At 40.7% G+C, this 57,671-nt stretch carries 47 protein-coding genes and 1 tRNA gene (2 of these 48 cut by a window edge); 23 read left to right on the top strand and 25 right to left on the bottom strand.

The annotated features are described in order from the left end of the window. A protein-coding gene (locus HPE63_RS06865; protein WP_188313513.1) for a TetR/AcrR family transcriptional regulator crosses the window boundary here: on the bottom strand, nucleotides 1-246 show its beginning. It extends 360 nt beyond the left edge of the window; only the first 246 of its 606 coding nucleotides appear in the window; its start codon is at nucleotides 244-246; its stop codon lies off the left edge, out of view. A 362-nt stretch (nucleotides 247-608) separates the two neighbouring features. Here HPE63_RS06865 and HPE63_RS06860 point away from each other — a divergent pair, with 362 nt between their 5' ends. Next, nucleotides 609-1,583 carry a polyprenyl synthetase family protein gene (locus HPE63_RS06860; protein ID WP_188313512.1) on the top strand — a complete coding sequence of 325 codons (975 nt, stop codon included), beginning with the start codon at nucleotides 609-611 and terminating at the stop codon, nucleotides 1,581-1,583. 71 nt (nucleotides 1,584-1,654) lie between these two features. On the opposite strand, the gene HPE63_RS06855 is transcribed toward HPE63_RS06860, so the two are convergent. Together HPE63_RS06855 and HPE63_RS06850 are read right to left on the bottom strand one after the other, a co-directional pair. Then, on the bottom strand, nucleotides 1,655-2,821 hold the full coding sequence (locus HPE63_RS06855; protein ID WP_223198077.1) for a lycopene cyclase family protein: 1,167 nt from the start codon (nucleotides 2,819-2,821) through the stop codon (nucleotides 1,655-1,657). Between the two features lie 56 nt (nucleotides 2,822-2,877). Next, complete coding sequence (locus HPE63_RS06850) at nucleotides 2,878-5,160, bottom strand: TonB-dependent receptor (RefSeq protein WP_188313511.1); 2,283 nt, start codon at nucleotides 5,158-5,160, stop codon at nucleotides 2,878-2,880. 462 nt (nucleotides 5,161-5,622) lie between these two features. On the opposite strand from HPE63_RS06850, the gene HPE63_RS06845 reads away from it, so the two are divergent. The 4 genes from HPE63_RS06845 to HPE63_RS06830 all read left to right on the top strand — a co-directional run bounded on the left by HPE63_RS06845 (nucleotide 5,623) and on the right by HPE63_RS06830 (nucleotide 9,286). Beyond that, nucleotides 5,623-7,665: a S9 family peptidase gene (locus HPE63_RS06845; protein ID WP_188313510.1), complete on the top strand. Its 2,043-nt coding sequence runs from the start codon at nucleotides 5,623-5,625 to the stop codon at nucleotides 7,663-7,665. After that, a complete protein-coding gene (locus HPE63_RS06840) occupies nucleotides 7,666-8,094 on the top strand; it encodes a hypothetical protein (RefSeq protein WP_188313509.1) in 429 nt (142 codons plus the stop codon). It abuts the gene before it with no gap. A gap of 217 nt (nucleotides 8,095-8,311) precedes the next feature. Further along, nucleotides 8,312-8,824, top strand: a complete 513-nt coding sequence (locus HPE63_RS06835) for a hypothetical protein (RefSeq protein ID WP_188313508.1) — start codon at nucleotides 8,312-8,314, stop codon at nucleotides 8,822-8,824. Nucleotides 8,825-8,899: 75 nt separating this feature from the next. Beyond that, nucleotides 8,900-9,286, top strand: a complete 387-nt coding sequence (locus HPE63_RS06830) for a DUF423 domain-containing protein (protein ID WP_188313507.1) — start codon at nucleotides 8,900-8,902, stop codon at nucleotides 9,284-9,286. 4 nt (nucleotides 9,287-9,290) lie between these two features. Here HPE63_RS06830 and HPE63_RS06825 read toward each other — a convergent pair whose 3' ends face one another. The 4 genes from HPE63_RS06825 to HPE63_RS06810 form a co-directional block, all read right to left on the bottom strand. Next, the gene (locus tag HPE63_RS06825; protein WP_188313506.1) at nucleotides 9,291-10,832 is read right to left on the bottom strand and encodes a carboxypeptidase-like regulatory domain-containing protein; all 1,542 of its coding nucleotides are present in this window, start codon (nucleotides 10,830-10,832) and stop codon (nucleotides 9,291-9,293) included. A 340-nt stretch (nucleotides 10,833-11,172) separates the two neighbouring features. Next, complete coding sequence (gene feoB / locus HPE63_RS06820; protein ID WP_188313505.1) at nucleotides 11,173-13,410, bottom strand: ferrous iron transport protein B; 2,238 nt, start codon at nucleotides 13,408-13,410, stop codon at nucleotides 11,173-11,175. Further along, complete coding sequence (locus tag HPE63_RS06815) at nucleotides 13,407-13,652, bottom strand: FeoA family protein (RefSeq protein WP_188313504.1); 246 nt, start codon at nucleotides 13,650-13,652, stop codon at nucleotides 13,407-13,409. Before HPE63_RS06815 ends, feoB begins: the two co-directional genes overlap by 4 nt. 229 nt (nucleotides 13,653-13,881) lie before the next feature. Next, nucleotides 13,882-14,571 carry an SCO family protein gene (locus HPE63_RS06810; protein WP_188313503.1) on the bottom strand — a complete coding sequence of 230 codons (690 nt, stop codon included), beginning with the start codon at nucleotides 14,569-14,571 and terminating at the stop codon, nucleotides 13,882-13,884. 158 nt (nucleotides 14,572-14,729) lie between these two features. Here HPE63_RS06810 and rseP point away from each other — a divergent pair, with 158 nt between their 5' ends. From rseP to HPE63_RS06795, 3 genes are all read left to right on the top strand, one after another. Beyond that, nucleotides 14,730-16,085: an RIP metalloprotease RseP gene (gene rseP, locus HPE63_RS06805; protein ID WP_188313502.1), complete on the top strand. Its 1,356-nt coding sequence runs from the start codon at nucleotides 14,730-14,732 to the stop codon at nucleotides 16,083-16,085. Nucleotides 16,086-16,273: 188 nt separating this feature from the next. Then, nucleotides 16,274-16,347 (top strand) — tRNA-Asn (locus HPE63_RS06800). A 284-nt stretch (nucleotides 16,348-16,631) separates the two neighbouring features. Continuing rightward, nucleotides 16,632-16,889, top strand: a complete 258-nt coding sequence (locus tag HPE63_RS06795) for a hypothetical protein (RefSeq protein WP_188313501.1) — start codon at nucleotides 16,632-16,634, stop codon at nucleotides 16,887-16,889. A 358-nt stretch (nucleotides 16,890-17,247) separates the two neighbouring features. Here the strand turns inward: HPE63_RS06795 and HPE63_RS18640 are convergent, their stop codons facing one another. The 4 genes from HPE63_RS18640 to HPE63_RS06775 all read right to left on the bottom strand — a co-directional run bounded on the left by HPE63_RS18640 (nucleotide 17,248) and on the right by HPE63_RS06775 (nucleotide 24,170). Beyond that, nucleotides 17,248-17,442: a sulfatase-like hydrolase/transferase gene (locus tag HPE63_RS18640; RefSeq protein WP_394355017.1), complete on the bottom strand. Its 195-nt coding sequence runs from the start codon at nucleotides 17,440-17,442 to the stop codon at nucleotides 17,248-17,250. Nucleotides 17,443-17,580: 138 nt separating this feature from the next. Next, nucleotides 17,581-19,329: a sulfatase family protein gene (locus tag HPE63_RS06785; RefSeq protein WP_188313500.1), complete on the bottom strand. Its 1,749-nt coding sequence runs from the start codon at nucleotides 19,327-19,329 to the stop codon at nucleotides 17,581-17,583. A 106-nt stretch (nucleotides 19,330-19,435) separates the two neighbouring features. Then, nucleotides 19,436-22,165, bottom strand: a complete 2,730-nt coding sequence (locus HPE63_RS06780) for a TonB-dependent receptor (RefSeq protein ID WP_188313499.1) — start codon at nucleotides 22,163-22,165, stop codon at nucleotides 19,436-19,438. Nucleotides 22,166-22,199: 34 nt separating this feature from the next. Then, complete coding sequence (locus tag HPE63_RS06775) at nucleotides 22,200-24,170, bottom strand: glycoside hydrolase family 3 protein (protein WP_188313498.1); 1,971 nt, start codon at nucleotides 24,168-24,170, stop codon at nucleotides 22,200-22,202. Nucleotides 24,171-24,385: 215 nt separating this feature from the next. On the opposite strand from HPE63_RS06775, the gene HPE63_RS06770 reads away from it, so the two are divergent. Further along, on the top strand, nucleotides 24,386-25,210 hold the full coding sequence (locus HPE63_RS06770) for an NUDIX hydrolase (RefSeq protein WP_188313497.1): 825 nt from the start codon (nucleotides 24,386-24,388) through the stop codon (nucleotides 25,208-25,210). Between the two features lie 260 nt (nucleotides 25,211-25,470). Further along, nucleotides 25,471-26,343 (top strand): universal stress protein, encoded by an 873-nt coding sequence (locus HPE63_RS06765; RefSeq protein ID WP_188313496.1) that lies wholly within the window; start codon nucleotides 25,471-25,473, stop codon nucleotides 26,341-26,343. 411 nt (nucleotides 26,344-26,754) lie between these two features. Here the strand turns inward: HPE63_RS06765 and HPE63_RS06760 are convergent, their stop codons facing one another. Next, on the bottom strand, nucleotides 26,755-27,174 hold the full coding sequence (locus HPE63_RS06760; protein ID WP_188313495.1) for a DoxX family protein: 420 nt from the start codon (nucleotides 27,172-27,174) through the stop codon (nucleotides 26,755-26,757). A 113-nt stretch (nucleotides 27,175-27,287) separates the two neighbouring features. On the opposite strand from HPE63_RS06760, the gene HPE63_RS06755 reads away from it, so the two are divergent. Then, a complete protein-coding gene (locus HPE63_RS06755; RefSeq protein WP_188313494.1) occupies nucleotides 27,288-27,644 on the top strand; it encodes a winged helix-turn-helix transcriptional regulator in 357 nt (118 codons plus the stop codon). Between the two features lie 409 nt (nucleotides 27,645-28,053). On the opposite strand, the gene HPE63_RS06750 is transcribed toward HPE63_RS06755, so the two are convergent. The 4 genes from HPE63_RS06750 to HPE63_RS06735 form a co-directional block, all read right to left on the bottom strand. Then, nucleotides 28,054-31,224 carry an efflux RND transporter permease subunit gene (locus tag HPE63_RS06750; protein ID WP_188313493.1) on the bottom strand — a complete coding sequence of 1,057 codons (3,171 nt, stop codon included), beginning with the start codon at nucleotides 31,222-31,224 and terminating at the stop codon, nucleotides 28,054-28,056. Nucleotides 31,225-31,265: 41 nt separating this feature from the next. Beyond that, a complete protein-coding gene (locus tag HPE63_RS06745; RefSeq protein ID WP_188313492.1) occupies nucleotides 31,266-32,330 on the bottom strand; it encodes an efflux RND transporter periplasmic adaptor subunit in 1,065 nt (354 codons plus the stop codon). 8 nt (nucleotides 32,331-32,338) lie between these two features. Beyond that, entirely contained in the window at nucleotides 32,339-33,676 is a 1,338-nt protein-coding gene (locus HPE63_RS06740) for a TolC family protein (RefSeq protein ID WP_188313755.1), read from the bottom strand. A gap of 78 nt (nucleotides 33,677-33,754) precedes the next feature. Further along, entirely contained in the window at nucleotides 33,755-34,195 is a 441-nt protein-coding gene (locus tag HPE63_RS06735) for a PaaI family thioesterase (protein WP_188313491.1), read from the bottom strand. An 85-nt stretch (nucleotides 34,196-34,280) separates the two neighbouring features. On the opposite strand from HPE63_RS06735, the gene HPE63_RS06730 reads away from it, so the two are divergent. The 4 genes from HPE63_RS06730 (at nucleotide 34,281) to HPE63_RS06715 (ending at nucleotide 37,504) form a co-directional block, all read left to right on the top strand. Next, nucleotides 34,281-34,889, top strand: a complete 609-nt coding sequence (locus HPE63_RS06730) for a TetR/AcrR family transcriptional regulator (protein ID WP_188313490.1) — start codon at nucleotides 34,281-34,283, stop codon at nucleotides 34,887-34,889. A gap of 57 nt (nucleotides 34,890-34,946) precedes the next feature. Next, complete coding sequence (locus tag HPE63_RS06725; RefSeq protein ID WP_188313489.1) at nucleotides 34,947-35,819, top strand: lysophospholipid acyltransferase family protein; 873 nt, start codon at nucleotides 34,947-34,949, stop codon at nucleotides 35,817-35,819. Nucleotides 35,820-36,016: 197 nt separating this feature from the next. Further along, nucleotides 36,017-36,613: a TetR/AcrR family transcriptional regulator gene (locus HPE63_RS06720; RefSeq protein ID WP_188313488.1), complete on the top strand. Its 597-nt coding sequence runs from the start codon at nucleotides 36,017-36,019 to the stop codon at nucleotides 36,611-36,613. Nucleotides 36,614-36,754: 141 nt separating this feature from the next. Then, complete coding sequence (locus HPE63_RS06715) at nucleotides 36,755-37,504, top strand: universal stress protein (RefSeq protein ID WP_188313487.1); 750 nt, start codon at nucleotides 36,755-36,757, stop codon at nucleotides 37,502-37,504. 93 nt (nucleotides 37,505-37,597) lie between these two features. On the opposite strand, the gene HPE63_RS06710 is transcribed toward HPE63_RS06715, so the two are convergent. After that, nucleotides 37,598-38,185 carry an HD domain-containing protein gene (locus HPE63_RS06710; protein ID WP_188313486.1) on the bottom strand — a complete coding sequence of 196 codons (588 nt, stop codon included), beginning with the start codon at nucleotides 38,183-38,185 and terminating at the stop codon, nucleotides 37,598-37,600. Between the two features lie 392 nt (nucleotides 38,186-38,577). Next, nucleotides 38,578-39,351, bottom strand: coding sequence for an NUDIX hydrolase (locus HPE63_RS06705; protein ID WP_188313485.1), 774 nt, complete (start codon nucleotides 39,349-39,351; stop codon nucleotides 38,578-38,580). 113 nt (nucleotides 39,352-39,464) lie between these two features. Here HPE63_RS06705 and HPE63_RS06700 point away from each other — a divergent pair, with 113 nt between their 5' ends. From HPE63_RS06700 to HPE63_RS06675, 6 genes are all read left to right on the top strand, one after another. Further along, nucleotides 39,465-42,920 (top strand): ThuA domain-containing protein, encoded by a 3,456-nt coding sequence (locus HPE63_RS06700; protein ID WP_188313484.1) that lies wholly within the window; start codon nucleotides 39,465-39,467, stop codon nucleotides 42,918-42,920. 33 nt (nucleotides 42,921-42,953) lie between these two features. Then, entirely contained in the window at nucleotides 42,954-45,422 is a 2,469-nt protein-coding gene (locus tag HPE63_RS06695; protein ID WP_188313483.1) for a beta-N-acetylhexosaminidase, read from the top strand. 4 nt (nucleotides 45,423-45,426) lie between these two features. Next, nucleotides 45,427-46,290: a ThuA domain-containing protein gene (locus HPE63_RS06690; RefSeq protein ID WP_188313482.1), complete on the top strand. Its 864-nt coding sequence runs from the start codon at nucleotides 45,427-45,429 to the stop codon at nucleotides 46,288-46,290. Between the two features lie 178 nt (nucleotides 46,291-46,468). Beyond that, nucleotides 46,469-48,430, top strand: a complete 1,962-nt coding sequence (locus tag HPE63_RS06685; RefSeq protein ID WP_188313481.1) for a glycoside hydrolase family 3 protein — start codon at nucleotides 46,469-46,471, stop codon at nucleotides 48,428-48,430. A 542-nt stretch (nucleotides 48,431-48,972) separates the two neighbouring features. Next, entirely contained in the window at nucleotides 48,973-49,242 is a 270-nt protein-coding gene (locus HPE63_RS06680; RefSeq protein WP_188313480.1) for a helix-turn-helix domain-containing protein, read from the top strand. 2 nt (nucleotides 49,243-49,244) lie between these two features. Then, nucleotides 49,245-49,514 carry a hypothetical protein gene (locus HPE63_RS06675; RefSeq protein WP_188313479.1) on the top strand — a complete coding sequence of 90 codons (270 nt, stop codon included), beginning with the start codon at nucleotides 49,245-49,247 and terminating at the stop codon, nucleotides 49,512-49,514. A gap of 22 nt (nucleotides 49,515-49,536) precedes the next feature. Here the strand turns inward: HPE63_RS06675 and HPE63_RS06670 are convergent, their stop codons facing one another. Continuing rightward, nucleotides 49,537-50,052, bottom strand: a complete 516-nt coding sequence (locus tag HPE63_RS06670) for a hypothetical protein (RefSeq protein WP_188313478.1) — start codon at nucleotides 50,050-50,052, stop codon at nucleotides 49,537-49,539. A 565-nt stretch (nucleotides 50,053-50,617) separates the two neighbouring features. Between HPE63_RS06670 and HPE63_RS06665 the strand changes: the two genes are divergently transcribed. Next, nucleotides 50,618-50,995 (top strand): hypothetical protein, encoded by a 378-nt coding sequence (locus tag HPE63_RS06665; protein WP_188313477.1) that lies wholly within the window; start codon nucleotides 50,618-50,620, stop codon nucleotides 50,993-50,995. A gap of 2 nt (nucleotides 50,996-50,997) precedes the next feature. After that, on the top strand, nucleotides 50,998-53,310 hold the full coding sequence (locus HPE63_RS06660; RefSeq protein ID WP_188313476.1) for a relaxase/mobilization nuclease domain-containing protein: 2,313 nt from the start codon (nucleotides 50,998-51,000) through the stop codon (nucleotides 53,308-53,310). Between the two features lie 197 nt (nucleotides 53,311-53,507). Here the strand turns inward: HPE63_RS06660 and HPE63_RS06655 are convergent, their stop codons facing one another. The 6 genes from HPE63_RS06655 to HPE63_RS06630 form a co-directional block, all read right to left on the bottom strand. Beyond that, nucleotides 53,508-54,824: a tyrosine-type recombinase/integrase gene (locus tag HPE63_RS06655; protein WP_188313475.1), complete on the bottom strand. Its 1,317-nt coding sequence runs from the start codon at nucleotides 54,822-54,824 to the stop codon at nucleotides 53,508-53,510. 432 nt (nucleotides 54,825-55,256) lie between these two features. Then, entirely contained in the window at nucleotides 55,257-55,709 is a 453-nt protein-coding gene (locus HPE63_RS06650) for a DUF1569 domain-containing protein (protein WP_188313474.1), read from the bottom strand. 47 nt (nucleotides 55,710-55,756) lie between these two features. After that, nucleotides 55,757-56,536, bottom strand: coding sequence for an SRPBCC domain-containing protein (locus tag HPE63_RS06645; RefSeq protein WP_188313473.1), 780 nt, complete (start codon nucleotides 56,534-56,536; stop codon nucleotides 55,757-55,759). A 5-nt stretch (nucleotides 56,537-56,541) separates the two neighbouring features. Further along, nucleotides 56,542-56,931, bottom strand: coding sequence for a VOC family protein (locus HPE63_RS06640; RefSeq protein ID WP_188313472.1), 390 nt, complete (start codon nucleotides 56,929-56,931; stop codon nucleotides 56,542-56,544). A gap of 31 nt (nucleotides 56,932-56,962) precedes the next feature. Beyond that, nucleotides 56,963-57,400, bottom strand: a complete 438-nt coding sequence (locus HPE63_RS06635; RefSeq protein WP_188313471.1) for an SRPBCC family protein — start codon at nucleotides 57,398-57,400, stop codon at nucleotides 56,963-56,965. 12 nt (nucleotides 57,401-57,412) lie between these two features. Next, nucleotides 57,413-57,671 carry the 3' portion of a VOC family protein gene (locus HPE63_RS06630; protein WP_188313470.1) on the bottom strand. The gene runs 155 nt beyond the window's last position, so only the last 259 of its 414 coding nucleotides appear in the window; its start codon lies off the right edge, out of view; its stop codon occupies nucleotides 57,413-57,415.

Here is a 57,671-nt window from a genome sequence, read left to right as displayed (position 1 = left end):
TTTCTTGATTTCATATAACTCTTCAATGGGGTTCTTGTTCAAGGAACATATATGATCTATACCTTCAGAAATAGCACAAAACAAATGCTTTGTGCATTCTTCGATCAACTTTGTCTTGTTTGCAAAATGGGCGTAGATGGTTTTTTTTGAAATACCCAATTCATGGGCCAAATCGTCCATAGTCACACTCTTAAACCCTAAGTTTAAGAATAAATCGGTCGCCTTGTGTAGTATCTTTTCCCTCATCTATTTTGTTGCAAAAAGAGGGCAAATATATATACAGGAAACTTAAGAAACAAAAAAAGTTTCCAAAGTTTTACAATTATTTAACATAGTTCAAAGCCTTATCCTTTGGCGAATTTTTAAAAGCAGGTCCTGTATTTGGCTGGTTTAGTGAGGATTATCCTCTTCCGCTTCGCGTTTCACATATACTTCAAACGCTTTTTCACCTCCTTCTTCCCAGACTTTATCATAATGTTCCCAGTTCGATACATCGATTTTAGAACCTTTATCATATCTTGGTTTGTATCACCTTTTTGCTTTTGAAATGGAAACCTAATGAAAGAATTTTGTTAAAATGGATGTATTTTTGACGAAAATCAGCTGCAATGCATTCCATACAACAGTATCGCAAAGAATTTATCACCTATCTGGAACAAAAGATATTTACAAAGGAACCAGCCACGCTTTACGACCCGATTACTTATATTTTAGGGCTTGGAGGCAAACGCCTGAGACCTGTTCTTACCCTAATGACAACCGATCTTTTTGGGACCGATTATAAAAAGGCCCTGGATGCTTCTTTGGCTATTGAAGTCTTCCATAATTTTTCTTTAGTCCATGACGACATAATGGATGCGGCTCCTTTGCGCAGAGGTCAGCAGACCGTGCATGAAAAGTGGGATTTGAATACAGCGATCCTTTCGGGTGACGCCATGTTGATCTTGGCCTACCAGTACTTCGAAAATTATAGGAATGACACTTTTCGGGAATTGGCACAGCTTTTTAGTAAAACCGCTCTTGAGGTCTGCGAAGGACAACAATATGATGTCGATTTTGAAACACGGGATGATGTTACGATTCCTGAGTATTTGAAAATGATCGAATACAAAACAGCCGTTCTTGTGGCGGCAGCCATGAAAATGGGAGGGATCATTGCCGGGGCCTCTTTAAAGGATCAGAACTATATCTATGAATTTGGGAAAAACCTGGGAATCGCCTTTCAATTGCAAGATGACTATCTTGATGCCTTCGGAGATCCTGATACTTTTGGAAAACAGCTAGGTGGGGATGTCATAGCAAATAAAAAGACCATATTGTATTTATTGGCAATGCAATCGGGTAATGCCGAGGAACAAAAGCAAATACTTGATCTATATTCCATTCAACCCCAGGACCCGACCGAAAAAGTGAATACGGTAAAAGCCATTTATCTATCCTCTGGATCTGAAAAACGCACGAAGTTGGAAATTCAAAACTATACTCAAAAGGCATTTGATATTCTTACTATGCTTAACCTATCGGAAGAAAAGAAAAATGTTCTTCGCGAATTTGGAGAAGGCTTAATGCGGCGTGAAGTATAAATCACTTATCGTTGAATAATTTATCCTCGCTCAGAAATACTGGGTTTTGTATATCAGGGATTTAATGTGACTTATTTAAAAAACGGCAACAACCTTCTAATTAAAGACTTAATAAATTCCTTCTTCGGACATCCTGAAATTATTCGTAAATCTTCCCAAAGATTGGTTTCCTCATCGAGAAACTTGAAGATCAGTTGGGGAGGTCGGTTTTTAAAAAGGGTCTCAAAAATGTATTGGCCCTTACCATTGTCAGAATAAAGTATATCCAATAGCAATAGATCATAAAACCGGAATCGCCATTTGGTCCGAAGAGAGGCAAAAGACTTATTTTCCTTGATCAGCGTTATTAAGTCGCTGATTTTTTTTGAGGTATTATAAAAAGTATACCCGGTACTGGGTTTTGTCCAACCCCCAGCAGATCCTATATAATGGATCCTCTTTGTATTATGGACTTGAAAATCATAACAGGTCATTGGAATACTGCCTTTTTCCTTTTCGAGGATTTCATATTCCACACATCCGTATTTCTGGTTCAGATAATCCTTTATGGCTTTCTCATAGGATGCTTCCGGCAAAAGATGTTCAGAGAACAACGTATATTCCAATAGCGCTTTGGTATCCGAAAAAGGCAAAACATACATAAAACGGGTATTGTTCTTTTGTTCTACTGAGAAATCCATAAATATGGGCCGATCTGCATTAAAAACAGGATGTTTTGTTTTTACTACCCAACCCAGAAAATGCTGCTGTAAAACAGGATATTTATGTTGATTTTTTAGGGTCTTGAAATCGAAAACACTACTGAACACTTGATTGCCGATATAGGTTTCTTCAGTTGTGGTGACCAAAACGCTGCCTTCATTTTCACTGACATTAAGCACCTCTTCCTGGAGAAATTCAATATTGGTATGGGTGCTTACTTTCTGTAGGTAGTGCCGATAAAAATCCAATCCACGAATCAACTTGTATGCATAAGGTGAGATCTTGAATTGTTCTGAAAATCCTTGTCCTCCAAAGTAGATGTCGTTCCAAGCTTTATGAACTATACCATCGAAACGACCCTTCCCTTCTTCCCAAAAGCACCATGTGCGGTCATTCGTATTTTTTGGGTCTTTATCCAAAAGCAAGATCTTTTTATCATTGAAATAGGAATCCTGACCCAGCGCATCGGCTAGCATGAAACCGGCCGCTCCTGCCCCGATCAATATATAATCATAAGGTGACTTATTTATTTCCAATACTGAATATTACCAATTATTACCTTCAAAAATAGGTATTTCAGTTGAGCTTGGTTTTACTTGTCAAAACGATAACGCAGACCGAAAAAACTACGGATTCCTTGGTTGGGGCCATAAACATAGGATGGATCAAAGGTCAATGCATATGGATTGTCAGCGGTTGCAACGACATTACCATTGTTGTCGAATGCCACATTCTTGTCAAAAGGGTCATTTGCCCTCGCAATGATAAATGGGTTACCACGATTGGGTGTCCAATTCAATAAATTTTTAATTCCGCCATAAACTTCAAAATGTTTAAAGCCCTTGTAGGTGAATTGAATATTTTGTATGCTCCAAGTAGGGGAATACTCTTTTCGTGGGTCGGTCAGACCTAAAAGTGGTAAACGCATAGGCCCATATAGGTTTCCTGTATAATCAATACTTAGGTCCCAAGGTCTAAGTGTGTAAGAAACACTCCAGGTGCCAGTAAAGCTCTCAGTTAAGACCTGGTTTTGTTTCATGCCTGCTTCTGTTGAACTAACATCCTGTAAAGTTGCGCCGAGTAGTAACTTCAATCCACTAGGAAAAGCGACATCCATATTGGCACTGACCCCTTGTGAGATAGATTTACCATCTAAATTGTCATAAATAATCTGGTTGGGATTGGTGTCATAATCAGGCAATATGATATTATTGAAATAAGTATAGAAGATAGAAGCATCTAGACTGATGAATGTGCCGTTGCCGCTATAAATCTTTTTCAGGAAATTAATATTGAAATTAAAAGAACGTTCCGGTTTTAATTCTTCGGTTACAATCACATCCCTTGCGCCTGTTAATGAGGCGTGCTCTTCAGTGAACAAGTTCACAACCCTAAATCCCGTTCCGGCGTTCAGACGTAAGATATCATTGCCAGAAATCTTCCATCTATACGCAGTTCTTGGGGTATAAATTGAACCGTGTCTTTTATCGTAATCGTATCTTAGACCAAGCAGTAGGGAATGTTCCTTAGCCAATTTTATTTCGTCTTGGACAAATATGCTGGGAATCAAAACTTCATCGGCATTTATTGTGGCCGTTGTGTTATCGTTATAATAATTATATCGAAGGGCGCTCCCGAAAAGAAGATCATGTGATTTAAAAGTCTTGTCCCAAGTTATTTGACCAAAACCTATGCGTTGATCGGCTAAGTAAGGAATATCGCCATACGCCGAATTTTGACTATGATCATTATATGAAAATGAAAACAACATTTTTTCATTTATTGGTAGTTGATATTTACCGAGAATTTCCCACCTGCGCGTATAGATACTTTCACCATAGATTTTATCGCCTCCCCTGTATTCGGGGGTCCATTGCATTTCACCACCCCATCGGTCTTCATAAAAATAACGACCTGCCAAGGTAAAAATGCGATTATTTCCTCTTTTATAATTCCATTTCTGGAAAATAGAAATTCGATTTTGGAGAGTTAGATCCGTAAAATTATCCTTGTTTTTGTCCAAAGGATTTGCATACGTGAAATAGTTAACCCCCAAGAGGGCATCGGTGTTCTTTCCAAAATTTATTTTGGTGCCAATTTCCAAATTGTATTCACCCCACCCAGATATAAAACTGTCTGCAAAAAACGCCGGAGCTGCCTCGGTACTTTTTGTGATAACATTAATAAGTCCGCCAACGGCCTCACTTCCATAAAGACTGGATGCGGGTCCTTTTACGATCTCAATCTGTTCTATCAAAGAATTCGGTATACCCGATAATCCGTAAACCGTTCCAAGTCCACTTACAATAGGCATCCCATCGATTAAGACCAAAGTATAAGGTCCCTCCAAACCATTAATATGAATGTCGCCGGTATTGCATACGTTGCAATTGATTTGTGGCCTTACCCCATTCACATTTTGTAGAGCCTCAAAGATGCTTGCGGTTGGATTCTTTTTTAAGAAAGTAGGACTATAAACCTCAACAGGTACGGGGCTTTCAGTTCTACTCACCGCCTTGAGTGTGCCTGAAACTACCGATTCTTCTAACTGCTCTGTGGATATTTCTAAAAATATAGATAAGTGCTTGGTCTCATTATCCGTAATGATGATTTTTTTTGAATAGGAATAGTAACCAATGGAAGTTGCTTTCAACACATAAGTGCCAAAAGGAATATTTTGAAGTCGAAAATCGCCATCTTCATCGGAAGCAACCCCTAGTGCAGTGCCTTCAAGATAAATATTAGCGTGGGGTATAGGTGTTAAACCATCCATGACTTCCCCGACTATTTGAGCTTTTTGTGAATATGAAAAATCATGCCCTAGAAAAAACAGACACATAAGCTGAATCAAAGTTAAGACATATGATATTCTCATTATCCAAAATAATAATTTAGACAAATCTAAATATAAGTTTTTATATATAGAAATGTATTTTTGCTTAACTTTTTATTATTGGTAATTAACCTTTTTGCCGCTAAGTCTCATCTAAAGGTTGCATTGGTCTAAATTTCTTTATGGCCGTAATACGTTTTCACTTTGTTTTCAAATTACTTTCATTACCATTTAAGGTGTCGATACCCCCATGGTCATTCGAAATCTTTAAGGACTTTGGCTATTGGTTTGCAGAATATTTCAGTAGGTTTGGCTGAAACCCATTATTATAAATATACAGACATTGCCATTAGGATATTTATTGTAGGATTTTCATAGTAATGAGCTTCAATGTTGGTTTAAGATAAAGTTTAGAGCACTTTCTTTTCCTGATAAGTGTATGTAAATACACTTTGTTATAACGCTCGTTATTGCTTAAGTTTAGCTATTCATTATTCTAAAGTTATGCGATATAAAATTCTACCTATTACCATACTACTTTTAGGCTTCTTTTATTATGGCAATGCCCAAAAAAAGGAGTTTTCGTATATGGACCTTTTTGACCTGCAATACGCTTCGGATCCCCAGATCTCGCCCAATGGCGACTGGATCGTTTATCAAAGGATGAAAATGGATGTCATGAAAGACAAGGCCATTGGGGATCTATGGATGATCAGACCCGATGGTTCCGAACATCAAAAATTGACTTCGAAAGAAGATGGTGAGTCGAGCCCAAGATGGTCTCCCAATGGGGATAGACTTGCTTTTGTTAGTGGTACGGACGAGGGGTCTGAAATTTATATGTATTGGATCAATACGGGTAAGATCGCGAAAATATCACAACTTCCTTTTAGTCCCGGTTCCTTGACTTGGTCCCCCAAAGGAGATCAATTGGCGTTTACAATGACTTTAGAGGAGAAACCTCCCGTGATAGCCAAAATACCCGATAAACCAAAAGGTGCCGATTGGGCAGAGACACCTAGGATTACCGATAGGCTATATCACGAAGCCGATGGCCGTGGGTACATAAAACCAGGTTTCAGCCATATCTTCACCCTACCCGCCGAAGGCGGGGCTCCACGTAAGCTTACTTCAGGGGATTATCATCATAGAGGAAATCTAAGTTGGTCCCCAAATGCCGATAAGATCTTTTTTTCAGCGAATAGAAACCAAGACTGGGAATACGATTTTAGGAACAGTGAAATTTATGAGGTGGATGTTGATAATGGGACCATTAAAGCATTGACCAGTAGAAATGGACCGGATACCAACCCAGCAGTTTCACCAGACGGCAAATACATCGCCTATTTAGGATTCGATGATCACGTACAGACCTATCAGGTACGGAAACTATATCTTATGAATATAGATGGGGGTGATCAGCGGGTAATTTCTTTGGCCTTGGATAGGAGCGTTTCCGATATTACTTGGGACAGTAAGAGCGAGGGCCTCTACTTCACCTATGATGATAAGGGGAATAGTAAGATAGCCTTCAGCACCTTGAAAGGAAAAATAACCAAATTGGCAGATGACATGGGGGGCACCACCATAGGCAGGCCTTATGCCAGTGGTTCTTTTAGTACCTCCAAGAACGGGACCCTAGTATATACCAAGTCAAGGCCAGAGCACCCGGCTGATTTAGCGGTTTTACAGCCGAAGAGTACATCGGTCGTAAAAATCACAGACCTTAACAAGGGGTTGTTGAACTACAGAAATTTGGGCAATGTAGAGGAAATTTGGTACAAATCAACGGTGGATCAACGCGATATACAAGGTTGGGTGGTCTATCCACCTGCATACGATTCCTCGAAGAAATATCCATTTTTAGTTGAGAACCATGGGGGGCCTATTTTGAATTATGGGGATCGTTTTTCCGTAGAAATGCAATTATATGCCGCCGCCGGTTATGTGGTCTTCTATCCCAATGCCAGGGGTAGTACGAGCTACGGGGAAGAATTCGGAAATTTACTTTATAACAATTATCCCGGGGATGATTATCAGGATGTAATGGATGGTGTGGACTATTGTATCGCCAAAGGAATTGCCCATGAAGACCAATTGTTCGTGACCGGAGGCAGTGCCGGAGGCATAATGACCGCTTGGATAATAGGAAAAAACAATCGGTTTGAAGCTGCCGTGGTCGCTAAACCGGTAATGAACTGGATCAGCAAAACTTTGGTGGCCGACAATTATTTTGGATATGCCAATTCGCGTTACCCCGGTCAACCCTGGGAGAATTTTGAAGGCTATTGGAAATTTTCCCCTCTTTCACTCGTTGGTAATATAGAGACGCCAACCATGGTTATGGTGGGAATGAACGATTTAAGAACACCACCTAGCGAAGCCAAACAATTATACCATGCCCTCAAATTGAGGAAAAAGGAAACCGTATTCGTTGAAATTCCGGATGCAAGCCATGGTATAGCCAACAGGCCAAGCAATTTGATCGCCAAGATAGCCCATACGTTGGCTTGGTTCGATACCTATAGGAATTTAGAAAACAAGTAAATGGTACAGCAAAGATCCCGTTTTTGGAATTTGATTATGGTATTGACCGTCATTATTTGCTTTATGGCCTTTCTCGTCCATGCTAAAAACTGGACTAAGATCGAGCAAGACCAAGTCAAGATACTATCCGGATTTTATTATAAGAAATTGAAGTTTTCTCAAGTGGACAGTGTTCTATGGGTAGACAAGATTCCGCCTATGGAGCGGCTGAACGGGTTTTCGGCCTTCGAAAAGGAAAAGGGACTTTATAGGGAGTTCAAGGATTCGCTCACCAATAAAAAAGTCAATGTCTATGTAGATAACCTTTTGAACCAAAAAATAAAAGTGGTTTACAATGATTCTTCAAAACTCTATATAAACTATGCAGACAGCTTAGAAACGTTGAAATTTTACAATCATCTGAAAAATAAAATTGAATCACCTGAATAAAAGGAAAGAACGAAATATTGAAGAACCCGATAGGATGGTACTATCGGGTTTTCTTTGGTCTGGAATTAAGATTGGATTCTCATATTGTGTTAAAGAACAACGAATTAGAAATAATAACGCAATAAAAACGTTAAAAATAGAGATGTAATGCACTCACCATATTAAAACAATGCGTTTTCATCAAACCGATCTTAACAAAACTTAATCTTTTTACCCTATGAAAAAGCGCATGGTTTTATTTCTAATAGGCATGTTTTGCCTAAGTCAATATATACAAGCACAGAATAGCGTGGATATTGATGGTCGGCTTCAACCGATCTTGACCGAGTTTTTCGAACAGTGTAAAAAGTATGATATTGACTATCATTCAAAACTTTTCCAACTCAAAAACATTGATATTGTCAATAATTTACCGCTTGAGGAAAACAATACGGTATTGGGCATGGTTTCAAGAGATGAGGCGGGAAACATAGAGAATATCTTGATTAATTGGGCAGCCTTGTTGGATAATGAAATTCTTAAAGTAGTGGCATTTCATGAATTCGCCCACCATTTTCTGGATTATAAGCACACCTGTACTGATTGCGAGGAAATCATGGCTGAAACAAATGTCAGTTATTTTAATATTGCGCGGGACTGGGATAATCAGGTAAAACTATTATTTACCACTTCACCTATTTATATGGCCCAACAAAAAGGACATTTAGTGGCTGCGACCAAAGCCTTATAGCGCTGTGTATTTGTAGTTGCCGAGAGTGTGATTAATATATCATAAAATAATTTATATATTTCCAAAAAATATGATATGGTTCTTTTGGCCCAGGTTGTCGGCTCTCTCTTTGGTTTGTTAGCGGTTGTTTTTGGTGCTTTCGGGGCACATACCTTAAAAAAGACCTTGAATAATGATCAGTTGAAAAGTTTTGAGACCGGGGTAAAATATCAGATGTACCATGCTATCTTGTTATTGGTCCTAAGTTTTAATTTAAACCTGGATACTTCCCTACAACAATACATGATCTACTGTTTTATCATCGGCACTCTGCTATTTTCATTCAGTATTTACCTGCTGGTCATTGGAAAGGCAAAAGGCAAACGCATGAAATTTCTTGGACCTGTTACCCCCTTGGGAGGTTTGCTATTGGTGATAGGCTGGGGGCTTTTGTTCTATTCCTTCATTGCCAATCTCGTCTAAAAGATTATTTGGCAATCATTTCATCTGAGGTAAATTCGCGTATGGCTTGGTTGGGTTCTATAATGGTTTGTCCCTTCCAAAATTCCGGATCGTAGTTCGCCATGTACGTTGGCAAAATGGAATTGTTCTCAATAAATGCTTCAAAAGTGGTCATAGGGATGTCTTCCGAATCGAAAACGATTAGTTCCCGCTTATTCGTACCAACGGTTCCCATATCCAATTTTACCGATAGTTCGTTTTGTTTATTCCTACCTTTTACATTTCTGTTCTTTTCAATGATCTTTAATGGCCTTCGGATGCCCACTTTGGTGGCTTCTACCTGCTCAAGATAACGCATGTCGTATTTGTTATTCGCTGCCTTGCTGAAGATCATTTTGCCCTTTCCTTGAAATTGGTTCATGGATATACCGAGTAAGTTGAATTTTTTCAAGGATTTTACGTTTTCATAATCCAATCGTAGAACGGCAAAATCATCGGAATCTATATAGAGATTACCTTTATAATTGGCCCTGCCGTTAGGAACGAATTCCAAAATATATACGGCATCCTCGCCCATATACGTGAAATCCTTTATGGTGAAGTCGTATTTTCTCGATTTGTTGATGATATCAAGCCGGGAATCCTCCATATAAAACAAATCCTGCATCATACCAACAATGCTTTTCTTGCGATATTTGGCAAAATTCGCCTTGCGTTCCTCTTCTCGTTTTTTCTTTTCTTCCAATTCTTTCTGTAGCGCTAGCGCATCTGTAGAATCAACCTCGGATTCGAACATTTCATCGAAATCCTCGCCCTTGATCTTTGTGCCGAACAATCCGGATTTGATTTTGAAATAGGAATCCCTCCTTATATTCGATTTAATGATTTCATTGAATTTTTCCTCTAGGTTTTCGTAATCCAATTCTTTGCTTTTATCATAGAGTTCAGAGGCTTTTAGTATATCTATTTTTTGGGTATCCTTGTTGTGGCCGCCATAAAGGTCGCATAGAATTTCGGTATAATAGCTTGATTTTTTGGGTAGTATGTCCAGAACACTGTCCAAGAATTTTTTATTGAGTTCCTCAATGGTCGATTTCAAGAACGTATAATCGGTTTTATTGAATTCCTGAAAATAGGAATCCCTGAAAAACATTCTTTTTTTACTTAGCTCTTGGTTGTAATTGTTGTCGAGATTGTTCTTCACCAATGCGATGATTTCATCGGCGGAATAGTTTTTATTAGTCACAATTACGGGGTTGAGCTCTATGGCTTTAGGACTCAGATAAATGATATTTTCGGTAAACTCGTTCAAGGGTCTTCCAATTGAAGCATAACCGATACAAGAGATGAAAAGGGAGTCCGTTTCAACGACATTTTCATTTAAAAGAAAACTAAATCGACCTTCCTCATTGGTAATTACCCCTTTATTGTTCAATTGTACCGTTACATAGGGTAGGGGTTCTTTTGTAACTGAATCCAAAACTCGGGAAGTCAGCGTTTGGCTTTGTACCGTATTGCATACAACGCTGAGCAATGCAGCGAATAACCACAAAATTACTTTGTCCATGATCGATTGGTGATTAGTTGTCGACAAACTAACGCATACTTTAAAAAAAGCCCATCCTATTTTGATTTACTTTAGGATAGATTTAGCTTTTTCTTAAGAGGTACGACGTATTTTTGGAAGACGACTTAAATGTTCAAACGTTACAGGGTTTTAATAATGGAATTTAATACCTGGCAGAAGTTGCTAGGTTCAGTGACAACCGCAATCATCTTCCCCACAAACTTTTTTTGGTCTTTTCTTTGAAGAAAACAGCGATCTGGGCAAAAGGAATTTACCCACCAAATAAACCAAGGCTAGACCTACGATGATGTAAACCACAATTTGTTGGAAGAGCTCCATTTTATTTTAATATTTGATAGGCGACCAAAGCAACAATATAGGCAAAAAGACTCATAAATACCAATTGGGCCAGAGGCCATCGCCATGAATTGGTTTCCCGTTTTACAATGGCCAGGGTACTCATACACTGCATGGCAAAAGCATAAAAAAGCAATAGGGATATTCCCGAGGCTAAATTGAACAAGGGCTTCTTGGTATCAGCATTCACTTCGGCAGCCATTCGGTTTTTAATAGTATCCTCTTCGTCACTTCCCACACTGTAAATAGTGGCCAATGTGCTAACAAAAACTTCCCTTGCGGCGAAAGAGGTGATCAGCGCTATACCGATTTTCCAATCGTAGCCAAGAGGTTTGACCAAAGGTTCTATAGCCTTGCCCATATTGCCTATATAGGAATTTTCCAACTTATAACTTGCAATCTCTTGGTTTTTTGCCTTATCGAGCAATGTTTGTTTCAATTGGTTTGTTGAGTCGATTAGCTGTTCGGGCGCAAGATGATACACATTTTTTGCAATGCTATCGTTCAAGGATTCTTGGTAAATAGAAAGATTATATGCAATACTTTCTTGATTGTAAGAAGATAACCCTTCTTTTTCTATACGATTTTCTACTATGGATTCTGCATTAACATACTTGTCAGTAAATCCATTTGAACCCAAAAACCATAAAATGATCGAGATGGCCAAGATGATCTTTCCTGCACCAAGGACAAAACTCTTGGTTTTTTCCCATACCGTGTAGGTTACATTTTTTATCAAGGGAAGCTTGTAATTGGGCATTTCCATTACAAAAAAGGTGCGGGTTTTTATCGTTAAAACCTTATTAAGGACCATTGCCGAGATAATGGCAGCGCCGAAACCAATAAGATATAATAACATAAGGGTCAACGCCTGATAACCTAATCCAAAGAACCTGCCTTCCGGGATAACCAAGGCAATTATGATGAGGTATACCGGAAGCCTTGCGGAACATGTGGTAAACGGTGTAACCAATATGGTGATCAAACGTTCTTTCCAGTTTTCAATGGTACGTGTGGCCATGACGGCGGGGATGGCACAAGCCGTCCCGGAAATCAAGGGTACCACACTCTTGCCACTTAACCCAAAAGGGCGCATAACACGGTCCATGAGGAATACGACCCGACTCATATACCCTGATTCTTCCAAAAGGGAAATGAATAAGAATAGGAAGGCGATCTGTGGGATGAAAATAACGATACCTCCAATCCCGGAAAGGATCCCTTCTGCAATTAAATTGGTGAGCATGCCAGGGGGTAAGGTGGTTTTAACCCATTCACTGGCCGAGGCAAAAGTCTCATCGATAAAGTCCATCGGTATGCTGCTCCAATCATAGATTGCTTGGAAGATCGTGAGTAGTATGACAAAGAAAATGAGATAACCAAAAATCTTGTGTGTCAATATCTTATCGAGGGTTGCCTTTAATCCTTTGGCAGCGTTTATATCAACTTTGTAGGTTTCTTTTAATATGGAGTTGATAAATTGATATCTTTTTATCGTTTCTTTTTGTTGAAGTCGCTTGAGTTCAGATTTGGATTTGGTATTGAATGAAGACGAGTCTTTGACCAAGTTCTTCTCCAAAGGCATAAAGTTCACATCTTGGGTAATGACCAACCAAAGTTTATATAGATCCTCATTGGGGAAAGTTTCCCGTAAGCTTTTAAAATACTCGGGAGCAATAACGGTCGTATCTACATTTGGGGCAACGGATAGATTCTTGTAGTCGGCAATCAACTCCTTCAACCTATCGATTCCAACTTTTTTACGGGTACTGACCAAGGCTATCTTGGTATCCAATTTTTTCTCGAGCAGATCAATATCAAGGGTAATGCCTTTGCGAGACATTCTATCGGCCATATTTATGACCAATATGGTAGGTATTTTAAGATCTTTTATCTGGGTGAACAAAAAAAGATTTCGCTTCAGGTTTTCAACATCGGAGATAACAATGGCCACATCTGGGTGGTCCTTGGCATTTTTATTCAAAAGCAGTTCAACGGCAACACTTTCATCAAGCGAGGTTGTATTTAAGCTATATGTACCCGGAAGATCTAGAATGTGGGCCTTGACGCCTCTCGGAAGTTTGCAGATTCCTTCCTTTTTCTCAACGGTGATCCCCGGATAATTGCCAACTTTCTGATTTAGACCGGTTAATTGGTTAAAAACAGAAGTTTTACCGGTATTGGGATTGCCTATGAGGGCAACGTTGATCTGCTTGCTCATACACTGGGAATATCTTCGATAAGATCTATTTCAATCATTTGGGCCATAGAACGCCTTATCGCTATATGGGAACCATTGACATTGATATATAGGGGATCTTTTAAAGGTGCCACTTGCACCAACTCCACTTCATTGCCTGGCAAGCACCCCAATTCCAGCAATTTTATGGGCAAGAGGTCATCAGCAAATTCTTTGATTATCCCTTTCTGTCCGCGCTTTAGTTGTGCAATACTTGTACCCAATTTTTATTTAGATTGATTATAAGTAAGCACAAAAATAAGGTAAAATACCAAGACTAAAGGGCCAAATCCTAAAAAAATTTGGGTGTTTACTGGAGTGGTGGGCGATACTATAAATTCAAGTTTCAAAATCAAGTGGCGGCATTTTAGTTTTAGGTTCATTGAGGGGTTATACTACTTTGAACATGGCACCAACCTTTGGTTATTCCCGACTTTTCATGTAGGGAGATGCCTAAGGCGACTGCTCACTGTTTTTGTATGAAGCCTTCAAGATTTCAAGGTCTTCCATCAATTTTTCGATTTCCTCGGTTTTAGTACCATCATAAAAACCACGTATTCTACGTTCTTTATCAACTAGAATGAAATTTTCGGTATGGATCATATCAAAAGGTCCTCCATCCCCATCTGTCAAAACAGCCAGATAAGATTTACGGGCCAGTTCGTATATCTGTTTTTTGTCCCCGGTCACTAAATTCCATTTGGCATCGATTACCCCTTTTTCAAGGGCATACTTTTTTAGTTGGGTCACAGAATCTATATCAGGGGTCACCGAATGGGAAAGTAAAAGAACATCATCATCTTCCTTGATGTCTTCTTGGATCGTTACCATATTCCTGGTCATGATGGGGCATATGGTAGGGCAGGTGGTAAAGAAAAAATCCGCGATATAGATTTTACCTTCATAATCTTTTTGGGTAACGGTCTTCCCGTTTTGATTGGTCAACGAGAAATCAGTAATGGTATGGTATTTCTTAACATGTTGCACAGTACTGTCAACAAGATCTGTATTCACCATTGAGGGCTGGTAAATAGTCAGTGTTTTCTTCGGTTGAAGGGCATTATAGAAGAGTACCATGATGATTACCGAGATGATCGAAAACACAATAGCGAAGAGTTTATATTTACCGAAGAAGGAACGCATAATTTTTTTCGCAAAGGTACGTTAGTCCTTTTCAGCTATCAAATAGTAGGGAAGCAATAGCTGCTAAATATTTCATAAAAAGGAAGCCGGTATTGTAGTTTCTTTTTATAAGACCTTGTAAAAGTGTACTTTTGTGCGTTCAATTTTAGAAATTATTAATGAGTCCTATTGTTATACAAGTCATACAATTCTTTTTAAGCCTGTCCTTATTGATCGTGCTCCATGAGTTGGGACATTTTATTCCTGCCAAGATTTTCAAGACAAGGGTAGAAAAATTCTACCTATTTTTTGATATCAAATTTTCATTGTTCAAGAAAAAAATCGGTGAAACCGTTTATGGTATCGGTTGGTTGCCTTTAGGGGGGTATGTAAAGATTGCCGGTATGATCGATGAGAGCATGGATACCGAGGCGATGAAGGAAGAACCCAAAGAATGGGAGTTTCGCAGTAAACCGGCTTGGCAACGTTTGATCATTATGTTAGGTGGGGTAACGGTAAACTTTATATTGGCGGTCATCATTTATGTGGGATTGGCTTTTGCCTATGGGGACGAATATATACCTGCCGATAGTTTAAAGGATGGTTTTTGGGTTACTGAAAAGACGCTTGGGGATAAACTCGGGGTGCAAACGGGAGATAAGATTTTGGCCGTTGATGGCAATAAAATTGAATTTTTTAGAAACATCTTACCAGAAATCGTTTATGGTGAGACTATGACTATTGTTCGGGACGGTAGGACCTTTGAACAAGAGATCCCTGTCGATTTTATCGCTACTCTTTCTGAGGATAGGGATAAGGTACGATTCTTAAACCTTAGGGTTCCTTTTATTATAAAGGGACTGTCGAAGGGTTCAATTAATAAGGGGGTCGATTTTCGGGAATTTGATGAGGTCATCAAAATCAATGATATAAGTGTAACCTATTTAGACGAGGCTACACCGATACTGGAAGAAAACAAGGGGAAAGATGTCATAGTTACGGTAAGAAGGCCTGGGGGTAGTATTGAATCGCTACAGGCAAAAGTAAGTGACGAAGGTGTTTTAGGGGTAGCCTTGGGCGCTTTGACAATGAAAGAGATTGCCGAAAAAGGTTATTTTGATATTGAGACTAGGGAATATACATTTTTAGAGTCCATACCTGCAGGAATAGATAAAGGCGTTAAGACCCTAAATGATTACATCAAGGGAATGAAGAAAATCTTCAATCCAGATACCGGGGCCTATAAGGAGGTAGGCGGTTTTGCTGCCATAGGGGGACTTTTCCCTGAAAGTTGGGACTGGCCGGTTTTTTGGAATACCACCGCATTCATTTCTATTATCCTTGCCTTTATGAACATCTTGCCCATCCCCGCATTAGATGGAGGTCACGTGACATTCTTGTTGTACGAAATGGTTACGGGAAGAAAACCAAGCGATAAATTTTTAGAGACCGCCCAAATGATCGGTTTCCTAATTTTGATCGCGTTATTGCTTTTTGCAAACGGCAATGATTTATACAAATGGTTATTTAAATAGAGAATGCATTTTTTTGTTGGGCGTATTTGAAAAAACTTTTATATTTGCACCCGCTTTAAGCAGTTAAAGTAACATTAATTCCTCCTTACCTGCCTGCCGGCAGGCAGGGCTCAGAACTGAGCTTCACATTGACCGGCATAGGATTAAAGAGGGTTAAAAGTCAAAAAAAGACTGTAAAATATACATATTCCTCCTTAGCTCAGTTGGTTAGAGCATCTGACTGTTAATCAGAGGGTCCTTGGTTCGAGTCCAAGAGGGGGAGCTTCAAAATCAGGCAGTTACATGAAAATGTAGCTGCCATTTTTATTTAATGGCGTGCTTTTGGCGTGCTTTTTTTAATATGGTATCTGATCTATTATTCTTCAAAACTCAGGTTAATTCCAAGTTCATGAGTAATTCTCTCACGAATCTAAATCGGTTTTGAAACAATTTTATTCAATCCCAAATTGTTTTTAGACTTAAATAACATTTGGTTTACTTCAGATTGTTCACTAAATATGATTGTTCATTGTCAATGAACATTTTAGAATAATGAACATTAAAAACATGAATCCTAACAATGACGTTATTTATGAGGCCACCTCTAAGCTAGAGCAACTTATCCATATTCCCATTGAAATAAATAGTAGGGAAGAGGATTACGAAGCGATACTAACTATTAAAGGACAACAATTCATTGTTGAGTCCAAATCTAAAATAAGAACGTCGAATCGAGGTTTGATACTTTCCCAGTTGGAACAATTAAAGAGGCAAAGCGACCGACCTATTATCGTTATTGCTGACTTTATCGAAAAACGCTACTAAAGCACTAAAAGACATCGGTTTCAACTATATCGTAACCGCAGGTAATGCCTTTATCAAACACGAAGATTTAGTCTTTCTTATAGTGGGTCAAAAGAAAGCTGGTAATGAAAAAACGAATCAACCCCGTTCCTTTCAATAAGCAGGTTTAAAAATGCTCTTCCATTTGTTGTCAAAAACGGGGCAACTTCAGGATACGTATCGTACAATAACCTATAAAGCTGATGTCTCTTTATGGTCTGTCAGTTTTGGTTGTGTAATATCCTTTTTTTCTTAAATATTCTGGGAATGCCTTGACATACATTACGGCGGAATAATTGGGGACACCTTCTCCCATGAGCCTGGGGTCTATTGCCTGAGTTCACATATGCTGCGTGCCTATCGAGGTAGGATACATCCCCGTTATAATTGACGATCGACTTGGAGAACACCCCCTCGCAGTTGTATAGGCCTTGGTATACTTCACCCCCTCACTTGCCAATTGATCGATATTAGGTGTTTTTACGAGGGAGTTTCCAAAGGCTCCAATATAGGGCGAAATGTCTTCACAGGTTATCCAAATAATAATTAGTTGTTCTTGCTGGGAAAATACTGGCAGGACAAAAAAAATGTATAGTACAAGAGCTTTTTCATTATCGATTTGGTGCTTGCAACCGATACCTACGGTACTGTTATATGTTATTTGATAAGGATTCTATAAATCGAAACTAACCTCCTCGCTTTCTTCCCACCCATAACGCACTGCCTTGGCAGTAATCTTTCCTTTTTCCTCAGTAGTGAATGGTGCAGTATAGAGTAACCAGGGACCGTTGTTTATTTGATATCCGATCGAGGCGCCAATTTCTTCTGAGGTAATCATAATTTTGCCGTTTCGTACCGAGATTTTAGGTATGGGGGTTTCTTCTTGATGACCCTGAGGTTGAAATCGTTTGACCATTTCATCCTCTGGGACGTCGCTCCAATCACCGATATTTTGTAGCCATTCATCCAATGCATTCCTCATGTGCTTTAGATCTGAACTATAAACGGTATCGTTGCTAAGATCATGCAATTCGAAAGGGTCATTTTGAATATCGTACAAGCGTTCTTCACCTGGAGCTTCAAACCATTTTAATTGATCGGCATTTAATTTTCCTTCGGCTTTTAATCTCCACATTTCCCTCATAATTTCCAGGTTATCCCTAAATGCCAAATGAAAACCTTCGGCCTGTTCAGGATACCAACTCCTGATGTATTTAAAACGATGGTCCCTTACCGCCCGTTGGCGGTCATCGATCTCGTCGATCCTATCACGGGCGGCATAAACATAAGATCTGGGCATTGTATCGTTTTCAATATCAAATCCCTGTAAATAATCTGGCTTACTGGCCTTAGCGATACCCAAAAATGTGGGTGCAAGGTCAACAAAGCTTACCAAACGATTATCTACCGTTCCCGGTTTCATATTCTTTGGTCGATATGCTTCAGGCCAATAAATAACCATTGGTACTTTTATGCCCGAATCGTAAAGATCTCGTTTTGCCCTTGGCAAACAATCACCATGATCCGTAGTCCATATTACAATGGTCGAAGAAGCCAGTCCGTCTTTTTCGAGTCTATCCAAAACATCACCGACAACCTTGTCCATTGCATTTATATTTGAATAAAAACGTGCGATGTCTGCTCTTACAACTGGTGTATCTGGATAATACGGTGGCAGCTTGACATCCGAGGGGTCCACCTCTTCTCCATTGGTAGCCATTACCATGGCCGGTCTAATAAGTTGCATGGCAAAATGGGTAAGGCTATTCGGTTTGTTTCCCAAAGGGGTAAAAAGCCCTGTCTCATGCGTTTCCATGAAATTCATCATCCCAAAAAATGGCTGATCATTCCTTCGGTTACGCCAAAGTTGACTATCATTGAATGCGTCCCAAATGGTAAAAGGTCCGGATCCAGGCATTGCACCACTGAACTGGTAATCTTCTTTGGCCGTATTGAATGTATAGTACCCGGCAGCACGAAGCAGTTCGGGGAACGCCTTGACTTCGGCAGGCGGGACACTTTGATACCCTCCATTTGGCCTGTTGGACGTACGCATATGCTGCGTGCCGGTTGAAATTTGGTTCATACCCAGTATTAGCCCCGCCCTACTGGGCGAGCAAACCCCCGCGGTCGTAAAGGTATTGGGAAACCTTACCCCTTTGGCCGCCAATCTATCGATATTCGGCGTTTGCGCCAGAGGATCGCCAAAGGCACCGACCCTATCGCTCATATCTTCCGCAACAAGGAATAAAATGTTGGGGCGCTCGGGAAGATCGTTGCTCACTACCTGTTTTGAATCATAGTCCCAAGTACCTAGGCTAAAGGAAGAGGCATACATATAGATTATTCCAATACCGACTAATCCAATAATGGCGATGAAAACCCAAAGCACCCATTTTAAAATCTTTCTTTTTTTTGTCACGCTTACTTAAATTATAATATTGAGTCCAACCTATTCAATTTCCACATGATCACTTTAAACCTTTTTCGCCACAATGTGGTATGATGGCCATTTTATTTTGAAATTCTCAAAAATTGAACGTAAGGTTGGTGAAGACCGTAAATGGCAAGTTACGCCTTCCCAATCTGGGGGTTCCATCGGCAGCATTGAGGTCGAGGAACTGATCGCCCCTGGTATTGCCTTCTTCCAAAGCGACCGTACTGAACAGGTTGGCCGCCGTAACGGAGAATTTCAAGTTACTGAGTATCTGATACCCCGCGCCCAGGTAAAACTCCGAATAATCTTCCAAGAGCACATTGTTGGCTTGGGTCGACCAACGACTGGAGTAATACCTGACGCCAAGAAAAGTCTCCAATTTTTTAATGTTGTACGATGCGGTCAAATCTCCCGTAAACTTTGGCACCCTTTCGGCGACATTACCGCTCCAGTCAAATTCTTGGCCCTCCACAATTGTTCCTTCAGGGGCCACGAAGCTCAAATCGGTATAAATGGGATCTTGGACCGTAGAGATCAATCTGAAGGACAGGTTGTCGGTTGCCCTATAAAATGCTTCGATTTCAGCGGAAATAGTCCTTGACGATACAAACTGCTGGATTGTCGTTAAGGTGCCGTTGGCTGCAGGAATCGTCAAAGGCTTGATTAAATCATTTACTTTGGCGTAAATCAACGAAGAAAATATTGCAAAACGAGGCGAATTATATTTTAAACCTCCCTCAAATTGATATATGGTTCTATCGTCAAGTGACTTTAGGTTTTCGATATCGGCCCCGTCGGCCGTGTAATCCCCGACCTTGATGCCATTGTATCCTCTACTGCCCCTAGCGAACAGGGCAAAGTTTTCATTGAATTTGTAATTTAGCCCCGCAGAAAGTACCCAGCTTCCCCTGGAGTCCTCAAATGGAATATCATCCCCTAAGACAAAACCCGAACCACCGGCGAATACGGGGCTTCCTTCCCTACTGGCAACGGTTCCCGACAAAGATTTATAATCATACCGGAAACCGGCATCTATTCTTAATTTATCCGATACGGTATATTCATCCGTGACAAAAAAGGAGTAGGTGTTTTCATCGCCCCTACTTCTAGTAACTCCCGAAGGGGCCAACAAGGCCGTGGGTGTCAATGCCGGCGCATTCGGGTTACCGGCAATCAATAATCTTGGCGCATTGGTTACTTCCTTAAGGATCAAGGCACTGGATCCCTCATTGTTTATTTTAAAGTTAAAGAATTCAAAACCGAGGGAAAGACTGTTTTTATCCCCGAATTTCGTGAACTCCAATCTATCTATTATATTTCTGTAATAAGCATTTCCATTGGCTATCACACCGTTCAGTCCCAATCCATTTCGATTGAGGTCGGCCACATTTTGAACTTGTGTACCATCGGTGTAATAGTAGTCCGTGTCCGGATCCAATTCCGATATTCCCACGCTTATGTCCAAATCGGTATTGTATTTAATATCGTCTATCCTAAAGTTATTCTTTAGCGTCCACCGGTTGCCTAGATCATATTTGAACTGCAAACCTCCCGATATCAAATTTGTAGAAAACCCGTCTTTTAAATCCCTGCTTACGGTCCTGCCGCTCGGCATGGTATAGCTATATTCTGTATCCACCTTCCCTATGGCACTTCCATCGTTTTGGATATCGAAACCCGGTATTTCGCCTAAATCCCCGTTTCGTTTGAAAATATATGGTGTCGGCAGATTCCAGTTAACATTGTCATTTATGTATTTGGTATATAGTTTCAAAGATCCCTTTTCAAATGTTTTTAACAAATTTCCTTTGAACTGTCCCCCTTTGTTTGCTGCGTACCCATAATCATAAACACCCACGTCGCTTCTTAAAAATCCTCCGACATTATAATATAGATTATCGGAGACAGGGCCTCCCAAGTTTAAGTCCATTCGATACAAATCCTGAACCGGGCTGTAGGTTGCCTTCGCCAGTCCCTGAAAATTTTCTGAACCGGTTTTGGTGATATTGTTGATAACGGCACCTGCCGCACCCTGCATCACTATGGGTGCGGTACCACCACGAATTGCTTCCACTCTTTTTAAAGTGGCATCGGCCTTGAAAAACTGATCTGGCGAGATCGTAGTGACGTATCCGGCCTGCACTACTGGCAAACCATCTTCCATAACGCCTACGAAGGTATAACCGGCAGCCGGAAAACCCCGTACACTAACATTGCCGGGTCCGTCACCGCCTGAACTTTCGACCCATAGTCCAGGTACCGCCTTTAATAGGTCGGCACTGTTCCTGACCACCCGTTCTTCTATTTCTTTGACCCCTACCGTAGTAATGGCCACACTGGATTCTATTTTTTTTCTAGGGTTTGTGGCACCGGTAACGACGACTTCATCCAGGCCTAACGCATCTTCCCTTAAATTTATATCAAGTTCGACGTTTTCGCCAGTCGCAAAATCCACCTCTTGTTCTTGTGTGGCGAAACCTTGATAACTTATTGTTATTACTACAGATCCATCAGGTATGTTGTTCAACTCGAACTTACCGTCAAAATCCGTCGCGGTCCCTATGGTAGTATCCTTGATGAGCACATTGGCGCCAAATATAGGGTTACCTTGTTCGTCTTTGACGACCCCGGTAATTTTTCTTTCCTGAAAGGAAATTTTTTCAATGTTGAGATTCTTACTTACTAAAGAATTCAAATTGTTTACGTTAGCTTGAGCGACGAGGGAACAGACCAAGACCACCAATAATGTAAGTATTGCCTTAAATGATTTGACCAACGAATTTCCGACGGCCGGGTATTTAATTTTTTCAATTGTTTTCATATTGTTTGTTTTTAGTTGATTTTTAATTGATTGTCTAGTATGTTAAACCAAAGCCAAAGGGATAAAGTGGATCCTTGGAATCGTATGGAACATCTTCAAATTGGTCTTCAACGGCTTTCCAGGACGATGGAAGTTCAAAAGGTAATTTGCCATTTGGGGCAACTTTGCCAAAAAGCAGGGGTGCTAAGGCCTCATCGGTCGTTCCAAAGTCGGCCATCAATGCATCGGATGCATCGTTAATCTCCGTCAATATGATGGGGCGCTCAAGATTTATAACTACTACGGATGGTTTTTTGTTAACAACATCCAGAATTTCTTTTTTTTCAGTATCATCAAAATACAAGCGGCCCTGATGGAAAAAACTTTCCATAAAACTGCTGTTTCTAGGTTCATAGGGAGAAGCAATGCGCTTTATCACAACATCGGCATCGTTTATATCGTTAACGACCGTTCCGTAAGAATTCAGGATATTTGGGTTCAACATGCCCTCGGCATAAATTTTGACGCCTTTTTTTAAGGGCAATATATTGTCATTTTTGAGCAGTATTGCCGATTTCTGCTGTGCCTCGAACCCCTTTTTCTTAAATTCTCCCTTCCCAGCAATTTGGGACGCAGCGGTAACATCTACATAAGGGTTATCAAAAAGCCCCAACCTAAATTTATCGCGCATAATGCGTTTTACGGACACATCGAGGCGAGCTTCGGGTATCGCACCTTCTTCTACAAGCTCAACCACTACCTCCGGAACATTTTCTCCCCCGAATTGGTCACATCCTGCATCCAGAACCTTTTTTACCTTTTCTTTTACGTTAAGGCCGTCAACACCCCAACCACGTGGTTCCCCAAGAAAGGATTCGGTGATTATGTTCCAATCGGTGCATACCACGCCCTCGAAGTTCAGGGAGTCCCTTAACAGGGTGGTAATTATGTCCTTGTTGAACGCGAATGCCGTATTTTCCGAAGTTTGATCGACCGGAATCCCATAATAAGGCATGATCTGTGCCGTATTGGCCTCAAATGCGCCATCTATAAATGGTATAAGGTGATAATCGAAATTATTTCCGGGATAGACTTGATCCTTGCCATATCTAAAATGGGCGTCCTCACCATCTTTTTGAGGCCCTCCCCCCGAAAAGTGTTTGGTCATGCATGCAACGCTTGTTGTGGATAATGAATCACCTTGGAAACCAAGCACATAGGCCTTTGTCATATCGGCAGAGAGCTGTGCATCCTCCCCAAAAGTTCCATTAATCCGGCCCCATCTCGGCTCTGTGGCCAGATCTGCCATGGGATGCAAGGCCAATCTGAACCCTGTGGCCAAATATTCTTGTCTAGCGATATCCCCGAATTCCCTTACCAGAACTGTATCACGCGTGGCGGCCAGACCAAGGGAAGATGGCCATTGAGAAAATGCAGGTGTAAATAGGGCAGCACCCGGATTGTTTTCCGTACCGTGCCGGGGATCGGTAGCAATGGTGATGGGAATTCCCAACCGCATGCGTTCCGCCATTTTTTGTATCCTATTATTGTACTTTGCCATTAAGTCAGCGTCCAAGGAGGCCAGCGTATTAAAACTGTTCATTTTTTGTTTGACAATCATTTCGGAATTTGAGGGCAGGGCGAAGGCCATCATGATATTGATAATGTCAGAAGACAAAAAAGGTTTTTCCAACGGCTCTCCATCGTCCGTTGTGCCGATCATGGTAATGAACATGGAACCGGCCTTTTCCTCAAGCGTCATTTGGCCCACCAGATCTTCTACCCTATCTTCAATAGGGGCGTTGGGGTGCTCGTAAACGTCCATCTTCCCATTTTTGTTCAGGTCCCTAAACGCTACCCCGTTTTTGGTTAGCTCTTTTGCCTCTGGCCCTAAAAGTGCAAGATTTTTATTTGAGGCAATTGTAGCTTTTACATAAAAAATGCCGTAAGCCAATAGTACCAATAGAAGAAGTACCCCCAAAATGCCGGCTGACCATTTCAGTATTTTTTTAAGTACTTTGTTCATTTAATGTGTTATTTTGATACAATAGTAAAAAACAAATTTTAAACTACAAAATATATTGTATCTTTTTTACACAATAACAATTTGTTTATATCTTTGAATAGGCATTTTTTATTGATGGTAGACTTATTGGCTTCATTATTTAGGTTTATTGCTTAAATTGGAATCCCCGATACCGTTGGACAAGGAACGATGTATAAAATTTAGAAAAGAATATCATGGAGAAGGAATTCCTAACAAGAGGATTAGAAGATGAAATACAAGACCTGAGGGAAATGGAGGATGCCATAGAGAATTGGCATCCGGGAAGTTCCGTCGATTGTGTCATTTTGGGATACGAAAAGCAGAAAGTCAAGGTATTGCTGTTAAAAATGGAGTTTGACGACCTCCGGATGCTGCCTGGGGGGATGATTCCAAAAAACAAGGACTTAAGGGATGCCGCTTATCATGTTTTAAAGGTACGGACAGGTCTGGAATCCGTTTTTTTGAAGCAGTTCCATACGTTTGGACGAAAAGACCGGCCCAGTATAATGGATAATTCTTTTTCTGAAAAAGGCAGGCAGTATTTAGATCACGTAAAATTAAACTATCCCAAATATTATGATTGGATGAACCGTAGGTATATCACCACGGGATATTTTGCCTTGGTAGATATAAGCAAGGTAAAAGTTGAATATAGTTCTGGTCAAATGAACGAAAAATATGATTGGGTAGCTATTGATAATATACCAGACCTGATAATGGACCATGATCGGATAATACGTAAATGTTTGGATTTTATACGGGTCCAACTAAATTATTTGCCCATAAGCATGAACCTTTTACCGGATGAGTTTACCATGAAAGATCTTCAAAAATTGTACGAAGCGTTTCTAAATGAAAAGTTGGAAAGGAGCAATTTTCAGCGAAAAATGTTAAAATTAGGGATTTTCGACCGCTTGAAGAAAAAGATGAGTGGTGCTGCAAATAAAGCGCCCTATTTGTATCGTTTTGATAAGGATAAATACAATGAACTGGTTAAAAAAGGTATTGGTGTTTTATGAATGGGCTTAACATGAAAATCCAATTTGTATTTCACAATGCCTAAAAAATCTGCTGCCAAATTTAGTCCCATAAAACGGCCGTGGCTGTTGGAGTAGTGGTCTACGCACAAAAATGGACTTCTGGACTATGGCCGATGCCATCCTGAACGGGACAGTGAACTCCTCGCACAGGATCGACCTCAAAGGGGAAAAAGGTGTGTTCAAAGAACGAATGACATTATTTTTTTATACAATTACAGTATCTTTCAAAGTGGCACTGTTTGACCGAAACAGGTGGCACGACCACTCTGAAATATCCGGCATTATTAACCAAAACTATGTACTCAATCTTAGTTGCAACAAATTTTTCCAGAACATCAGATAACGCTGTACTATATTCAGCATCATTAGCTCAACTATTAAATACAAGACTGGTGCTTTTTAATGCTTTTAAGTTGCCTATTCACGCCTCTAATGCACGAATATCAGCGACTTCAATGGATGCCTTAATTGAAAAAACCAAAGAAAAATTAAGAAAACAGGCTTTAAAATTATCCAATAAATTTAAAATTAAAGTTGAGTATCAATGTAGTTATTTGGATTTTGAACTTGAAATAGATTCTGTAATGAAATTACATAACTCAAAATTTTTAGTTATGGGAATGTCAGCCAAATCACTAGAACAAAATTTGCTGGGAAATCCAACAACAACCTTAATCAGCATGAAAAATTTTCCAGTATTGGCTATTCCTGTAAACGCAAAATATTCTGGAATACACAAAATTCTTTTTGCCTGTGATGTAATGAGTGATGTACCTTTACGAACATTGGCAAAATTAAGGAGAATTGCCATTCAGCTTAAGTCTGAAGTAACTGTGTTTTATGTAGAGAAAAAAATAAATGAACTAAAATCAGAAAACAAAGCTTATCAGAATATAGAAAAAGGTCTAGAAAATGTTACATATTTTTATAAGAAAGTGAACTCAGATGCTGTAATAAAAGCAATAGAGAAGGAGATTGACAAATCAAGTTTTGATATGTTAGTGATGATGCCAAAAAAATATGGTTTTTGGGAATCTATAGTCCATAGAAGTAAAACAAGAGTTATGGCTTCAGGTATAAACATACCATTATTGTCAATTCCAATAGAATAACACTTGAAAATAAAAGGTTGACCTCCTCCCGTATTCAGGTCAAGGTGGTCGACAGAGCGAGTCCTAGGATCGGCGGTGCAACGCACCGCGACCTTTCGGTCAAGGTCAAGATACTTTTCCCGCAGCACCTCTACGACCTGAGCGACCTGGAACTCGGGGACCAAGTCAACGACCGGCTCAGCTTCTAGCACTTCGCGGGCAGATGAAAGCAACACTACCACGGTGCTGGCTTCACGACAATATGGCACTTCAAGGAAGCTCTGGTATGCGAGGGCCTGGGGGAAAGGCTCTTTGATCGATGTCCGAAAAACTCAACTGCCCTATTATTAAGCGATTTTTGTCGACAACATTAAGATAACCATAGTATCAAAGCAAGTCAAGATCGAAAAGGGGTTTTTGCAAAGGATTCTACTAACTATTTATTGGTTCGGACTTTTCTTTTATTTGGTTTTTTTCGCTTGCTATGATTGGCTGGTATTTATTCCAGTTGGCAACAATGACCCAAATATTGATTGCAAATAATATTAATGCGATTCCAATACCTGATAGGTCGTGTACTAAATGATGGACAATTATCCCTACCATAACAGGTAGAATTACTAACGCTCCCAATGCTCTTGTTTTCGGGATTGCTGTTAAAGCTCCTCCAATGATTTCAATAAATGCAACAAGTGGAAAAATCCATTTTATTGCCATAAAACTGCCAATAATTTGCATCATTTCTTCAGACATTTCGGGCATAGGCATATAGTTGAAGAATTTGTTTAAACCTGAATTAATCATCATTAATCCGAATAGGATACATAATACTGTAAGAATCTTGTTTTTCATTTTGCGATGGGTTTTATTGATGGCACATCAAATTTAACTATTTTTGATTACCATTGGTAATCAGTTACCTTTTGGTAATCAGTTACTTTTAGGTAATCATTAAATTAATAGAGATGAAAAAAAAAGAACATAAAGAGTGTATGTCCGCTTTGGTACCTGTAAGGGACACTTTAGATGTAATTGGTGGTAAATGGAAACTTTTAATCCTAATTTCAGTTTGGGAAGGGAACAAGCACTTTAGAGAGATAGAACGGAGTATTCCAAAGTTAAGTACCAAAGTTTTGTCGAAGGAATTGAAGGATATGGAAGAAAATCAGTTGATTACTAGAACTGTTTTAAATGGCTTTCCGGTCCGAACAAAATATACGCCTACAGAACATTCTAAAACGTTAAAAAAAGTTATTTTAGAATTGCAGAATTGGGGTATTAATCATAGAAAGAAAATCTTTGGCGATAAGTCCGAAAAATAATTCAATTAGTGTGTAGTGTGATATCCTGCTGTTTTGGATTCAGCGGTATTCCTGAATAAATCTTCCAAGTTCGTTTATAGCCCACCAATGGGCTTTAAGGTCCTTGACAGCCTTGAGTAAAGGTAAAATGGTCTTTGCAGGGTTGTTTGGTGTTAAATATTCTTCTCAAGTTAAACGCTAAGGCCGTCAGCCTGAAATCCGCCGTTGCCGAGGGGATACCCTGATCGATACCTTGGTCTGGCGAATCTAAAAAAGGGGCCGGTTTCGATTCGCGGCCCGCAGGGCAATCTGGTTTTGATGCTCCTTAAACATTGTTCGTCTTGCTCGGACAAGAGGTTACCAAGGGGTACCATAGAGAAATCTTTTTAGAAATCGATAAAGCGCAACAACCAGAACACGGGCCAGCATATCAGAGCGTATGGTCTGGGTTAAAGCCATCTACCAATTTTTTATGCTCGTAATCGGCCACCATGAGCCCCTCATAATCAGTTTTTGTTCCCTTGGTAAACTTAAGTACCAATTTTTCCATTAAATTATATATTACCGGTACTATTATCAAGGTCAAGAAAAGTGAACTAATCAAACCTCCGATAATAACCCAGGCAAGACCATTTTTCCATCCTGATCCCGGGCCTGAGGCCAAAGCAATGGGAAGCATCCCGAAAACCATGGCAATGGTGGTCATCAGAATTGGGCGGAGACGTGCGTGGTTGGCCTGTATCAAAGCGTTCCTGACCGTTTCCCCCGACCGGACCCTTTCATTGGCAAAGTCAACCAGGATAATGGCGTTTTTACACACTAGCCCGATCAACATAATTATACCAAGAATGGTAAAGATGTTCAGGGAATTATTTGTTAACGCCAATGCCAGCAAAGCTCCGATGAACGATAATGGAATGGAAAAAAGAACTACGAAGGGGTGCACAAAACTGTCGTACAGGGAAACCATTACTAAATAGACCAATATGATCGCCGCCAACATAGCAATTCCTAGTGTTCCAAACCCTTCCGACTGCCTTTCTTTATCGCCTCCCCATACATAATCCACTCCCGTGGGCCGTTCGACATTTTGGAAGGCAGCTTCCCATTCATCCGCGACCGTACCGGCCGGCCGGCCAACGGACTGCCCCTTTACGGTAACCGACGCGGTTTTGTCCCGACGTTCCAATTGGCTCGGGCCTGAAGCTTCCACGATCTCGGCGAATTGTGAGAGTTTTACTTCTTGCCCTTGATTGTTTGTAAGGATCAAATCCCCTACGTCGGCAATGCTTTTTCTATCAAAACTATTGTAGCGTATGTTAATATCATATTCATATTCTCCCGCCCTGAATTTGCCATCGGTATTCCCGTTGAATGCGGTCTGCATTGTCAATCCTACCGTTTGTAACGATAAGCCTAGAGAGGTCATCTTATCCCGATCTACCTGAACATTGATTTCAGGGTTTCCCGTTTCTACGGACAATTCGATTTCCGTGGCCCCGGGAATTTTATATAGTTCCGCCTCGGCCTTTCTGGCAAAGACCATGGCACTATCCAAACTAGGCCCGGTCACGACCAAGGCCAACGGGGCTTCCTCCGCCACTCCCAAAAGACTTATAGGTACAGTCTTCACTTTGGCGCCTACCAATATTTTCTCCAAACGACGTTTTGTTTTGGCGGCAAATACATAAGAATCGTCCAGCCGTTCCTTTTCATCTACCATTTGAACGTTGATTTCGGCCTTATAAGCGGTAGCCTGTGAAGCACCTAAGCCCTCGCTGGTCTGGCCTACAGTAGTGATAAGGCTCTTGACCTCTTCCTGGGTATTCAAAAAGGCCTCTGCTTTTTGGGCCATAAAATTACTTTGTTCCAATGAGGCATCTTTCGGTAGTTCTATCTGCACCAAAAACTCGCCCCTATCCGATGCCGCAAAGAATTCACCTCCTATAAATCCTGCCCCTACCAAGGCAATCGAAGCAAAGAATATAACCAAGACGACAGACAAGGTTGTTTTATAATGATCCAGGCACCAGGTCAATAAGCCCGAGATCCAATTCGTAAAACGTTTTAATTGTGTTTCGAATTTGATTATAAGTCTACCGAACAGGTTTTTACCAGTTATATGCTCCAATTTTCCAAAACGGGACGATAACCAAGGAATAATGGTAAACGATGCCAGGAGGGACAACAAAGTGGAAATTATGATGGTCACACAAAATTGGGTAATAATTTTGGACACCAGACCGCTGCTCATGGCAATTGGAAAAAAGACCACCACAATTACCAACGTTATGGATGTTACTGTGCCCCCGATTTCAGCGGTACCGTCATAGGCCGCACGGACACGGTTTTTGCCCATCTCCATATGCCGGTAAATATTTTCGAGTACAACGATGGCATCGTCCACCAAGATACCTACCACCAAAGATAATCCCAATAAACTCATTAGGTTCAAGGTATAGTCCAACAACAAAAACCCTATAAATGTCGCGATCAACGATGCGGGTATGGACACCATTACAATTAGCGAGTTTCTTACACTGTGCAAGAAGAAGAGCATTACGATCGCTACCAATAACACAGCGATCAATAGGTCATGGATTACCGAATCGGCCGCCTCCAAGGTAAAAACAGTACTGTCATTGGCGACATTGAGCTTGAGGTCTATGGCTTTATAATCGGTCTCGAGCTGTGCTATCCGTTTCAATATATCCTCGCTTACGGCCACGGCATTGGCATCGGACTGCTTGATTACCTGCAATAGGATGGCACTTTTTTGATTTACCCTTGCAATTTTTTCGGGTGTTTTTTGACTGTCCTGAACATCCGCAATATCACCGAGCCTCACTTGGATGCCATCTTGATCCGCGACCACTAGATTGCGCAGCTCTTCAACGCTTATATATTTTCCGGCCAATCGGATCAATATTTTTTGCTGTCTGGTCTGAATATTTCCTGTGGGGAAATCCAAATTCGAGGCCAGGATGGTCTGTTGGACCTGAGGTATGGAAAGGTTATATCCCTGAAGTCGGTCGGCATCTAAATTTACCTGGATTTCCCTTTCTTGCCCCCCGATCAAATTTATCTGTGCCACACCATTGACCCGGGAAAGCAAAGGGGCAATTTTTTTATCTATCAGGTCATAAAACTTAATTTCATCCATCGTGCCATTAGCACCAATTGTCATAATCGGAAGGTCGCTCAATGAAAATTTGCTTAAAGAGGGTGTTTTGGCATCATCGGGCAGATCACTGATAATGGCATTGATCTTCCGTTGTGCATCGTTCAGGGAAAAATCAACATTGGCATCATCCGTCAAGGTAATCGCAACCGTGGAAAGACTTTCATAAGAACGCGATTCTATTTTTTTGATGTTCTCCAGGGAGGCAACCGCATCCTCTATTTTTTTTGTCACGGTATTTTCGATCTCGCTGGGCGAGGCACCGGGGTAGATAGTGGCGACGGTTATGACATTTCGGTCGAATTTGGGTATCAATTCATATCCCAGTTGGTTATAACTGAACAGGCCCCCGAGTGTAAGTATGGTAAACAGCACAATGACCAATGAAGGCCGTTTTATGGAAATTTCCGCTAATTTCATAGTATAGTATGGAATAAAATGTTTGAGGTTATTGTCGGGCTCTAGTCGATGATGTCTATCTTGGAACCGTTCTGTAGATTGATCTGCCCGGTAACTACTACGAGTTCATTGCTGTCCAGACCATCCAATATTTCGACCTTATCACCGAATATTCTTCCGGCCGTCACGTCGGTCAGTTTTGCAACTCCATCCTCGGCCACGAAAACCTGGTTACTGCTTACACTTCCCAAGAACGCATTTCTAGGAGCTAACAGTATCATTTTGCTTTCCCGGTCCCAGGAAGTAAACGTTGCCGTCCCGTACATGCCCGCCTTCAAGGCGCTGTCCGGATTGTTCGATATCTCGATTTCCACCGGAAAATTCAAACTGCTATCCGATTTCGGTGCTATAAACGTGATTTTCCCCAAGAAAGTTCTGTCAGGTAAAACACTGGCTTTCACATTTACCGGGTCGCCAACTTTTAAACTGGTCACTTGGGACTCGTTGACCGTAACCCTTAGTTTCAGTTTCGAGACATCGACAATTTCGAACATTGGCGTTGCCGCTCCCAGAACAGAACCCGGTTCGATATAACGTTTGTTCACAACTCCTTTTATCGTAGCTTTTATGTTGACATCCCCTGCATTTACCTTGGCCTGTTCCAGTCTCGATTGTGCGGTTACCAAGGTCAGCTTGGCCTGATCCATTTGTTGTTCGGTCACTCCACCGGTTTTTAGGGCATTTTCAAAACGTTTGAAATTTGTGGACGCATTCTGATAGGCCGCTTCGGCAGCGTGCAGTTCTGCCGATACCTGCTCACTTCTCACAATTGCCAAAGTTTGGCCTACTCTGACATGATCACCTTCTTCTACCAAAACCCTAACGACCCTACCTGGCTTTTCCGCAGAAAAATCCAGTTCTTTAAAGGGCTCAAAATTGCCATTCGCTGTAAAATTGAGGGAACTGGTTTCCGTTTTTACCGTATCCACTTTTACGGCGACGCTAGCGTTTTTCTGTGCAACGATATCTGTCTTTGCTTGATTTTCCTGTTTATTGTTCATTAAGGTAAAGGCGATCAGGGCCAATGCCACTACAATTACAAATATGTATATTATGTTCTTTTTCATCGTGCTTATTAATTTGTTAATGTCATTAATTCCCCTTTGGCCTTCAACAAAAGGATTTCTGCCAGTTTGTATTGTAAAATTGCGGTGTTAAAGTTGTTCCTAGCCTCGGTCAAGGCGTTTTCTGCATCCAGTAGATCCGTTAGCGGAGCCAAACCTTGGACGAAATTGTTTCTGGTATTGTCCAATACTGCCTGTGCCAACCTGACATTTTCGGTTTGATTGTCGATGGTCGCAATACTATTGTTTATTTGGGTTCGGGCATTTTCGTAATCAAGGTCCAAGGCCAATTCGGTATCCTTGATATCCTCTTGTAAGATCTGCAGATCGATATCGGCCTGCCTTACTTTGGAACGCGTCCCAAAACCCGCGAAAATGGGAATTTTCAAATTCAATCCTATCGATGAAAAATCGGACCAATATACATTGTCCTCCGGCTTTTTGAACCAGGGAAGATCCGGGCCTTGGCCAAGATAATTGTACCCACCTGTCAGGGAAAGCGTTGGATAAAATTCAGCCTTGACAGCCATTTTCTGGTAGGTCAGCAATTGTTCCTGCTTTTTAAGAAGCAGATACTCCGTTCGGTTCTCAGTATCCATGGATGAAGCTGCCTCACTTGGTCTGAATTCGAACTCGATTTCCGGAATTTCGATTTGTGCGGTTATGGGCATACCCATAAAAAATTTCAGGGTATTTTCTTGAAGCTGCAGCGCATTGATTATCTGGAGCTGTTGGATCTCGAAATTTGAAATTTTTACAATGATCCTGTCCAGATCGATTTTCTTGGCCAGCCCATTTTGATACTGACCCTCAATGATATTTTTTGCCTTGATCGTGTTTACCAATGTACTATCGAGTACCTGAAGGTTTAAACGTTGTAGATATACCTGATAGTAACTATTGGCTACTTTTTCTATTACCTGCTCTTGCGTCAATCGATTATTGATCTGATAAAACTCACGGGTAGTTTTTGCGGCTTTTAAACCTGTGAAAACCGATTGGTCAAATATGGTCTGGTTCAACGAAACACCGAAGATCGAATTCCATTTTTGGCCCAAAGTTGCCTGTATAATGGTGCCCGGTTGCCCAAATGAACTTCCATCGATCACATTGGTCTGTAGAATGGGATTATAGACCAAACTACCGTTTCCTGTGATCTGTGGCAATGCCCGCGAACGAACTTCCTGGATTTGGTACTCACTATTTTCAATGGCCAACTTCGATTTTTGTGCATCGGCCTTGTTTTCAAGTGCATAGCTAACGGCCTCCTTTAGGCTAAGCTGTTTTATTTCTTGGGCATTGACTATGCAAACAAGGCATAAAAGGGAAATACTTAAAATTTTTTTGATCATAAACGGATACGTATTTAATGGGAAGAAATTTTTGGATGTCCTATTTTTTATGCATAATTCTTTATTACACAAAGCCTAGGAGCCGTTTCTATGTATGCTATAGATACATCTTGCCAAAGCCACTGGATCCTTTTGTTCACTTTGGAAAAGTTCCACGTCTACTACAGCGGTCGCCTTACCACTTTTAACGATCTTTGCCTTGGCCAAAATATAACCTTCAACGGTAGGATGGAGATAATCGATCCGCATATCCAAGGTATTTATCCTGTCCTGTAAGGAATCGAGGGTCGTCGCTCCGGCAGCTCCTCCTGCCGTATCGGCGATAGCGGCCAAAATACCCCCATGCCATCGTTTTTGCAGATAGTCTCCTATAAATTCTTTCTTAAAAGGGACTTTGATGATCACGTACCGAGGTCTGATCTCCATGATTTTCAGTCCTAATATTTTATTGGCCGGCATCATGTTTTCAATGGCATGCTTTAGAAACGAATGGTCATCTTGCCCTTTTTCCCGCATTATTCTGATTTTAAAAATTAAAGGAATAATATTTTTCTTTTGCAAATATAAATACTATTTTTGACTTTATAACTAAAAAAGTCAAATGGACAACGGTAAGAGTGACGATGTTTTTTTGTCAATACTTGATTCCGCCGAGAAAAGATTTTGCCGTTATGGCCTAAAAAAAACAACAATGGCAGAGATTGCCGGAGATATAGGTCTATCAAAAGCATCACTTTACTATTACTTCCCCAATAAAGAAGAACTCTTCAAAGAAGTAGTAAGTCAAGGACATAAAACACTTTTAAAAGAGTTTGAAGGCCTCCTTTCTTCAGGTGTTCCCGCAGAAGACTTATTGCATGGTTATCTAGAAAAGCGACTGATCTACTTTCGCGAATTTGTACATCTCAGTGCTTTGAGCCTGGAATCCATAAACAGCTTAAAGCCCGTGTACGCCCGGCTATTTGAAAACTTTCGCAAAAAAGAAATACGACTAGTGGGTGAAATATTGGCAAAAGGTATAGCCGCTCAAGATTTTCAAAATCTTGATGTCGCCTATTTTTCCGATTTGTTCATTGCAATCTTCCAAGGGTTGCGGCACAATGTAATTGTTAAAAAAGATACCGTAAATATCACGGAAACAGAGTATTCTTTATTGAGGAAACAATATGAAAGCGCATTTAATATGTTCATGAAAGGAATCAAAAAATAAATTATGAGTGTAAAAAAAATAGTTATCTGTTGCCTGTAAAATTATAAATTTTATGAAATGAAAAACAATATGCTGCCCAAAATCAGGTATTTGCCTTTTTATGCAATCTCGGTACTGCCGATGCCCGTTCTGTACGTGTTATCAGACATGTTGTTTGTAGTGGTCTATTACCTAATGAAGTATAGAAGGAACGTGGTATCGGACAATATCAAAAAATCCTTTCCTCAAAAACCACAGATCACACGGAGAAAAATCGAAAAGGACTTCTATCGGTATTTCTGTGATATACTTGTCGAATCCATTAAGACATTGACCATCAGTAAAAGGTCGGCGATGAAACGTTTGCGTATAGAGAATCCGGATTTGGTAGAATATTATTTGGGCGAGAAAAAGAATATTTTGCTTTATACGGCCCATCAGGGAAATTGGGAATGGCTGATATTCCTACCCCTATTTTTTCCATACCGGGCAAATACATTTTACAAACCGATTAAAAACCACTATTTCAACGACCTATTTAAAATTATCAGAGAGCGATTTGGTGTGCATTGCATTGAATCCGCCAAGGGATATAGGACCATTATCGACCTTGAACGGAAAAATGTCCTTATGATGAACTGCATCATCGGTGATCAAAGCCCCGTTAGGATCAATACCAAACATTGGTGCCAATTTTTGAATCGGGAAACGGCCTTTTTTGTAGGGGCCGAAAAGCTTGCCAAAAAAACCGGTGAAGTTGTTCTGTTTCCTTCTTTCAAAAAAATAAGAAGAGGGTACTATGGACTACGTTTTAGTTTAATTACGGACAATCCCGTTTCCATGAGAACCAATGGGATTGTAGAAGAATATGCAGAGGCCTTGGAAAACGTAATCTTGAATTCGCCGGAACTTTGGCTATGGAGCCATAGAAGATGGAAGTTAAGTGCCTGAACATGGGATTTTAAAGTTCCCGGCATTATCTGGTCTATCCAAAAAGTTATTGAAATTTAAGACCAATTATATTTGACTAGAAAGAACCGTGACAAAAGGATTAACGACCTAGTGCTATTTATCATTTTGGTAATCCTTATCATATTCGCTATCGTTGTAAATACGTAAACTTTATATTGTCTTAATAATTTTCCCAAATGATCAGTAAATCCGAACTTGTCGCATGCTCCGCCTTAAACTTCGCTCAATTTGGGAGCAAACGTTTCACACTCGATGAGTTGGCAAATCAGTTTGGCATATCAAAGAAGACCATCTACCATTATTTTAATAAAAAAGAAGAATTGGTTCAAGAGAGTACTGCCTATCTGTTGCAAAGCTATTCAAGGGAGATTCAAGAACCTGAGATTGCTCTCTGTAAAGATCCTCTGGAAAAGATCATTCTGATATACAAAAAGGGTTTCGAACATTTAAAATATTTCAGTCCCACGTTCCTTTTCGGGCTAAAGAAATATTATCCGAAGGCCTATGATCTCTATTATAGCTTTCGAAATGATTTGGTAAATGAAACTATTTATGAACTCTTTGTCGATGCACAAAAATTGGGCTTTGTTGTAAAAGAGGTGAACTTGAGATTGGTTTGTGAACTGTATTTTTTGAATTTGAACGCTATCGCTTTTGGTAGATCCAGTCTTTTTGATAAATATACCCAGCAAGAGATTCTACAACATCTCATAATCAACACCATAAAAGGAATTGTGACCAAAGATTACACCAATAAGTTTATCCAAAAATAGACTGACAAATGTCATTTGGTTAAAAAGTATTTCAAGGTAAATTTGGTTGAAGCGAAAACGACCTAATATAAATGCTTGCTGCAATGAAAAATTTACTAATACCAACGGATTTTTCAAAGGATGCCCAAAAAGCAATCGACTATGTCATTCACATTTTTAAAAAGGGAAGAATGTATTTTTTATCTGTTGCATGCCTATATCATTCTTCCGTCCTCCCCTGATAATAGGGACAATTACAAACAAAAACTTGAAGAGCTAGCCGATAAACTTGACACTAGGAATCATAGTCCACAACATAAATTCAAAGGCCTGTTTGTATTTGGTTCTCTTTCCAACGCTTTGGAAGAAACTATACTGACCTACAAAATAGATTATGTGTTTATAGGTACGAAAGGATCTACGGCAATGCGGGAAATGTTTATGGGCAGTAATACGTTTAGGACGATTAAGACTGTTGATTCATGCCCTGTAATGGTAGTACCGAACAACCTGACATTTTCTACCGATGAAATAATGTTTGCAACGGAATTTACGGACAATCCTGATGACTATGAGTTGACCCCAATGCTGGATATAGCACGTATTTGGAATTCAACCATTATAGTTGTGCATATTGAGAACAGGAAAGAACTAAATGCTGGTCAATTAAAAAATAAAGAACGCCTTGAACAGCGACTGAAGGGATTGTCCCATAGGTTTCAGGAGGTCAAAGAAGCCGTTTCGGTCACCAAAGCATTGCACCGCTTGGCAAATGAAAACAAAAAAGTCGGGCTGATTGCAATGGTAAGGCATAAGCATAGTTTTTTTGTAGAAATTTCCCGCGAATCTGTTGTGAAAAAAATGGCGTTCAAGGCGGAAGTTCCTCTTTTGGTCATACCCAATATCAATTAGTATTTTACACCTTTAAAGTACAGGTCTAGGTGGGACTCCGACTTTATTGGGCGGTATTATTTTTAAACACAAACAAAATTCTCATGAGTTCCCTTAATTAAAAAAGCTAAGAATATATTTCACCTTTGCCTCGTTGACCAGTTTCCCTTTTTCCAAAATATCTTTTCCGTACCTAGTTTTGAAATGGTTTCCGCTTAAAAATTTTAGGTTTATATGGTGCCATTCCAACTCGTTCACCTTCATTATCCCATTGACAGCCCATTCCCTTCGTAGTAGCAGTTTTTTAAAGAAAAAATTGGGCGTGCCGATATGGAAAAGGTCGGCGTCGCATAAAACCTCGGAATACTTGTTCTTAGGACATTGTGGCATTTTGGTAGCATCGATACACTCAAGGACAGTATCCAACCTATCAGGATCATATTGCATTTTCTTTAAAAAATCAGAGGCCAATGCTTTGCTGACTTCCTCATGACCAATATAGGTTTTGGAAAGTCCGGTGTCGTGGAACCAAGCAGCTATGAGAATTGGCTCGGTTTCATCGTCCGTGAATCCAAGATATCTGGAAATAAGCCTTACATTATTCACTACTTCCTTGGTATGTTCTATATCATGAAAGGGAAGTTTGGTACAGGAACCGTTTAAAAGTAGTCGAGTACAATGGTCTTTAGCTTTATCAATCATAGTAGTACTTTTACGATTGCGCAAAAGTTTTTTTGCTTTATTGGTGTTTGGCATTTTGACCTAATTAATTAACGATGGATATATACTAAATCTTATTTGAAGATATGAGTTTAACATCAATTTATGTAGAAATAAGAGCATTGGGGTAGTGGAGAATTTAAGTACAATTCTTCATTTATGAGCCAAAGTTTTTCGTGAATTCAAATCAAAGAACGTTCCGTATATACTTTATTTACTATACTTTTAAAAGACGGAATGTTTCTTAACGCAACAGTAATAGTTGGTCATTATTATAATTATTCTGGTCCTATTGTAAGCTACCTCAGTTTAGAATTGCTTAATTGTCTAAATTATCGACACCAGTTTACACCGGATACTTTCGGTTTAACTGACTAAAACCCCAACTTCACATCCTGCGTCAAAGAATCGAGATATTTCTTTTTATCCAATTTATAAAGTATAGGAGGGCGACTCCTTGTTTTTGCTTTGGACTGTCCAATCTTGATTAGAATCTTGGACTTCAAAACCCGCTGACGAAAGTTGCCGCGATCCACAGATCTTCCCAAAATGGCCTCAAACAATTTTTGTAATTCGGGTATGGTAAAGATATCGGGCATGAAATTCGTAATCAAAGGTCTACTCTGGAGTTCTGAGCGGAGGGTCAATAGTGCTTCCGATACCAATTGTGCATGATCCATTGCCAATAGATTGCTTTCAAGAACATTTATCCATTTGACTTCTTTGAAAAATGGACCAGTTTCCAAACCGATCTGTTCTTGTCCTACAATACTATAATAGCCGATTGTAACAAAGCGTTGCGAAATCCATTTGACAAGCTCTCCGGGAAATCCGAGTGTAGAAAATCTACTGATTTCTTGGGCAAACTCACGTTGCGCAGCTCCGAATGTGCCGAACTGACTTAATAGAAGATTGTCCAGTTGGGTCTGTTCGAAAAGAATTCTTTTGGCGGCAAGGTCAATATCCTCGGTTTGACGGACAAAACCGCCGGGTATGGTCCACATATCTGCATGTACTTGTTGCACAACGGCCACTTGCAGTGCTTCCCCATCAAATCTAAAAATAACACAGTTGATGGATAATTGGGGAATGCATGAATTTAATTCCTCCCGAATAAATTCAAGGGTTTCTGCTGTGAATTGGGTCATTATTTATGCATAAACGATAGATTGCAAAACGAATATAATTGATAAAAATGTAAATGGAGTTCTTTTGTTATATATTTGAGTGAATTTCACTCAAATACTTAGTTCTATTAAGAATGACTAAACCGAAAAAGGGAAGGACTAAAAGGAGAATCCTTAGGGTTCTTGTCGTTCTAGGAATACTATTGGCAATTATCACAATTGCGGCCTACTTCATGTTCAAACCCGCCGAGGTAAAGGTTCTGGTTTTCTCGAAGACCGACGGTTATCGACATGAATCCATAGAATCGGGTATCGATGCGATTCAAAAACTCGGACAACAAAATGATTTTACGATTGAAGTCACAGAGGATGCCACCCTATTTAATGAAGCCAAATTAAAAGATTTCATGGCAGTCGTCTTTTTGAACACTACCGGCAATGTTCTTGATCCCGTGCAGCAAAGTCAAATGGAACGCTTTATTCAGGCTGGTGGGGGCTACGTCGGTATTCACTCTGCAACGGATACAGAATATGGTTGGCCTTGGTACGGCAAGCTTTCGGGGGCCTATTTTGACAGCCACCCTATGAATCCCAATGTACAGGAAGGTAAGGTTGCTGTTGTGCAGCCCAATCATGTTTCAACGGACTCTCTCCCTGAATCTTGGTCGGTTGCTGATGAATGGTACAACTATAAATCAATAGAACCGACCAACAATGTGTTGATTACTGTAGATGAATCGACCTATGAAGGCGGTACTAACGGCGCTAACCACCCAATCGCATGGTATAAGGAATACGACGGCGGGCGTTCCTTTTATACGGGGATGGGCCATACTAATGAGCAGTTTTCAGATTCGAAATTTTTAAGCCATCTATTAGGTGGTATCAAATACGCAATTGGGTTGGGTCAACCTGTTGATTACACTAAGGCTTATGCCGAACTCATGCCTGAGGAAAACCGTTTTGCCAAAACGGTCTTTACCCAGAATTTGAACGAACCCATGGAGCTTGATTTTCTATCGCCAAATGAAATAATCTTCATCGAAAGAAAGGGTGACGTTCATATTTATGATCTTGAAAAAGGTACCGATTCCGTCATTCACACCATGGATGTATTCTCAGGCTTGGAAGATGGACTATTGGGCCTTGCCGTAGATCCGAATTATAAGGATAACAGTTGGGTTTACATTTATTACTCCAAACCTGATGATGACAAGCAAAACCTATCACGTTTTGAATTAAAGGACAATAGCTTGCTGCTCGATACCGAAAAAGTCCTGTTGCAAGTAACGACACAAAGGCAAGAATGTTGTCATTCGGGAGGTTCTTTGGAATTCGGGCCAGACGGCTTGCTGTATCTTTCCACAGGAGACAATACTAGTCCGCGAGCTGATGGTTATGCGCCTATTGACCGTCGCGAAGGCAGAATGCCATGGGATGCTCAAAAATCTTCCGCGAATACAAACGACCTTCGTGGAAAAATCCTTAGAATAAAGCCGGAAGATGATGGCACCTACAGTATTCCCGAAGGAAACCTATTTGCTAAAGGAGAAGCGAAAACACGTCCAGAAATCTATGTGATGGGCAATCGGAACCCATATCGTATTTCGGTAGATTCGCGTACAGGATTCCTGTACTGGGGCGAGGTTGGCCCAGACGGAAACAATGATTCCCTGAATCTTGGGCCAAGAGGCTATGACGAAATCAATCAGGCGCAAAAAGCAGGAAATTTCGGTTGGCCTTATCTTATTGCTGACAATGAGGCGTATCACGCCCGTGATTATGTGGACAATACTACGGGAGCCGCTTACGACTCCTTAAAACCAATTAATGAATCCCCTAATAATACGGGATTACGTGAACTTCCACCATCGCAACCCGCAATGATTTATTATCCGTATGCGGTTTCAGAAGAATTTCCGTATTTGGGTACGGGATCACGGAATGCAATGGCTGGTCCTATTTATTATAGCGATGATTATCCCGATAGTGGTCGCAACTGGCCAGATTATTTCGATGGAAAATTGTTAGCTTATGATTGGATGCGGGGTTGGATATTCGCCGTGACCTTTAAAGAGGATGGATCGTTCGAAAAAATGTCGCAGATCGTTCCGAATATGAAATTTAACAATACCATCGATATGCTATATGGGCCTGATGGTGCACTCTATATTTTGGAATATGGCACAGGATGGTTTTCGCAAAATGCCAATGCTACACTTTCACGAATCGACTTTATAAAAGGGAATCGCGCGCCAAAGGCCGAAATCGCTGCCGACAAAACTATCGGGGCGGATCCATTGACCGTAAATTTCGCGGGAAGAAATTCCATCGATTATGATGGGGATGAGCTTTCCTATAATTGGACGTTCAGCGATACCGGCGAGGAATCGACAGAAATAAATCCGTCATATACTTTTACGGAATCCGGGAAATACAAAGTAAACTTGGAAGTAACCGACTCCGAAGGAAATACAGCGGAAACTGAAACCGAAATCATGGTGGGCAATGAATTGCCGGAGCTAACATGGGAAATTACCGGTGGAAACAGTAGCTTTTACTGGCCTGATTCTCCAATAGACGTCAAATACAAAGTAGATGTAATCGATGTCGAAGATGGCAAACTTTCCGACGGAACTTTGGATCCCTCGCGTGTGATCGTTTCTTTTGATTATTTGGCCGAAGGTAGCGATAAAGTGCTTGCGATGAAAGATCATTCCGACATGGCCGATGCATCTTATTCGTCTATTGGTAAAAGCTTGATTGGTAGGTCAGACTGCGTTTCTTGTCATAAGGAAAAGGAGAAATCAATCGGGCCTGCGTATCTTGATATTGCCAATAAATATGCTTCCAATTCGGGTGCATCTGAAATGCTGGCCGGAAAAATTATCAATGGGGGTAGTGGTAATTGGGGCCAAGTCGCCATGGCCGCACACCCTGATTTAAGCAAAACCGAGGCCAAACAAATGGCCGAATATATTTTGAGTCTTTCAGAATCGGCCACGCCCAAAAAATCGAAATATCCACCTTCGGGAAGTTACACAAGCGATTCGCATATCGGTAGCAAGACCCAAGGCACCTACATTTTGACCGCTAGTTACACAGATCAAGGCGGTGGCGAAATCGAAGGCTTGAATGCACAACGGACATTTCTGCTAAACTATCCAAAAATAGAGGCCGAGGATTTTGATGTAGGTTCGTCCCAAAAAATGAACGTTCCGGCCGGCACGGTACCTGATTTGGATGAGGCTTTGAGCATCGCTATTGGTCAAAAAGGAAAGTATTTTATGTTCAAGGATCTGGATTTGACCGGTGTGCTGGCCATAAAAGGAAGGTTTGCCGTAGCTGCCGGAATTATTAAGGGTGGCGATGTGGAATTCCGTGTGGGAGGTATAGATGGAGATTTACTCGGCTCGATTACAGTGGAAGTCGGTTTAACTGAATTTGGTCTGAAGGAGTTACAAACAAATTTCAACAAATCGGTGGAAGGAAAACAAGACTTCTATGTAGTGTTTAAAAGTGAAGAGAAAGACGAATCGACCATGGTCGGAATTGTTGATTGGTTCGAGTTTTTTAACAAGCCGCTCTAGTACTTTTTTTGCGTAAATGAAATAGATTTAGGAATGAAAAAATTCTTTAAAATTCTAGGAATAATAGTTGTTGTGCTGCTCATTGGGGCAGCGGTAGCTTGGTTTGGATTTTTAAAGCCCGAACCGCCACCGATTTCAGATGCCGATCGAGCACTGGTCAATCTAATGCCATTGCCTTCTGAAATGGAACTTGGCAATGGAAATTTTCTAATTAATGTTGATTTTGGCCATTCCCTAAAGGGTACTAGCAATTCGAAAATCGAAAAAGGCCTTGAACGCTTCTATTCTCGATTTGGAGAGATTACTGAAATACCTATTAAGAACAAAGAAGGTGTTGAATTGGTAATCGATTGTAAAAAAACCATTAAGGCATACCCTTCCTTAAATGACGACGAATCTTATTCCTTAACTATTTCCGATTCCAAAATAGAGCTGTCTGCGAATAGTGATACTGGCATTTTGTACGGATTGGAATCACTCTTGCAATTGGCAAAACAAGAAAATGGCGACTGGGTCTTTCCAGAATTGGAGCTAAAGGATAACCCTAGATTCCCTTGGCGTGGATTGATGATCGATGCTGGGCGACATTGGGTAAACAAAGAAACCATCCTTAGAAATCTAGATGCGATGGCTGCCGTCAAAATGAACGTCCTGCATTGGCATCTTACGGAATACCAAGGGTTTCGGGTGGAATCGAAAAAGTTCCCGAAACTTCACGAAATGGGTTCACAAGGCAATTTTTATTCCCAAGAAGATATAAAGGAAATTGTCGCATACGCTTCCGATCGAGGAATACGTGTTATTCCTGAATTCGATGTGCCAGGGCATACGACGGCTTGGTTTGTCGGCCATCCTGAACTAGCGAGTGCCCCGGGCCCTTATGTTCTGGATTCCGTATTCGGTATCCTCGATCCGGTAATGGATCCGACCCGTGATAAGGTCTATGATTTTTTGGATGTGTTTGTTGGCGAAATGGCCGAACTTTTTCCTGATGAATATTTGCACATTGGAGGCGATGAAGTGAAGACCGCTCAATGGGATGCCAATGATTCAATCCAAAACTTTATGAAGGAAAACAACATTGAAGATTCCCATGAACTACAGGCCTATTTCAACATCCGTCTTCAAAAAATACTGAAAAAGCACGGTAAAAAAATGATGGGCTGGGACGAGATTATTCATCCCGATTTACCCAAGGATGGTATAGCCGTACAATCATGGCGATCACATAAATCCCTTTGGGATGCTGCAAGATCGGGCAACAAGGCCATTTTATCCTCTGGATATTATCTCGACCATAAAAGGCCTGCGGCGTTTCACTACTCCGTGGATCCCATGCAGATATCCGGGGCCGTGACCATAGATATTGATTCCACCAATTGGAAAGGTTACGAATGCAAACTTTTTGTACAGGGTACGGAAATCGATGGTCATGTGTATTTCTTCGGGGAAGGCGAAAATCTTAGGGGAGTCATGAATTTTATGGACAGTGCAACTGATTTTACCAACGTTCAACTTGATGGCGAAACAATGAAATTCGAGGCTGAGGCCTCAGTGGGTACTATTAGTTATGAATTGATGAAAAAGGCCGATTCCCTGATTGGACAGGCCAGTATCGCCATGTTCAATATTGATGTAAAGGGAAAGCAAACCGGTGGCAGCGATATGACGAACGGGGAAGTCTTACCTAAATTCGAAAAGATTCAGCCCTTGACCAATGAACAGCAAAAAAACATCTTGGGTGGCGAAGCCTGCCAATGGAGTGAAATGGTCGATAACCGAACCATAGATTCCAGAATTTGGCCTAGGGCGGCCGTTGTGGCAGAAAAGTTATGGAGTCCACAGGTTCTGACTTCCAATGTAGATGATATGTACCGTAGGTTGATGGTGTTGGATGATGACTTGGTTCAAATGGGAATACAGCATAAGACCAGTGGGCCTGAAATCGTTCAAAGTATCGTTCAGGAACCCTACCAAAAACCCCTCCAGAATTTGGTGGATGTTTTACAGGAAGATGAATTTTTCAATCGCATGTTGATTTACGAGCCTCAGTTGTACACTAACACTCCATTGAACCGAATCGTCGATGCCGCACGGCCTGAAAGTTATGTAGCCTATCGATTCAATAAAGATGTCGATTTGTACCTTGAGACCAATGATCCTGCCGCCAAAGAACGTATTTTGGAAGAATTGCGAGTTTGGTCTAAAAACCATGAGCAATTGGCACCCGCTCTAGGAATTCCGGAAAAGTATATCGAGGATAGTCCGCTTTCGTTGAAAGAACTCCCTGAGGAAAATTCTCGTTTGAAAGAAGTTGAAGCACACTCAAAAAACCTGTCGGCACTATCCGAATTGGCGTTGAGCGTATTGAACGGACAATCTGTAATTAAAAATGACCCGGAGATGGATTCGCTCTTTATTGATGCAGGTATGGGTCATGGCGGCACCAAACTTCCGATTGAGTCAGGACTGAAAAAATTGATTCAACATAACCAGGAATAGTAGTATGAAACGTAAACTAAAAATCGCCCTAAAGATTGTTTTGGGATTGTTTTTACTGTTCGTAATAGCAATGGGCCTTTTTATCTATAAAGCGCGCTATGGATTTAATTTTTACGAAAGCGACCCGCCAGAGCTACCTGCGGATATGATCGGAAATACGATCCTGCTATTCTCTAAAACCAATGGGTTTCGACATGGCGAAGCGATTGATGCTTCCATTCCCGCTTTTGAGAAAATGGCCAAGAACAACGGATGGAAACTTTTCTCTACAGATAATGGTGCTGTTTTTAATCCAGAGCAATTGCAAAAATTCGATGTGGTCATCTGGAACAATTGCAGCAGGAAGGTTTTGGACGAGGAACAGCGTAAAAATTTCAAATCCTATTTGGAAAATGGAGGGGGCTATCTAGGCGTTCATGCCTCGGGCGATAATTCCCATCAATGGGAATGGTATGAAAAAAATGTAATCGGCACCCTGTTTTCACATCATTCGTTGAATCCACAATTTCAAATGGGAACAATGCATTTAGAGGAAGGAAATGCAACACTGACTAAAGCTCTACCGACCAAATGGGAGCGTGAAGAGGAATGGTATGTTTTCTATGACAGTCCGCGCGATAAGGGTTTCAAAGTTCTTTACACATTGGATGAAGGCAATATGAACATGAGCGGAAACATTCCACTTTTGGCTTCCGATAAGGATTTTGGTATGGGCGACGACCATCCTATCGTTTGGTATAATACGGTTGGCAAAGGTCGGGTGTTCTATTCCGCCCTGGGCCATGCGGGTAGTGCCTTTGAAGAACCCGAACATTTACAAATGCTTGAAAACGCGATTCAATGGGCCGGAAAATTCAATGACGAATAGAAAAATAAGAATATCCTAACTTAAAAAAAACACATGAAAAAATCGATTGTTAATCTATTGGTTATGGCATTTATTATGTCAGGGGCGATCTTATCCGTCCAAACCGAAAATACCCGTGGTTGGCCTAATAATTAAGCTTTAAGGAGTTTGATAATAGGTAACATTTAAACACATAGAAATGAAAAAAGTCTTAAAAATTCTCAAATACGGGCTATTGGCCATACTAGGAATTCTAATTGTCGCTTTTTTAGTGATTTACACAAAAATGGCATTGGCATCAAGTAGTAATTTTGATTTGCTTGGCGAAGAGGCGACTTCTAGTACCCAAAACGGAATCTCGTTTAGGGATTTGAATAAAAATGGAAAATTAGATGTCTATGAAAATCCAAAAGCATCTCTAGAAGACCGTGCTAACGATCTCGTATCCCAGATGACCTTGGAAGAAAAAGCAGGATCCATGTTCGTCAATATGATCGGTACGACCCCTGACGGGGAACCTATGGAAAAGCCTGTTTTTTCAACGGACCCAATGACATTGATTATGTCCTTCATGCTGCCGTCCAATTCGGAGATGATCGCCCAAAAGAAAATGAACAGCTTTAATATTCTGACTTCCATAGATGCCGATCTTTTGGCAAAATACAATAACAGCGTACAAAAAATGGCCGAACGCACGCGTTTGGGCATTCCCATAACCATTGCCTCTGACCCTCGGCACGGCACCGAAAATAATCCGGGAGCGAGTTTGTACACTCCGGCATTCTCGCAATGGCCTAGTTCTTTGGGCCTAGCCGCAACAAGGGATACGGTATTGGTTCGTGAGTTTGCGGATATCGCAAGACGGGAATATACGGCTGTCGGTATACGTTTGGCACTGCACCCAATGGCCGACTTGGCAACTGAACCAAGATGGGGTAGGTCGAACGGTACTTTTGGCGAAGATGCGCATCTTTCTGCAATGATGACGAAAGCGTACGTCTTAGGATTTCAAGGCGATTCGTTAGATCAAAATGGGGTCGCCTGTATGACAAAACACTTTTCTGGGGGAGGCCCGCAAGAAAATGGCGAGGATGCCCACTTTCCATATGGCAAGAACCAAGTATATCCAGGAAATAATTTTGACTATCACGTAATTCCATTTACAGAGGGGGCTTTCGAGGCAAATACGGCCCAGATAATGCCTTACTATGGAATTCCGATAGGGCAGACCAACGAGGATGTGGCTTTTGGTTTCAACAAGGATATCATAACCACATTACTTCGAGATTCTTTAAACTTTAAAGGGGTAGTTTGTACGGATTGGAACATCATTACCGATTCACGAATGGGCGAAGGCCGTGCATGGGGCGTTGAAAACTTAACTCTCAAAGAGCGGGTAAAAAAGGTAATCGATGCGGGTTGCGATCAGTTCGGTGGCGAAAGTATACCAGAGCTCATTGTGGAATTGGTAAAGGACGGAGCCATTTCCGAAGACCGCATAAATATTTCCGTCAAGCGGATTATGCTCGATAAGTTTCGTTTGGGACTTTTTGATAATCCTTATGTAGACGAAAAAGAAGCGGCGCAGATTGCCGGAAAAAAGTCTTTTCGTGAAAAAGGAAAAATTGCGCAGAGCAAATCAATGGTGCTATTAAAAAACGATGGATTGCTTCCCCTTAAAAAAGGAACCAAGATTTATGCCGAGGGAATGCTGACCCCGGAAGTCATCAATACAGATGGAGCGTTAGTAGACAACCCTCAAGACGCCGATGTTATCTTAAAAAAGATACGAACACCTTTCGAGCCACGGGATGAGTATTTTCTGGAAAGTTTCTTCAATCAAGGAAGGCTCTATTATTCATATGAAGAAAAAAAGGAACTATTGGATCTGATAAATCAAAAGCCTGCGATCGTAGTAGCAAATCTAGAACGCGCTGCTATTTTGACGGAAATCGATAAGGCTTCAAGTGCCCTTTTTGGAGAATTCGGCACTAGCGATGAAGTATTGATGGATGTACTTTTCGGAAAAGTGAATCCCTCGGGGAAATTACCTTTTGAGCTTCCGTCTTCTTGGGAAGCCGTTGAAAACCAAAAAGAAGATGTTCAATATGATTCCAAAGACCCACTATACCCTTTTGGGTTTGGGTTGTCTTACAAGTAACTACAAATCATGATATTCTTTAATTTGAGAATTGAAGATGTTTAGACAACCTCGCCAAACCTTTATGGGATTTGGGCTATGAAATCTTGATTTATAGTATGGTATTTTGTGATTCCCAATGTAAACTATCTTTTTGATCTCTTACTGATTACCTATATATGGGCGAGGTATCAATATGTTATTTATTAATGTCGCAAAGTCTTGTTTTATCAGTAGTGAAACATTCATTTAATTAAGTAATGCGTGGGTTTTCTCCAAGCCTCTGCGGAAATCGGGCAAACCTTTCACTCCAATCCTCCCCATACGGACACGCTTCGCTGGCCTGTATGGGAAGTTTTTCCGTTCCAGGTTTGCCCGATATCCTCGATGCCGCGCAAAAGAACAAGCGGCGAATAGGCCGCTTGCCCTTTTTTCTCCCTGACCACAAAAGCTTAGGATGTGTCTATCCAACTGATACCTCATAACGAATTAACGTGTGATTTATCGAAATCCAAGGCCTTGGCTAAATAGAAAACATATCTTATGGGTGTATAAATCATTTTATGGAGGTGGTCGTTTTACATAAGGAGGCTTTTTATGCCCTGTTCAAAAAGGTGGTCGAACACGTTGAGGCCAATAGAAAGGATACCGAGGATAAATGGATCGATGGGGCGGAGGTGATGTCCATACTCAGAATAAAGTCCACGACCACATTGCAAAAATTAAGGGACGAGGGAAAGATCAGATATTCCCAACCTCAAAAGAAAATTATCCTTTATGATAGGGATTCCGTTATGGAATATATCGAGAAACACGCACGGGAAACTTTTTAATCATGGAAGAAGAAATCAAAGTAGACGAAAAATTTAAAAGTTCCTTTAATCTGGGCTACCGTGTGGCAAAGGAGTTGAACCTAGAAACGCACATTCTTCAGAACCAAGGGAAGCTATTATCAAAAAATCCGATGCATATGGGTATGCAACAATTTATCGATGAAGCCAAACTATCCATAAATATCAAGAAGAACGAATCGTTGGATGTAAGCAAGGACGATATGCTTAAAAGGAAGAAAGGTAAATCCCGTGGTAGAGGACCGAGCTTGTAACTGCAGGAAGATTCGATAAAAATCAATTTATTTCTGAGCAGTACATTTCCATTATTTCATAGATATCCCCATAGGTATATTTATCAACCAGCGAAAGATCAAATTCACTTGCGAAATTACATAAGAGCAGTTTGAGTTCTTCCATAACATCCTCCTCCAATCCACTAGCATTGGGTTCATAGATTTTATAGGCAAGAGACCTGCCAAATTCCATATCGAATTTCTTTTCCGAATAGGTATCACAACCAGCTAAATAATCCTCGAAATAGCACATGTATTTTTGGTTGAGGCCCCAAAAGTACAGCGAGGTAAGTTCATCTTTTTCAAGGCTGTTTTTGAATCGCCACAGCATTTCGAATAGTCCAAGTCTGATTTCATAGGGCAAGTCAAACTCATAATGGTTGACGCTTCTGAACAAGTCCGTAATAGTATTATCATTTGATAACGGTTCGAAGGAAAAAGTCATCAAAAGTTTACGAAGAACCGACTTTTTAAAATAGGTTACCGTAGCCGAATTGACCTCTTTTGTAATGAACATTCTGTCGCTAATACTTATCAAAGTGCTTTAAATTTTCTTGTAGTTTACATTATAAGATTTTGATATTGTCCAAAGATACCGAGTACAGATTTTAAAGAATTACGTAATACTCTTTTTAACTTTTTTTATTCATCCAAGCATACCCAAGCCGCTGCGGAAGTCGTACAAAAACTCCACTCCAATCCTTCCCGTTCGGACATGCTTAGCCGGTCCGTCCATGAAGCCTTTCCGTTCCGGTTTTGCACGACCCCCTCGCGGCCGCGCAAAAGTCCAAGCGGCGAAAAGGCCGCTTGCTCTTTTTTCTCCCTACCCACAAAAAACTTGAACACTTCCGTATTTTTTTGCATTATTTCAATACCATATTAGACCAGATAAATTTTATATCTGTACCCATTTGAATCCATATGGACTTATCTGATATTATGGGTTAAATAATTGAATATAAGATAGTTGTAATAGAAATCTATAACTTATATTTATCCGTGAAACGGATAGCGAGGTGTATTCTAAGTAACTTAGAATCGTCTACTTCTGACGAAGTGTTTTGCCCTGAAAAGCAACGAAAATGGAACAACAGAAAAGAGGTCGAAAACGATTGGGAAACAAGAAGCGATACCATAACGTAATGCTTAGGTTCAACGATACGGAATACGACAAATTGAGAAAAATTTGCGAATCCTATGGCTTGGATATTTCCAAAAGGGGAACGATAAGTCCGTTACTCAGAAGATTGATTTTGCAACAAGGGTCAGAGGAAAAGGATAGGCTTCCCGACACTTCTAACCTTGCCTATCATTTCAACAAAATCGGAAACAATATCAACCAACTGGTCAAGCTTGCACACCGTAAAAATCTGCGAAGCCCTAACAGTAGTTTGCAAAACGAAATACAAATAACCAATGAATTGCTTTACCAACTTTTGGAAATCATAAACGAAAAATAGGAATGATAGCGAAGCTGATCTATGGCGATACCTGTCAGGGAACGTTGAAGTACGTTCTTGGAAAAGAAGGTATGCGAATAATGGGGTACGGCAACACGTTTTCCCAAAGCATATCGCCAAAGTTCTTCGGGAGCGTCCTCCATTTTCAGGGACAGCGCAATGCCACCAAAAATCGCTATGCGCACATCAGCTTGAACCTTCCCCATGGGGAACACCTAGACGACAATACTTTCCTAAAGATTTCCATGGAGTATATGGAGAATATGGGCTACGGGGAGCAGCCCTATGTCGTAGTCAGACATACGGATACCGAGCATGAACACGTCCATATTGTAACGACCAACGTAAAGGAAAATGGACAGGTACTAGGTATCTTCAATAGCCATAGAAGGAGCATGGCGACACGGCAGCATTTGGAAAAAAAATATGGCCTGTACGAAGCTCCGACAACAAAACGGAAAGAGCAACTTCCGATTCACAGATTACCCGAACTACAGTTCGGCATGGATGCTGAAAAGGGAACGAGGTATTACTTACAAGATGTACTCAATAGCATCAACCAAAAACATAAGATGCGGAGTTTCGATGAACTGGCAAGATTGGTCAAGCCCTATCACATTGAAGTAAAGACCACAAAGAACGAAACGGGAAGGATAGGGGTAAAGTACGGACTGGACAACCAAAAGGGATATCGAACAAATTTCATCAACGGCTCCGAGGTACACCATAATCTAAGCGGCCCGAAACTACAAAAGGTATTTGATGTACATTCCAAATCGAAGCTGTTGCCAATGCACCGGAAAAGACTGCTGAAACAGATAGAAACAACCTATGACCTTTTTCGAACCATCCATCCACAAGAACTCGGTGAAGTCCTAAAAGAATATCAGGATATCGACATAAAACTGGACAAGAAAGAAGAAACCACTGAAGGATTTACCATCTATGACAAATCGATGTATGTTTTCAGGGCAAGGGAACTTTCCCGAAACATCCGAATGCAAAACCGTTTGGATATTTTCGGTAACGACAACGCACCCACGCAAATCGATACCGAAAGCAAGCAGTTCAAATTGGAAATGCAAAAGCTGATAAAAGAAGCATTGACCACATCATATCTGCAATCCTCCAAACAACAAGGACTACTTTCGGAGCATATCATGACCAAGAACTTCGGAGATATCTTACCGAGCTTGATGGCCTCAAAAAAACATAATTTCCTGGAACGTTACCTCCAAAGAAATCAAAGGACGGAACTCAGGAAAGCTTTAGGAAATACCTTTCCGATGGTCAGGCAAAGATTATATGAATTGGAAACCAAAAAGGAACAGGAAACCTTGGAAAGCAAATTCAAGCTCATTGGTAAGGTATTAAAAAATAAAATCTTCAATGTCGGCACGGAGCAGGGAAGTGTCCGTCTCTTGTTCCAAGCGTTGGGCGTAAAGTATCATGATAACCAATTGTCCTTTACGAATTCGGATAGACATACGATTCCTGTAAAACTGGGCAAGCTATCTTTTCCGAAGGAAATGGAAAACTATGTATCCACGGGCTTTGTTCGGCAAAACCATTTGATGTTCCAAATGTTGACGGAACAATCTTCTGACAACAGTCCCAAACTGACGGCGACCGCTATGTTCTTGCCGATGATATTCCCCAAGCTCTATAAAAGAATGAACCCCGAATTCAAAACGCAGTACGAAAGCTTGGCATTAAGTGCTTATATAAAGGATGCCGAACGTAGGCATTCACCATTTGAAAAATCGGCAAAGGACTATATCGCCCTTTTCAATGCTAAGGGGTTCTATTTTACAATAGGTGAGGAAGGCTTTAAAATCAAATCCATTTATACGCGCAACGAATCAGCTCATACCTTGCCCAGAAGAACAAGCCTTTATTTGAGTTCAATTCCTAATTTGACCGAAACATTAAAAGAACAGCGACCCGTTATCAATAACTTGGTTGAAGATGGGAGGAACAGGCTCGAAAACCTTTGGTCAGGACATCTTATGGAAAGAGGCGTGTATAGTAAAGTGGCCTTTATGTTAACGGCCGAAAAAGTCTACCCGAACTTACATCGTGAGATGGTGCAGCACCATATGGATAATGGTCTTCGTGAAAGTATAATCGTGGCATCCGAAAGACAATCCAGTATCCAGCAAAACTATGTACTGCGCAAAGGTGCTTATGCTATCAGTTCAATATTGGGCGGTAGCAGTACAAAAACCGAAGATATGTATAATGGGTTCAAGGACGAGTTTACTGATTTTACAAAAAACAAGAGGAAAAGTAGGGGTATGGGGCTTCCGTGTTAAATTTAATAGAGGTACTTTCGGTAAAGGATTTTGCGCCCTGACGGGCGCTTTTTTGTGGATAGGGAGAAGAAAGAAAAGAATCTATTTGCTAGGACAAATAGAAAACCAAAAACCGCTTTCTGCTCATTTGGATAATTCCGAGATCAACCCCCGACATAACTAAGTTTATGGTAGTTATAATTGAACTAGTCTATTTCCTATGATGATGTGATTTTGGCATTTATTTCGTCCAGTATTTTCTCTGAAACGCTTTTTCCATAATGCTTTTCTGTTACCTGAACACTAGAATGCCCAAGGCCCGATGAAATTTTGCGGATGTCGATACCCATGTCCAAGCCGATGTTTGTCCAAGTATCTCTTATGGTATATGTAGTTATCTTTTTTTCAATCCCTGCCAATTTCGCAATTCTTTTAGCATACTTATTGAATGTTTTGACCTTTCCATTATTTACTGTATGTAATCTTTCGGGCGTTGTATTTTCTGGAATTATAGGAAATAGGTACTCGTCATCATTTTTGCCGTTTAGGTAATACCCAATGATTTTAAGGGATTCTTCATTTTGTAGAACGCTAAAGTAATCTCCTTCATAAATAGTTTTTTTACGAAAATATTTGATGCGATTGTCGTTGAATTGAAAACGTTTTAAAATGGCCATGTCAAAATGGTTCATGCCCATGTTGTTGAACATAAACAATAAAAAATTGCGGGTATCCCATATCGAAGTGCGAGCTTCTAATTTTAACTTTCTGATAGCGTTGATATCTTCTAAACTTAGAGGGGCAGGTGCATTCTCATGACTTTGCTTTTTAATACTCGACAACGGCTTATGGTCTTTTAGGTCTTGATATGTTTTTCCTGCATCGTTCATAATGGCCTGTAAGCTCCTAAGGTGTATAGCGGGCGTATTTTTTGATTTATAGCGGTTACTCATGTATGCCTTAAAATCTTTTGAAAAGGCGTAGTCCATGGCCTTGATTTCCATATCCAAATCATTGTAATCATCGAGCACTTTTAATTTGCCGTCCTTTAATTCAAAAAGTGTTTTGATTAAAACCGTATCATCCTCCCCTTTTAGACTTTTACGGAATTTGATCAAGGCTTTCAGAGCGTCTTCGTAAGAACTTGCTGTGGAAAAACGTTCTTCAAGTCGAAGCCGATTAAGATAGACCGCACCATGATTGAGTATGGAATGTGATGGAGATTTCTTGAAGAATATTCGTTCGATTTCAGATTTCAACTTTTTTATCTCCCAATTCTTTATTTCGCCTCCATGCTCATCCATCCATAAATCGACATCCGAATAAATTTTTCGGGTGCGCTTGGTATGTCTTGTAGCGTTCATGATTCCAGTTATCTTTCCGGTTGAAAAATCATACTGATTATCTTTCAAATGTAAATTGAAAGGTATATCACGTGTTTTTCTGTCGTGCCCTAGACGCAATACCAAAGGATATTTTTTATCTTTAGTTTTGTGATCTGCCCGTTTATCAAAGGCTATCTTGATTGTGGCCATAATTATCAGCTTAAAAAAGTGGCGTGCTTTTGGCGTGCTTTTTTTGATTTTAAATGGTTTGTATTGATATTAAAGATAAGTAAAATACCCATAAAATGGGCATTTCAAGGCATATAAAACCATATGGAACCATAAGTAAACCGACTGTTAATCAGAGGGTCCTTGGTTCGAGCCCAAGAGGAGGAGCTAAAAGCGACACCTGGCCATCCATGAAAATGGGTGGCTTTTTTCGTAGAGAACTTGGGGGAGAAGCCTGTGCCGAGCGTAGCCGAGGTAAGCCCAAGAGGAGGAGCTAAAAGCGACACCTGGCCATCCATGAAAATGGGTGGCTTTTTTCGTAGAGAACTTGGGGGAGGAAATTAATGGTTGGTTTGGCAGCATTAGAAGACAACTCTAATTTGCTGGGATCGCGTTTTCAGTCTGGTAAATGTGTTAAGCCCCAAACTGCCTTAAATGATGGTCGGTATGTTTATAAGCCAGAATTCCAATTTGTTCCTTTGTCATTTTTCCGAAGAAGTCGTGTACAAAGTCAGGATTATCATAATTGTCAAAGGCTTTAATCAATGAAATCCATTTTGCCTTCTCTGTATCCAAATCGCCGCTTATTTCTTTCACTTTGAACTGAACGGAAGTCGGAATATTTTTATCCAAAGGTTTTTCGTCTTTTACCATATTCTTCAACACCCTTTTTCCGAATAGTTTTCCCATAAAAGACTGTGTGTAGCTATGCTTGTCTTGGCCCAATATCCAGCCATTCCAATAGGTGTTGTGCCTGACCATTTGGTAAACGTTCATTTTGCCCCATTGGGCTTGGTCGGTTTCATTGATTTTTTCGATTCTTTCAATTAGGGCCTCCTTGATTTTCTGGTCAAAAATTGTTTTCATTTTTCTTTCGCTATAAGGGGCCGACTTACAATTACAAATTTTAAATACTAATTAACCGCTTCTACATAGCGTTTGAAATTATCCAATATGGCCTGCCAACCCTGTCGCTGCATATCCTTTGGGTTCTCGCTCTCTGGTTCAAATGTTTCCGTAACCCTAATACCATTTACTGTTTCTACAAAATGGATGGTAACCTTTCTGCCATCGTCAAGCGTATATGAGATATATTTGTTAGGGATCACCTCATCATATGTACCCCCAAAATCAAAGCCCATACTGCCGTTTTTGGCCTCCATCCTTGAACTGAATTTGCCACCTACTTTTAGGTCATTTTTAGCCTTGGTGGTATGCCAATCGTCAGAAGCGTTGTTCCAATTTTTGATATGTTCCGGTTTTGTCCAAGTTTTCCAAACCGTTTTGATATTGTTATTCACGGTTGAGGTAATGCTGATTTTATCGGTTGTTTTCATACTGGATGTGTTTTCTTGGACTCTAAATTTCACAATTTTTTTTATCAGTTCAATTGGCAGGGTTTCGCCCAACGGGAATTGCACAGATCCTTTGCCCTGTTTATAAATTGACAATTCTTTTTTGATTGCCGAGTGACCCGTAGGAGTGGCATAGAAGCCTATATGTTTATCGAAGGCGGCAAAGTAAACCAAGGGTTTGCCTCCTAGTTTATAAGCCGGCATTCCGTAGCTAATACCTTCCTCCGCATGTGGCGCAACTTCCCTTATTACCGCTCGTATGTTTGTCAATAGGGTCTGTTTCCCCCTGGGGAACGCTTTTATATACTCATCGACTGTTTTTATTTTATCGGTTTTCATAATAATTAGGCCATCGAATGTATGCCGAACATATTACCTTCGGTATCATTGGCGAGCACCATAAAACCGTAGTCCCCAAGTGATACTTTGGACTTATGGACATTTCCTCCTGCGGCCGCTATCCGTGCTTCCTCGATACTGCAATCCTCACTGGCAAAATATACGATGGTACTGTTGTTGCCGGCCTTAAAGCCTTCCATTTTGACCAGTGCGCCCGAGGCACTATTCTTCGATTCCATATCGCTTGGAAACGCTAACATTTTCATGCCATCATCCACAGCATCCGGCGTTGGAAGTTCGTTCAAGGTCAGGTCGAATACCGTTTCGTAAAATTTTTGTGCTCTTGGTAGTTCGTCAACATAGATTTCGAACCATACTACGGGATTTGTTTTCATAATGAATTAATTTAAGGGATTGTCTTAGGTGCTATTTTTCCGAAAGTTCCTTTACCTTTTCAAATGCTTTTGGCCATACTTTCACAAAATAATCGAGATATTCATCAGCTATATCCATGGCAACTAATAGCATTGTTTTGCCTTCTTTGTCTAAAAGGGAGTAGTTTTCCATGGCGCCTTTCCATTCCTTTACTTTTTCGCTCGTGGTATCCTCCACACCGTTCTTTGCAATGCCCAAATGTTCTATGGACATAAATTCATTGGGTCGGTTCTTAGCGATTCGGGAAACCATTCCCCCTCCATCGGCGCTAAGAAAATGCACTTTGCTGCCTTCCTTCCAATCGGTCTCGGCACGGGAACCTTCCCCAAAAGGGGCCGTCCATTTGGGGTAGGTGCTATCGCCCCATAACACCTTCCAAACTTTTTCCCTAGGGGCATTGATAGTCGTTTTAAATTCTTTTCTTTCCATGATTGAATTGTTTTATTGTTTAGGCATTTTCTCCGGTTCCATGTATAACATGCTCCAACGGTGGCCATCCAGATCGGCAAAGCTTAGAATGTACATCCAACCATCTACTTCGGTAGGTTTAAAATAAACATTGCCGCCAGCTTTGGTGACCTTGTTGGCGAAAGCGTCTACTTCCTCTTTCGACTGCGCATCGATGTTTATGAGCATCTCATTGCTTTTGGCCGTGTCGGTAATTTCATTTTGGGTATAATTTTTTATGTCCCCTTCGGGA

It is taken from the genome of Maribacter arenosus (assembly GCF_014610845.1).
In the GTDB taxonomy this organism is placed as follows: Bacteria; Bacteroidota; Bacteroidia; order Flavobacteriales; family Flavobacteriaceae; genus Maribacter_A; species Maribacter_A arenosus.
This window is presented reverse-complemented; position numbering and strand designations above follow the sequence as displayed.

Bases quoted from the DNA above. Each gene is read 5' to 3' on its own strand.
- HPE63_RS06860 (WP_188313512.1), top strand. From the start codon at position 609: ATGCATTCCATACAACAGTATCGCAAAGAATTTATCACCTATCTGGAA.
- HPE63_RS06850 (WP_188313511.1), bottom strand. From the start codon at position 5,160: ATGAGAATATCATATGTCTTAACTTTGATTCAGCTTATGTGTCTGTTT.
- HPE63_RS06845 (WP_188313510.1), top strand. From the start codon at position 5,623: ATGCGATATAAAATTCTACCTATTACCATACTACTTTTAGGCTTCTTT.
- HPE63_RS06840 (WP_188313509.1), top strand. From the start codon at position 7,666: ATGGTACAGCAAAGATCCCGTTTTTGGAATTTGATTATGGTATTGACC.
- HPE63_RS06835 (WP_188313508.1), top strand. From the start codon at position 8,312: ATGAAAAAGCGCATGGTTTTATTTCTAATAGGCATGTTTTGCCTAAGT.
- HPE63_RS06830 (WP_188313507.1), top strand. From the start codon at position 8,900: ATGGTTCTTTTGGCCCAGGTTGTCGGCTCTCTCTTTGGTTTGTTAGCG.
- HPE63_RS06825 (WP_188313506.1), bottom strand. From the start codon at position 10,832: ATGGACAAAGTAATTTTGTGGTTATTCGCTGCATTGCTCAGCGTTGTA.
- feoB (WP_188313505.1), bottom strand. From the start codon at position 13,410: ATGAGCAAGCAGATCAACGTTGCCCTCATAGGCAATCCCAATACCGGT.
- HPE63_RS06810 (WP_188313503.1), bottom strand. From the start codon at position 14,571: ATGCGTTCCTTCTTCGGTAAATATAAACTCTTCGCTATTGTGTTTTCG.
- rseP (WP_188313502.1), top strand. From the start codon at position 14,730: ATGAGTCCTATTGTTATACAAGTCATACAATTCTTTTTAAGCCTGTCC.
- HPE63_RS06795 (WP_188313501.1), top strand. From the start codon at position 16,632: ATGAATCCTAACAATGACGTTATTTATGAGGCCACCTCTAAGCTAGAG.
- HPE63_RS06780 (WP_188313499.1), bottom strand. From the start codon at position 22,165: ATGAAAACAATTGAAAAAATTAAATACCCGGCCGTCGGAAATTCGTTG.
- HPE63_RS06775 (WP_188313498.1), bottom strand. From the start codon at position 24,170: ATGAACAAAGTACTTAAAAAAATACTGAAATGGTCAGCCGGCATTTTG.
- HPE63_RS06770 (WP_188313497.1), top strand. From the start codon at position 24,386: ATGGAGAAGGAATTCCTAACAAGAGGATTAGAAGATGAAATACAAGAC.
- HPE63_RS06760 (WP_188313495.1), bottom strand. From the start codon at position 27,174: ATGAAAAACAAGATTCTTACAGTATTATGTATCCTATTCGGATTAATG.
- HPE63_RS06755 (WP_188313494.1), top strand. From the start codon at position 27,288: ATGAAAAAAAAAGAACATAAAGAGTGTATGTCCGCTTTGGTACCTGTA.
- HPE63_RS06750 (WP_188313493.1), bottom strand. From the start codon at position 31,224: ATGAAATTAGCGGAAATTTCCATAAAACGGCCTTCATTGGTCATTGTG.
- HPE63_RS06745 (WP_188313492.1), bottom strand. From the start codon at position 32,330: ATGAAAAAGAACATAATATACATATTTGTAATTGTAGTGGCATTGGCC.
- HPE63_RS06735 (WP_188313491.1), bottom strand. From the start codon at position 34,195: ATGCGGGAAAAAGGGCAAGATGACCATTCGTTTCTAAAGCATGCCATT.
- HPE63_RS06730 (WP_188313490.1), top strand. From the start codon at position 34,281: ATGGACAACGGTAAGAGTGACGATGTTTTTTTGTCAATACTTGATTCC.
- HPE63_RS06725 (WP_188313489.1), top strand. From the start codon at position 34,947: ATGAAAAACAATATGCTGCCCAAAATCAGGTATTTGCCTTTTTATGCA.
- HPE63_RS06720 (WP_188313488.1), top strand. From the start codon at position 36,017: ATGATCAGTAAATCCGAACTTGTCGCATGCTCCGCCTTAAACTTCGCT.
- HPE63_RS06715 (WP_188313487.1), top strand. From the start codon at position 36,755: ATGTCATTCACATTTTTAAAAAGGGAAGAATGTATTTTTTATCTGTTG.
- HPE63_RS06710 (WP_188313486.1), bottom strand. From the start codon at position 38,185: ATGATTGATAAAGCTAAAGACCATTGTACTCGACTACTTTTAAACGGT.
- HPE63_RS06705 (WP_188313485.1), bottom strand. From the start codon at position 39,351: ATGACCCAATTCACAGCAGAAACCCTTGAATTTATTCGGGAGGAATTA.
- HPE63_RS06700 (WP_188313484.1), top strand. From the start codon at position 39,465: ATGACTAAACCGAAAAAGGGAAGGACTAAAAGGAGAATCCTTAGGGTT.
- HPE63_RS06695 (WP_188313483.1), top strand. From the start codon at position 42,954: ATGAAAAAATTCTTTAAAATTCTAGGAATAATAGTTGTTGTGCTGCTC.
- HPE63_RS06690 (WP_188313482.1), top strand. From the start codon at position 45,427: ATGAAACGTAAACTAAAAATCGCCCTAAAGATTGTTTTGGGATTGTTT.
- HPE63_RS06685 (WP_188313481.1), top strand. From the start codon at position 46,469: ATGAAAAAAGTCTTAAAAATTCTCAAATACGGGCTATTGGCCATACTA.
- HPE63_RS06680 (WP_188313480.1), top strand. From the start codon at position 48,973: ATGGAGGTGGTCGTTTTACATAAGGAGGCTTTTTATGCCCTGTTCAAA.
- HPE63_RS06675 (WP_188313479.1), top strand. From the start codon at position 49,245: ATGGAAGAAGAAATCAAAGTAGACGAAAAATTTAAAAGTTCCTTTAAT.
- HPE63_RS06670 (WP_188313478.1), bottom strand. From the start codon at position 50,052: ATGTTCATTACAAAAGAGGTCAATTCGGCTACGGTAACCTATTTTAAA.
- HPE63_RS06665 (WP_188313477.1), top strand. From the start codon at position 50,618: ATGGAACAACAGAAAAGAGGTCGAAAACGATTGGGAAACAAGAAGCGA.
- HPE63_RS06660 (WP_188313476.1), top strand. From the start codon at position 50,998: ATGATAGCGAAGCTGATCTATGGCGATACCTGTCAGGGAACGTTGAAG.
- HPE63_RS06655 (WP_188313475.1), bottom strand. From the start codon at position 54,824: ATGGCCACAATCAAGATAGCCTTTGATAAACGGGCAGATCACAAAACT.
- HPE63_RS06650 (WP_188313474.1), bottom strand. From the start codon at position 55,709: ATGAAAACAATTTTTGACCAGAAAATCAAGGAGGCCCTAATTGAAAGA.
- HPE63_RS06645 (WP_188313473.1), bottom strand. From the start codon at position 56,536: ATGAAAACCGATAAAATAAAAACAGTCGATGAGTATATAAAAGCGTTC.
- HPE63_RS06640 (WP_188313472.1), bottom strand. From the start codon at position 56,931: ATGAAAACAAATCCCGTAGTATGGTTCGAAATCTATGTTGACGAACTA.
- HPE63_RS06635 (WP_188313471.1), bottom strand. From the start codon at position 57,400: ATGGAAAGAAAAGAATTTAAAACGACTATCAATGCCCCTAGGGAAAAA.